This window comes from Pseudomonas sp. AFG_SD02_1510_Pfu_092 (genome assembly GCF_003331055.1).
Taxonomy (GTDB): Bacteria; Pseudomonadota; Gammaproteobacteria; order Pseudomonadales; family Pseudomonadaceae; genus Aquipseudomonas.
The window spans coordinates 1-42,083 of record NZ_PUQD01000048.1 but is presented as its reverse complement, the minus strand read 5'-3'; the positions used below and the strand labels follow the sequence as shown (position 1 = coordinate 42,083).

Below are 42,083 nucleotides of genomic sequence, written 5' to 3'. Positions count from 1 at the left end.
CCCGCAGGCGTTGCAGCTGCCGTAGGTGTTGGGGATTTCTTCCTGCATGGCGAGGCGGATGGCTTTGCTGATGCTCACAGGGCGTTCCTTTTCCAGTGGGTTGGCGCAATGGCCAAGACACTAGCGAGGAACGCCTTCGCAGGGGAGCAATGGGCGTCCTAAAGCCTTGTAGGAATTTTCTCTTTCGACGCTGACTCCAGCGCACTCAGGCGTCACGGGCCTGCTGCTGCAACATCGATGCGGCTTCGACAAAGGCGACCAAGCTTCGGGAACGTGCAAGCCCTGTGGGAGCGGGCATGCCCGCGAAGTAGGCGACGCGGTGGATGGCACCGGCTGTGCCGGTGTTCGCGGCCATGGCCGCTCCCACAAGTTGCCGCCCTGCGCCGTTGCCTGAGGGAGCGGGTTCACCCGCGAAGTAGGCGACGCGGTGGATGGCACCGGCTGCGCCGGTGTTCGCGGCTAAAGCCGCTCCCACAGGGATCGCGCAAGCCCGGGGCTGCACCGTTCCTTGTGGGAGCGGGCATGCCCGCGAAGTAGGCGACGCGGTGGATGGCACCGGCTGCGCCGATGTTCGCGGCCATGGCCGCTCCCACAAGTTGCCGCCCTGCGCCGTTGCCTGTGGGAGCGGGTTCACCCGCGAAGTAGGTAACGCGGCGGATGGCACCGGCTGTGCCGGTGTTCGCGGCTAAAGCCGCTCCCACAGGGATCGCGCAAGCCCGGGGCTGCACCGTTCCTTGTGGGAGCGGGCGTGCCCGCGAAGTAGGCGACGCGGTGGATGGCACCGGCTGCGCCGGTGTTCGCGGCCATGGCCGCTCCCACAAGTTGCCGCCCTGCGCCGTTGCCTGAGGGAGCGGGTTCACCCGCGAAGTAGGTAACGCGGAGGATGGCACCGGCTGTGCCGGTGTTCGCGGCTAAAGCCGCTCCCACAGGGATCGCGCAAGCCCGGGGCTGCACCGCTCCCACAGGGGCAGGCGTTCGAGCATCACTCTGCAAGAAAAAGGGGCATGCCATTGCTGGCATGCCCCTTTTCAAACCGCTAAGCGCCTCAGGCGACCTTGACGATCCAGCCTGCCGGTGCTTCGACATCACCGCTCTGGATACCGGTCAGCTCGTTGTAGAGCTTCTGGGTAACCGGGCCGACCTTTTCCAGGTCATGGAACACGTGCAGCTTGCCGTTGTATTCGATGCCGCCGATCGGGGTGATCACAGCAGCGGTACCGCAAGCGCCGGCTTCGACGAAGCGGTCGAGCTTGCTGATTTCCACATCGCCTTCGATCACGGTCAGGCCCAGGCGCGATTGCGCCAGTTCCATCAGCGACAGACGGGTGATGCCTGGCAGCACCGAGGCCGATTTCGGCGTGACGAACTCGTTGTTGGCGGTGATGCCGAAGAAGTTGGCCGAACCGACTTCCTCGATCTTGGTGTGGGTCAGCGGGTCGAGGTAGATGGCGTCGGCGAAGTTGGCTTTCTTCGCTTCGGCGCCCGGCTGCAGGCTGGCGGCGTAGTTGCCACCGACCTTGGCCGCGCCAGTGCCTTGCGGGGCCGCGCGGTCGAAGCTGGAAATCTGGAAGTTGTGCGGCTTCATGCCGCCCTTGAAGTACGAGCCAACCGGGATGGCGAAGATCGAGAAGATGAACTCGGGGGCGGTGCGCACGCCAATGTTGTCACCGGTGCCGATCACGAACGGGCGCAGGTAGAGGGCGCCCTTGCCGTGCGGTGGCACGAACTTTTCGTTGGCCTTGACCACTTGCTTGCAGGCTTCGATGAACACATCGGTCGGCACCTGCGGCATCAGCAGGCGGGCGCAGCTGCGCTGCATGCGGGCGGCATTCTGGTCCGGGCGGAACAGGTTGATCGAACCGTCCTTGCAACGATAGGCCTTGAGGCCTTCGAAGCACTGCTGGCCGTAGTGCAGGGCGGTGGAGCCTTCACTGATGTGCAGTACGTTGTCTTCGGTCAGGGTGCCCTTGTCCCACTCGCCATTGCGCCATACGGACAGGTAGCGTTTGTCGGTCTTGATATAGTCGAAACCCAGCTTGTCCCAGTTAATGCTTTCGTTGCTCATGACACCCTCATTGTCTTGCAAGTGCCCGATCGCTCGGGCTGCTGTTATATGCGCACCACGCCACCATAATACATCCGTGGCGGATCGGGAACGGCCAGTCACGAATTCAGGATCCATGCGCGCGGGGAGGGACCTGGTCGGCCAATGGTTGACCACCTGCCAGCCACTGCGTAGCCTTGCCGCTTCGAGGTTCTTCGGCCAGGCCGAAGCTAAGACGGGAACGCGGTACAAGCCGCGGCTGCCCCCGCAACTGTAAGCACCGAAACGGATCGACACAGCCACTGCGCCTGCGCGGGAAGGCGTCATCCCGCCAGCCTGCGGTATCCGCAGGCAACTGGAACGGTGCGAGCCAGGAGACCTGCCTCGGGACGTTTTCGACTTTCAACCGGGCGGGGTGATCCGGTGGCGAACACGCCGCGCCGGCCTGGCCCGCGGCTGTCGTCCTGCATGCCCGCGCCACTCTGCCAAGGGCACTGCGACATGAAAACACTGGCCAAGCTCCCCGTCACCATCGTTACCGGCTTCCTCGGCTCGGGCAAGACCACCTTGCTGCGCCACATGCTCGACAACGCCCAGGGCCGCCGCATCGCGGTGATCGTCAACGAATTCGGTGAGCTGGGCATCGACGGCGAAATCCTCAAGCAGTGCAGCATCGGCTGCACCGAGGAAGAAGCCAGCGGTCGTGTCTACGAACTGGCCAACGGCTGCCTGTGCTGCACCGTGCAGGAAGAGTTCTTCCCGGTCATGCGCGAGCTGGTGGCGCGCCGGGGCGACCTCGACCATATCCTCATCGAAACCAGTGGCCTGGCCCTGCCCAAACCGCTGGTGCAAGCCTTCCAGTGGCCGGAGATCCGCAATGCCTGCACCGTCGATGCGGTGATTACCGTGGTCGACAGCCCGGCCGTGGCCGCCGGCACCTTTGCCGCCTACCCGGACCAGGTCGATGCCCAGCGCAAGCTCGACCCCAACCTGGACCACGAATCGCCGCTGCATGAACTGTTCGCCGACCAGCTGGCCAGCGCCGACCTGGTGGTGCTGAACAAGGCCGACCTGATCGACGCCGAAGGCTTGGCCAAGGTCCGCGCCGAAGTGGCCGAAGAACTGCCACCGGCGGTCAAGGTGATCGAGGCCAGCAGCGGCAAGCTGCCGCTGGACGTGTTGCTGGGGGTGGGCGCCGAGTCCGAGGTCCATATCGACGGCCGCCGCACCCACCACGATTCGCACCATGACGGCGACGACCATGACGAACATGACCACGACGCCTTCGACTCCATCTCGATCGACCTGCCGGAAGCCGACGAAAGCCTGCTGCTCGATGCCCTGACCCAGTTGGTAGTGGAGTTCGGTATTCTGCGCGCCAAAGGCTTCGCCGCCATCCCGGGCAAGCCGATGCGCCTGCTGGTGCAAGGCGTCGGTACCCGTTTCGACAAGCACTTCGACCGCGCCTGGCGCGCCGACGAACCGCGCATCACCCGCCTGGTGCTGATCGGCCAGGCACTGGATGCCGCCCAGCTGGAAGCGCGCCTGCGCCAGGCCCTGGGCGCCTGACCCATGCACCTGCTGCGGACCCAGCCCGGCGGCTTCGTGCCGGATGACAGCATTGCCGACCTTGGCCAGACACCCGCCGAGCTGGTGATTCTCTGCAGCGGCGATTCGCACCTGGCGTTGCTCGCCGAGACCGCCGAGCAATTGCCCGACGATTACCCCAGCCTGCGCCTGGCCAACCCGATGCAGGTGCAGAACCATGCCTCGGTCGACCTGTACGTCGATCAGGTGCTGCGCCATGCCAAGGTCATTCTGGTGTCGCTGCACGGCGGTGTCGGCTACTGGCGCTATGGCGTCGAGCAACTGGTCGAACTGGCCGCGCGTGGCGTGCAGCTGATCCTGGTACCGGGCGACGACCGCGCGGACCCGGAGCTCACTGGCCTGGGCAACGTCAGCGGCGAGCAGGCCGAGCGCCTCTGGCATTACCTGCGCCAGGGCGGCAAGGCCAACGCCATCAACCTGTTCCACTGCCTGGCCAGCCAGTGGCTGGGCCGCGACTATGCCTGGGACGAGCCCCAGCCCTTGCCGCGCACTGCGGTCTATCACCCGGCCAAGGGCAGCGCGACGCTGGAAGACTGGTACCCGCAGTGGCACCCCGAGCAGCCGGTGGCGCCGCTGCTGTTCTACCGCTCGCACCTGCAGGCGGCCAATACCGCCTTCATCGATGTGTTCTGCCAACGCTTACAGGCGGCCGGGCTCAACCCTTTGCCGATCGCCGTGGCCAGCCTCAAGGAAAGCGCCTGCCTGGAGCAGGTCGAAGCCTGGCTGGACGAGGTCGGCGCCGAGGTGCTGGTGAACACCACCGGCTTTGCCCTGTCCAGCCCGGAACGGCCCAACCTGCGCCCGTTGCGCCGCGACATCCCGGTCCTGCAGGCCATTTGCGCGCAGGACAACCAGCCCGGCTGGGAAGCCAGCGAGCAGGGCCTGGGGGCACGCGACCTGGCCATGCACATTGCCTTGCCGGAACTCGACGGGCGGATCATCACCCGCCCGGTCAGCTTCAAGGACATGGCCTGGCGCAGCGAGCGCAGCCAGTCCGATGTGGTCTGCTACCGCGCCCACCCCGAGCGCATGGATTTCGTCGCCGAGCTGGCCCGCCGCTGGGTCGAGCTGGCGTGCCTGCCGAATGCGCAGAAGCGGGTGGCGCTGGTGCTGGCCAACTACCCGACCCGCGACGGCCGCATTGGCAACGGCGTCGGCCTGGACACCCCGGCGGCGGCGCTGAACATCCTCAAGGCCTTGCAGGCCGACGGCTACCCGCTGGCCGAACTGCCGCGCAGCGGCACCCAGCTGATCCAGCAACTGCTTGGCGGCGTGACCAACGACCTCGACCAGCTGGACTTGCGCCCCTGTGCGCAGAGCCTGAGCCTGGCCGACTACCAGGCCGCCTTCGCGCGCCTGCCCGAGGCCAACCGCCAGGCGGTACTGGAACGCTGGGGGCCACCGCAGCAGGACCCGATGTACCGCAATGGCCGGCTGATGGTCGCCGGCCTGCGTTTTGGCCTGACCTTCGTCGGTATCCAGCCGGCACGCGGTTACCAGCTGGACCCCAGCGCGGTGTACCACGACCCCGATCTGGTGCCGCCGCACGGCTACCTGGCGTTTCACTTCTGGCTGCGCCATGCCTTTGCCGCCGACGCAGTGATCCACGTCGGCAAGCACGGCAATCTCGAATGGTTGCCCGGCAAGGGCGTCGGCTTGTCGGCGCAGTGCTGGCCGGATGCCTTGCTGGGCCCGTTGCCGAACATCTACCCGTTCATCGTCAACGACCCGGGCGAAGGTGCCCAGGCCAAGCGTCGCACCCAGGCGGTGATCATCGACCACCTGATGCCGCCGCTGACCCGCGCCGAAACCTATGGCCCGCTGCGTCATCTGGAGCAGCTGGCCGACGAATTCTATGAAGCGCAACTGCTCGACCCACGGCGTGCCCGCGAGTTGCAGCGCGACATCCTCGAGCTGGTCAAGGCCAACCACATCGACCGCGAGCTGCAGCTGGAAGGCCAGCTGGACGATGCCGCCGTGTGGTTGCCCCGCCTGGACACCTACCTGTGCGACCTCAAGGAATCGCAGATCCGCGATGGCCTGCACGTGTTCGGCCAGTCGCCGCAAGGCCGGCTGCGCCTGGACACCCTGCTGGCGCTGGTGCGGGTCGAGCGCGGCGACGGTCGCGGCGGCAACGCCAGCCTGTTGCGGGCCCTGGCCAAGGCGCTGGTGCCGGGCTTCGACCCGCTCGATTGCGAGCTAGGCCAGCCCTGGCAGGGCGCGCGCCCGCCAGCCCTGCAGGCCATCAGCGACGAGCCTTGGCGCACCTGTGGCGATACCCGTGAACGCCTCGAACTGTTGGCGCGGCAGCTGATCGAGCAGGCGCTGGATGGCAACGCGCAGTTGCCGGAGCTGGGCGAATGGCAGCCGCTGCACCAAGTGCTGCAGGCCCTGCGCGACGCGGTGGCGCCCAGCCTGGACGCCTGCGGCAGTGCCGAAATGAATGGCCTGCTGGCGGCGCTGGCCGGGCGTTTCGTACCCGCCGGCCCGAGTGGCGCGCCCAGCCGAGGGCGCCTGGATGTGCTGCCCACCGGGCGCAACTTCTACACCGTGGATGTGCGCAACCTGCCCACCACCACCGCCTGGCGCCTGGGCTTCGCCTCGGCCAACCTGATCCTCGAACGCCACCTGCAGGACCACGGCGACCACCTGCGCCAGCTTGGCCTGTCGGTGTGGGGCACAGCGACCATGCGCACCGGCGGCGACGACATTGCCCAGGCCATGGCGCTGATGGGCGTGCGACCGGTGTGGGCCAGCGGCAGCCAGCGTGTCGATGATTTCGAAATCCTGCCGTTGAGCCTGCTCGACCGCCCGCGGGTGGATGTGACCTTGCGTGTTTCCGGCTTTTTCCGCGATGCCTTCGGCAACCTCATCCGCCTGTTCGATGCCGCCGTGCAGGCGGTGGCCGCGCTGGATGAACCCGACGACCTCAACCCCTTGGCCGCCCGTGTGCGCAGTGAACGCGCGGCGCTGCAGGCGCAGGGCGTGGAGGCCGCAGAGGCCGCGCGCCAGGCCGGTTGGCGGGTGTTCGGTGCCAAACCCGGGGCCTACGGCGCCGGGGTGCAGAACGCCATCGACGGGCGCCTGTGGCACAGCCGCGCCGACCTGGCCGAGGTCTACCTCAACCACGGTGGCTATGCCTACGGTGGCAGCGACGACGGTACCCCGGCCCGCGACCAGTTCGCCCAGCGCCTGGCCAAGGTGCAGGCGGTGCTGCAGAACCAGGACAACCACGAGCATGACCTGCTCGATTCCAACGACTATTACCAATTCCAGGGTGGCATGCTGGCGGCCTCGGAAACCTTGGGCGGTGCCGCAGTGGCCAGCTACCACGGCGACCACAGCCAGGCCGACCGGCCGCGCATCCGCACCCTCAAGGAAGAACTGAACCGGGTCATCCGCGCCCGTGCGCTGAACCCGAAGTGGCTCGACGGGGTCAAGCGCCATGGCTACAAAGGCGCCTTCGAAATGGCGGCGACGGTCGACAACCTGTTCGCCTTCGACGCCACCACGCACCTGATCGACGACCATCATTACCAGGCGCTGGCCGATGCCTACGTGCTCGACCCGGCGACCCGCGACTTCATGCGCGAACACAACCCCGAGGCCCTGCGCGACCTCACCGAGCGCTTGCTGGAGGCCCAGCAGCGCGGCCTGTGGCAGGCACCCGGCGATTACCGCGAAGCGCTCGAGGAACAGCTGCTCGACGGCGAGGAACAGGCTTGAAATGAGTGAACCCGTACAATTTCCGCTGGCCGCCGTGGTCGGCGCCGACGACCTGAAGCTGGCGCTGTGCCTGACCGCCATCGACCCGAAGATTGGCGGCGTGCTGATCGAAGGGCCGCGCGGCATGGCCAAGAGCACCCTGGCCCGTGGCCTCGCCGACCTGCTCGGTGAGGGCCCGTTCGTCACCCTGCCGCTGGGCGCCAGCGAAGAGCGCCTGGTCGGCACCCTCGACCTGGATGCGGCGCTGGGGCAGGGCAAGGCGCAGTTTTCCCCGGGGGTGCTGGCCCAGGCCGACGGTGGCGTGCTGTATGTCGATGAGGTCAACCTGCTGCCCGACACCTTGGTCGACCTGCTGCTCGATGTCGCCGCCAGTGGTACCAACCGCATCGAGCGCGACGGCATCTCGCACCGGCACAGTGCCCGCTTCGTGCTGATCGGCACGATGAACCCGGAGGAGGGCGAATTGCGCCCGCAGCTGCTGGACCGCTTTGGCCTGAACGTGGCCCTGGAAGGTTTGCCCGAGCCTGCCGCCCGCCAGCAGATCATTCGTCGCCGCCTGGCTTTCGACAGCGACCCGCAGGCCTTCTGCGCGCAATGGGCCGAGGCCCAGGCGCAGCTGCGCCAGCGTTGCCAGGCCGCCCGCCACGCGTTGGCCGCTATCGCCCTGGACGACCAGGCATTGGCCTGGATCACCGAGCGCTGCTACGCGGCCGGGGTCGATGGCCTGCGGGCCGACCTGGTGTGGCTGCGTGCCGCGCGGGCCCACTGCGCCTGGCGCGGTGGCGCCGCCATCGAAGAAGCCGATGTCGAAGCGGTGGCCGAGTTCGCCTTGCGCCATCGTCGCCGCATCACGCCCCAGGCTAACCCGCCGTCGGCACCGCCGCAGCCCGAGCAGCAAGGCGCCGGCAACCCTGGCGAACAGGGCGGGCAGGGCGATTGGGGGGCAATGCCGGCGCAGGCGGTGGCCAGCGGCCCGCGCCGAGAGGTGCCGAACTGGGCAAAAAAGCCCTGAGCATCCCCCAGCCAGCAGCCAAAGGGGCGGATGCCAAAGCAGGCACAGGTCGGCAGTACGGTGCCAGCCGGGGCCGCGCGCGCGATGCCGCGGCCGGCCGGGTGGCCTGGCTGCCGACTTTGCTCAAGGGCCGGCCACGCCAGCGCCAGGACCTGTGCTGGCAACAACGCCAGGCCAGGCCGGCGGAACTCTGGCTGGTGATTGTCGATGCTTCGGCCTCGACCCGTCGCCATCAGGCGCTGGCGCAGAGCAAAGGGTTGTTGGCCGCCCTGTTCGACCAAGCCTATCGCCAGCGCGCGCGCCTGGCCCTGCTGACCGCCAGCGGGCGTACGCCGCAGTGGCAGCGTCACGGTCTGAAGGCCTCGGCTGCCCTGCAACCGTGGCTGCAAGCTTTGGGCGCCGGTGGCGGGACGCCGTTGATCGCGGCGCTGGAGCAGGCCCGGCATTGGCTGCAGGCTCGGCAACGGGCCCATCCCGAAGAACTGCTGCGTTGCCTGGTGTTTACCGACGGCCGCCTGCAACACGGCAACGCCGTGCAGCCGATGCCTTGTGCCACGTTATTGGTCGATATGGAACTGGCGCCGGTACGCCTGGGCCGTGCGCAGCGCCTGGCGGAACAACTGCAGGCCGATTACCAGCATGTGCAACAGTTCAAGGTAATGGACTGAGAAAACAGCGACGCGACATTATGTCGCAACAGGCAAAGTTGCCAGAACGGCGTTGGGGGAAGTTGCACAAGTGCGTGACGGCGCACGCACTTGTTATGCCGGTCGGTATTATTTCGGCATCGACCACGGTTGCAGGTCGTAACCTTTTTCGCACAATTCGGCGCGCACTTCCTCGATCAGGCTGGCCCACTGGGCCGGGTCGGAATAGATATGCGAGGACACTTGCTTGCTGCCGATGCGGGTGCTGGTCCGGTCGATCACTGCCAGGCTCAGCTCACCAGTACCGTTGGGTGCATCCCAGGCTACGCACTGGAAAGGTTCGAAGGCGTGGTCGGCAATCAGCAGTGCTTCGTTGACACGGAGCGGGGCATTCATGGTTCGGTCTCTCTGTGGTCCCAAACATCGAAGTGAAGTCCGCGTTGCTTCAAGGTCGCCTCGGTTATCGCGAAGTGCAGCGCGGGGTTATGTGTACTGATGCTCGTCGTCCGGGGGCAAGTCACACATTGGTTGTAAAATTTTTTGTCAGGTTCGAATCCGTTTTTGCCTACGCCGCCATGTGATGTCGATAAAATGCGAAAATTCCCATCACGCTTTGTAAAAAAATGATTCGGCAGACAAACGGTACTGGGAAGCGTCAACTTCGTTGCTACTGTTAATCGGGCGCCACAACTTACTGTTTTATTTCAAAAAACCGAAAACTGGCGCCAAGGATTGGTCATGCAGCAGCCTGCCGCCCAACGCCGTTTGCTCATTGTCGACCCCTGCGATGACTGCCACCGTTTGTTGCCCGGTTTGCGCACTGCAGGTTGGGATGTGGACAGCTGCGTGCTCAGCGCCGCGCGCGATCACCCGTGCGATGTCGGCCTGTTGCGCTTGCAGAGCGCGCACCTGAGGCGCCCGGATGGGGTAAAGGACCTGATCCAGCGCAGCAACACCGAATGGATCGCCGTGCTCAGCGCCGAACAACTGCGCATGCCGGCGGTCGGTGATTTTGTCTGCGAATGGTTTTTCGACTTCCACACCCTGCCGTTCGATGTTTCCCGCGTGCAGGTGACCCTGGGGCGCGCCTTCGGTATGGCGCGCCTGCGTGGCAAAGGGGCGGCCCGGGTTGACGACGCGTCCCACGAGCTGCTCGGCGAAAGCCGGCCGATCCGCGAGCTGCGCAAGCTGCTGGGCAAGCTGGCCCCGACCGAGTCACCGGTGCTGATCCGGGGTGAAAGCGGCACCGGCAAGGAACTGGTGGCGCGCACCTTGCACCGCCAGTCGCAGCGCAGCGAGCAGCCTTTCATCGCCATCAACTGCGGCGCGATCCCTGAGCACCTGATCCAGTCCGAGCTGTTTGGTCATGAGAAGGGCGCCTTCACCGGTGCCCATCAGCGCAAGATCGGGCGCATCGAGGCGGCCCATGGCGGCACGCTGTTCCTCGACGAGATTGGCGACCTGCCGCTGGAACTGCAGGCCAACCTGCTGCGTTTTCTGCAGGAAAAGCACATCGAGCGGGTTGGTGGCAACCAGCCGATCCCGGTGGATGTGCGGGTGCTGGCGGCTACCCACGTGGACCTGGAGAAAGCCATCGAGCACGGGCGCTTTCGCGAAGACCTGTACTACCGCCTGAATGTCTTGCAGGTGGTCACTGCCCCGCTGCGCGACCGGCATGGCGACCTGGCCATGCTGGCCAACCACTTCGCCCACTTCTACAGCCTGGAAACCGGGCGCCGGCCGCGTTCGTTCAGCGAGCATGCGCTGGCCGCCATGGGCCGGCATGACTGGCCGGGCAATGTGCGCGAGCTGGCCAACCGGGTGCGGCGCGGGCTGGTGCTGGCCGAAGGCCGGCAAATCGAGGTGCAGGACCTGGGCTTGCAGAGCCTCGACCAGGCGCAGCGAGCGCTGGGCACGCTGGAGGAGTACAAGCACCGGGCCGAACGCCAGGCCTTGTGCGATGTGCTCAACCGGCACAGCGACAACCTGAGCGTGGCGGCCAAGGTGCTGGGCATTTCGCGGCCGACGTTCTATCGCTTGCTGCACAAGCACCAGATTCGCTGAGCAGCAGCGAAGGCCATGTACGGGTGCAAGCGCCGTGCTGGATGGCACCGGCTATGCCGGTGTTCGCGGGCAAACCCGCTCCCACCGGTACTGTACCGACCGCTGTGGGAGCGGCTTTAGCCGCGAAAGGTCCCTTACAGGCTAAAGAAGATCAATGCGGCCCGCGCGGGATGGTCTTGAGCAGGTCTTCCGGGCTGATGTGGCCGACCACCTGGGCCACCGCGCTGCCCGGTGTCGGCAGGTCGATGATGTGGCTTTTCATCTTGCCGATCACATGCATTTCGCACGGCTTGCAGTCGAATTTCAGGGTCAGCACTTCGTCGCCCTGAATCAGCTGCATCGGCGCGACCTTGGTGCGCACGCCGGTCACGCCCTTGGCCTGCTTGGGGCACAGGTTGAAGGAGAAGCGCAGGCAGTGCTTGGTGATCATCACCGGCACTTCGCCGTGCTCTTCATGGGCCTCGTAGGCGGCGTCGATCAATTGCACGCCATGGCGGTGGTAGAAGTCGCGGGCCTTCTGGTTGTACACGTTGGCCAGGAACGACAAGTGCGCTTCGGGGTAGACCGGCGCCGGCGTGGTCTCGGCCTTGCGCGCGCCGCGCGGGTGCGCCGCTACCCGTGCCGCTGTCAGTGCCTCGATGGCTTCGCGGCGCAGGGCCTTGAGCTGCGAGTTGGGCACGAAGTACGCCTGCGGTGCGTCCAGTTCGATGCGGTCGGCGTGGTACAGGGTGGTGCCCAGCTGGCCGAGCAGGTCGTGCAACTGGTCGAGTGCCTGCTGCGGCTTGTTGGCCGGGCCGAACGGGCCGTCCAGTGCCACCTGTACGCGCACGCCTTCCTCGCTGGTGACGGTCAGTGTCAGGCGCTGCTCACGCAGTTCTGCGTGCCAGTGCACGCCGACACGGCGCTCGGCCGAGGTGCGTTGCAGGGCTTGCTGCCAGTTGTGGTCGAGGTTGCGCGACAGCGGGTGGTTGGGCCGCAGCTTGTGCAGGCCGTCGGGCATTTCGTTGGGTTCGACGCGGTAGCGGTAGCGCTTCTGGCCGTCTTCCTCGAACTCGCCACGCGGTTCGGCGATGTTGGCGCGGAAGCCCACCACCTCACGCTTGACCAGCACGTTGAGGCCGTCGCCATTGCTCAGCGGCACTTCGGTGACCACTTGCAGGTCGCGCTTGCCGACCTTTTCCACCACGCCCACCGGCAGGCCGGTGAAGGTCGGCGAGTCGAACGCGCCGATGTCCACCTTGCGGTCGGTGACGAAGTAGTCGGTGCTGCCGCGGTGGAAGGTCTTGTCCGGGTCGGGCACGAAGAAATGCTCGGTGCGGCCGCTGGAGGCGCGGGCCAGCTGCGGGCGGCCTTCGAGGATGGCATCGAGCTCCTTGCGGTAGTGCGCCGTGATGTTCTTCACATAGCTCACATCCTTGTAGCGGCCTTCGATCTTGAACGAGCGCACGCCGGCATCGACCAGGTCGGCCAGGTTGGCGGTCTGGTTGTTGTCCTTCATCGACAGCAGGTGCTTCTCGAACGCGACCACCCGGCCCTGGTCATCCTTCAGGGTGTAGGGCAGGCGGCAGGCCTGCGAGCAGTCGCCACGGTTGGCGCTGCGGCCGGTCTGCGCGTGGGAGATGTTGCACTGGCCAGAGAAAGCCACGCACAGCGCGCCGTGGATGAAGAACTCGATGGCCGCGTCGGTTTCGGCGGCGATGCTGCGGATTTGCTGCAGGTTCAGCTCGCGCGCCAGTACCAGCTGGGAGAAACCGGCCTGGTCGAGGAACCTGGCCCGTTCCAGGGTGCGGATGTCGGTCTGGGTGCTGGCGTGCAGCTCGATCGGCGGGATGTCCAGCTCCATCACCCCCAGGTCCTGCACGATCAGGGCGTCGACCCCGGCGTCGTACAGCTGGTGGATCAGCTTGCGCGCCGGCTCCAGCTCGTTGTCGTGGAGGATGGTGTTGATCGTGGTGAACACGCGCGCGTGATAACGATGGGCGAACTGCACCAGTTCGGCGATATCGCTGACTTCGTTACAGGCATTATGGCGCGCGCCGAAGCTCGGGCCGCCGATGTAGATGGCGTCAGCCCCGTGCAGGATCGCTTCACGGGCGATGGCCACGTCACGGGCAGGGCTGAGCAGTTCCAGGTGATTCTTTGGAAGGGACATGTCGTTATAGGTTCGGGCTGTCACGGTTTAGGCGGGCATTGTAGCGGCGAAACGGGCCGGCGGCATCCTTGGGGTGCCGAGAGGTGAATTGCCTGTACCGGCCCTATCGCCGGCAAGCCAGCTCCCACAGGTTTCAGCGCAAGCCCGAGGCATACGCAGCCCCATGTGGGAGCGGGTTCACCCGCGAAGCAGGCGACGCGAGGGATGGCACCGGCTGCGCCGGTGTTCGCGGCCACGGCCGCTCCCACAGGGATCGCGCCAGTTTTTGGAAATTGATCAAGACAGTTGCTCCCACCTCTACCGCGCTGCCCTAAAGGCCTGTGCAGTACCTGTGGGAGCTGGCTTGCCGGCGATAGGGCCCTTGAAGGTGAATCAGCGCTTGGCAGCCATTGCGGTCACTTCGACGCGCATACCTTCGAACGCCAGCGCGGCCACGCCGACGGCGGCGCGTACCGGCCAGGGCTTGCTGAAGAAGCGCTGGTACACCTCGTTGAACGCCGCGCGGTCGGCCATGTCGGTCAGGTAGATGGTCAGGTGCAGCACGCGGTCCATGCCGCTGCCGGCCTTCTCCAGTGCCACTTTCAGCGCTTGCAGGGTGCACTCGCTCTGCTCGACGATACCGCCCAGCTCCAGGCTGCCATCGGCGTGGGTCGGGATCTGCGTGGTGACCAGCACGCCGTTGTATTCGGCAACGTCGGAGGAAATCGACTCGGCGTCCGGGTCCGGGGTGTAGATGATGTCTGCATGTGCCATGGTGGGTTTTGCCTTGCAACGGAAGGAAAGCGGCAAGCCTACGCGAGCAGGCTGCCGTGGTCGAGGGTGGCCGGGTGAGGGTGGCCGGGCGAGGGCGGCGGTGTTTGAAATGTGCGGCATTCACCGGCAGAATCGCGCCCGATTGCAAAGCAGGGGTTGAGCTTGAACGAACAGACATTGTCCCGGCGCCTGGAGCGCGTGGCGGCACACGTACCACACGGCGCGCGCCTGGCCGACATCGGCTCGGACCATGGCTACCTGCCGGTGGCCTTGATGCTGCGCGGCAGGCTGGAAGCGGCGGTTGCCGGCGAGGTGGCGCAGACGCCATTCGCCTCGGCCCAGCGCAACGTGCGCAAGAATGGGCTGGAAGGCCGGGTCACCGTGCGCCTGGCCGATGGCCTGGCAGCGGTCGAGGCGCAAGACCGTATCTCGGTGGTCAGCATCTGCGGCATGGGTGGCGACAGCATGTGCGAGATCCTCGAAGCTGGCCGCCAGCGCCTGGCTGGCGTCAGCCGTCTGGTGCTGCAGCCCAACGGCGCCGAGCGCGAACTGCGCCAGTGGCTGGCGGCCAATGGCTACCGGATCGTCAGCGAAGAACTGCTGCGGGAAAACCGCTTCGACTACGAAATCATCGTCGCCGAGCCGGGGGCGGCGGTGTACAGCGCCGAGCAGCTGTACTTCGGCCCGCTGCTGTTGCAGGAGAAAGGCGAGGCGTTTCTGGTGAAATGGCGGCGCATGCTGCGGCAGAAGCAGCAGACCCTGGCCAACTTCGAGCGTGCCCGGGATGCAGTGCCTCAGGCCAAGATCGACGACTTCAACCAGCAGGTCGGCTGGATCACTCAGGTACTGGCCTGACTCACTGTTGCGAGCAGTTGCCCATTTCCCGGTAGTCGATGGCGTGCTGCTGGCCCTGATGGTCGACATACACCATGTGCGCGGTGCCAACCTGGCAGTCGGCGGCGTTGCTGGCCGGGGTGAGGGAGATGACTTTGGCCACGTCCAGCGGCATGCCGTATTGGTAGTTGCGGCTGACCGGCTGCTGGCTGCCCGCGTCGGCAAGCGCGCCGAACGAAGCGAGGCTGGCGGCCAAGGCAAGGACAGCGATCGAAGGTTTCATGGCAGGCTCCTTTTTCAATGGGTGGCCAATGATGTATTCATTGGTCATCCACAATAAATGGGCTAATGCGTGTTAGATTCCTTCTTGCGGCGCACGAATAAGACCGAACAAGGAGCCCATCTTCATGGACATGCTGCATGCCATGCGTACCTTCACCCGGGTGGTGGAATGCGGCAGTTTCGCTGCCGCCGCCAATGCCCTGGACATTTCCGCAGCGCAGGTGTCGCGCATCGTCGCCGAGCTGGAAAACCAGCTGCAGACCCGCCTGCTGCACCGCACCACGCGGCGTTTGCGCATGAGCGAGGCGGGCGAGCGCTTTCTCGAGCGTGCGCGGCAGATCATGCTGTTGACCGAAGAGGCGGTGGGTGAAGCGCGTGGTGCGCACCTGACCCCGCGCGGTCGCCTGCGCCTGCATTGCCCGCACGGCCTGGGGCTGCTGCTGATGCCGCTGGTGGCGGGCTACAACGCGCTGTGCCCGGAGGTGGTGATCGAGCTGACCCTGTCCCAGCGCAACCCCGACCCGTTGGCCGAAGGGCATGATGTGGTGATCACCATCGACGGGGCACTGCCGGATTCGCAACTGATCGCCGTCCCGCTGGGCAACATCTTCAGCATCCCCTGCGCGGCGCCGAGCTACCTGGCGGCCCACGGCGTGCCCGAGCGCCCGGAAGACCTGCACCAGCACCGCTGCCTGCGCATGGCCTACCCGATGTACGAAGGTGATTGGGTGTTTCCGCAAGGCGTTGACCAGTGCGTGATCACCCCGAGCGACGGTTTTTCCACCAACGTCGCCGACGCCATGCTGGTGGCCAGCGAACTGGGTATGGGCATTGGCCTGTTGCCGTTCTACACCGCCAGCCAGGCGATCGAGCAGGGGCGCTTGTGCCGGCTGCTGGCGCCGTATCGGCTGAGGGACAACGCGCTGTACGCGATCTACCCGTCACGGCATTACCTGGATGCCAAGGTGCGCACCTGGATCGACTACCTCAAGGAGCAACTGCCGGCACTGTTCGAAGCGCATGCCAAGGTGGTGGACGATGCGCGGTATTGGCGATAGGCGGGTGATGCTTTCTTGAGCCTGTCACTCACCCTGTGGGAGCGGGCTTGCCCGCGAAGAATGCGACGCGGTGGATGGCACCGGCTTCGCCGGTGTTCGCGGGTGAACCCGCTCCCACAAAGGGCCGCATTCTCAGCGAGAGCGCGTTACAACGTATAGTGCTTCAACTCCCGCGCGATCAGCATGCGCTGGATTTCGCTCGACCCTTCATAGATCTGCGTGATCCGCGCATCACGGTAATAACGCTCCACCGGGTAGTCTTCCAGGTAGCCATAACCGCCATGCACCTGGATCGCCATCGAGCACACCCGCTCGGCCATTTCCGAGGCGAACAGCTTGGCTTGCGAGGCCTCCGACAGGCACGGCTTGCCGGCGCTGCGCAGGCGTGCGGCATGCAGGATCAGCAACCGCGCGGCGTTCACCTGCACCTGCATGTCCGCCAACAGGTTGGCGATGCTCTGGTGCTCGTTGATCGGCTTGCCGAACTGCACCCGGTCGCGCGAGTAGGCCAGGGCCGCCTCGAACGCGGCGCGGGCGATGCCCAAGGCCTGCGCGGCGATGCCGATCCGGCCACCTTCGAGGTTGGACAGGGCGATGGCCAGGCCTTTGCCGCGCTCACCGAGCAGGTTGGCGGCGGGAATGCGGCAGTTGTCGAACGTCACCGCGCAGGTATCGGAGGCGCGGATGCCCATCTTGTGTTCGCTGCGATCGACCTTGAAGCCCGGGTTGTCGGTGGGCACCAGGAATGCCGACAGGCCCTTCTTGCCCAGCTCCGGGTCGGTTACCGCGAAGACGATCGCCAGCCCGGCGCGGCGCGCGTTGCTGACGAACTGCTTGGCGCCGTTGATGACCCACTGGCCATCCACCAGCTCGGCGCGGGTGCGCAGGTTGTGCGCCTCGGAGCCCGCCTGTGGCTCGGTCAGGCAGAAGCAGCCGATCACCTCGCCGGTGGCCAGGCGCGGCAGCCACTGCCGTTGCTGTTCGGCCGTGCCGTAGGCCAGCAACGGCCCACAGCCCACCGAGTTGTGGATGCTCATCATCGCCCCGGTGGCGCCGCAGCCGGCAGCGATCTCTTCCACGGCCAGGGCGTAGGCGACGTAATCGGTGTAGCTGCCGCCGAAGTCTTCCGGCACCACCATGCCCAGCAGGCCCAGTTCGCCCATCTTGCGCACCACGCCGTCGTCGATCCAGCCGGCCTTTTCCCAGGCCTGGGCATGCGGGGCGATCTCGCCACGGGCAAAGTCCCGCGCCATGTCGCGGATCATGATCTGTTCTTCGCTCAGTTCCAGGTCTTGCATCTGTGTACTCCCCGGCTCACAGGCCTTCGAAGAATTGGTCGACCCGCTGGCGTTGCAGCGCAGCCAGGGTCGGCGGGTTCCAGCGTGGCTGCTTGTCCTTGTCGATGATCAACGCGCGCACGCCTTCAATGATGTCGCCGTGCTGGAACCACTGGCGGTCCAGGTGCAGCTCCATGGCAAAACAGTCCTCCAGGCCCAGCTGGCGACCGCGGCGCAGCATCTCCAGGGTAACTGCCATGGCCAGCGGCGAGCGGGTTTCCAGCTGGTCGGCGGTGGCCACGGCCCAGGCATGGCTGTCGCCAATGCTCACCGCGCGCAGCTGCTCGACGATGGCCGGCAGGTCGGGCAGGGCGAAGAAGTGGTCGATGACCGGGCGCAGTTTTTCCAGTGGTGCGTCGTCCAGCACTTGGGTGCCGAGCCTGGCCAGCAGGTTTTGCAGGTCCTTCAGCGGGTGGTCGCCGAAGCGCAGCTGGTCCAGGCCCTGGTCCAGTGCCGCCAGCCGGTCGCTGGCCAGGTACCAGTCGGCCAGGCCGCAGTACAGCGCATCGGCTGCCTGCACCTGCGCGCCGCTGACGCCCAGGTAAATGCCCAGCTCGCCCGGAATGCGCGACAGGAAATAGCTGCCGCCGACATCAGGGAAGTAACCGATGCCCACTTCGGGCATGCCCAGGCGGCTGCGTTCGGTGACCACGCGCAGGTCGCAACCCTGGGCCAGGCCCATGCCGCCGCCCAAGGTGAAGCCGTCCATCAGTACCAGAATCGGCTTGCGGTAGCGGTGGATGACCAGGTCGAGGGCGTATTCCTCGACGAAGAAGGTTTCATGCAGGGTTTCGCCGGCCTTGAAGCTGTCGTGCAGCGAACGGATATCGCCACCGGCGCAGAAGCCCTTGGGGCCTGCGCCACGCAGTACCACGGCGTGCACCTTGGGGTCGTCGGCCCACAGGTCGAGGTGCTGGCGCAGGCTGCGGACCATGTCCAGGGTCAGGGCATTGAGCCCGGCGGGGCGGTTCAGGGTCAGGTGGCCGACCTGGTTGCGAACCTCGGCCAGCACATGGTCGGTTGCCGAAGTATGAGCGTGCGCAGTCATTTGCGTTCTCCCTGCTTTGTTATTGATTTTCCAAGTGAAGTCTGGAGTTCGCTGGAGGATCGCAGGATCCTGTCATGCGAAATTGCCTTGTACAATCGACAAATCTGCAGGGGGATTCTGCATTTTTGCCGTGTTCGGCCCTGGTGCCACTCTAGCAAGGTTTCGTCTTGGCCGGGGCGGGCCTGTCGCTGGCCGGCGGCACCCCCCGTTTCGGGGAAACCCATTGGGGGATCCTCCCCAATCTGTTGCGCTTGCCGATGTAACCTGCTGAAAAAGCGCGCAATTCCCTTGTGGCACACACCTTGCTCCGGCTCCACGCAGAGATCCTGTGTCCCGGAGGTGCAGCATGTCTTCACCAGGCAAAGGCCCCATCCTGTCCTCACTCGTGCTGGCCCTGTGCGGCTGGGCGTCGACCAGCGAGGCGGCCGTGCAGTGCCAGCGCACCCTGGTCGCCAACGTGGTGGCCCTGGACCAGCCACTGATGTTCAACCGCCTTGGCGCGCAAAACGCCAACGGCATGATCTTCGCCCTGCGCGAGGATGTGGTCGACGACAAGCAGGTCCCGCTGAGCATCGGTGGGGCGGCGGTACCGGGCAAGGTCACCCTGCGCCCGGACAAGCGCCCACGGCCGATCGTACTGCGGGTTGCCGCAGGGGATTGCCTGACGGTCAACCTGACCAACCTGCTCGACTACAAGGCCAACCCGAACAAAGACAGTATCGAGGCCGAAGGGCCCGAGGACGAGGAACTGGAAGTCGACCATGAAGCGGCCGAAGGTTTCGTCGCCGACCAGCAGGTGGCCGAGCGCATGGTCGGCTTCCAGGTCAACGGCATGCAGGCGCTCAACAGCATCGCCGACATTTCCGCCTACACCGGGCGCAACGGCAACTTCTTCGTCAGCCCCGGCAGCACCCGCAGCTACACGCTGTACGCCGAGCGCGAAGGCGCCTTCGCCGCCACCAGCAAGGCCGCCACCTTTGGCGGTGAAGGCACCGCAGGCAACGTCGCCAACGGCCTGTTCGGCCAGGTGGTGGTGGTGCCCAGGCTGGGCCGCACCTACCGCAACACCCTCACCGAGGAAGAAATGCGCCTGGCCACCACCGGCCGTACCGCCACCGGCCAACCGGTGATCGATTACGAAGCCCGTTACCCGCAGGCACAACCGTGGATCGCCGAGGGCAAGGCCGGCAAGCCGATCATCGCCATGGTCAACGGCAACGAGATCATCAACAGCGAAACCGATGCCATCGTCATGGGCCCCAACCCTGACGGCAGCTTCCCCAGATCCACCTACCCGCTGGAAAGCCTGGGCAAGCGCAACCCGGCGCTGCCCAACCGCCTGGAGGCGTTCCGTGACTTCGCCTCGCAGTTCGCCGACGAAGTGGCCGCTACCCAGGCCTTCCCGGGCTACTGGGCCGACCCGGTGATGGGCCATGTGCTGGAACCCACCCGCGACTCGTTCATGATCAACTACGGTTCCGGTGGCATGGGCGCCGAGGTGGTGGCCAACCGCCTGGGCGTGGGGCCGATGCACGACTGCCTGTCGTGTGCCTACGAAGAGTTTTTCCTCAGTGCGCACACGGTCGGTGACGTCGGAACCCTGGTGGACGTGCCGGCCAACGTCGGCCTGGAGCACATTCGCCCTGGTGAGGTACCGCCGGCCAGCGCCATCGGGGTCAAGGCCAGCATGGCCCTGTACCCGGCCGAGCCGGCCAACGTGCACCATAGCTACATTGGTGATTTCACCAAGTTCCGCAACACCCACAATGGCCATGAGCAGCACATCTTCCACCTGCATGGCCACCAGTGGCTGTTCAACCCCAATGACGACAACTCCGACTACATCGATGCCCAGGGCATCGGTGCCGGGGTTGGCTACACCTACGAAATCGCCAACGGTGGGTCGGGCAACCGCAACCGGGTAGCCGGCGATGCCATCTACCACTGCCACTTCTACCCGCATTTTGCCCAGGGCATGTGGGCCATGTGGCGGGTCCACGACGTGTTCGAAGAGGGCACCCGCCTTGCGGTGAGCGGGCAGGGCGAGAATGGCTTCCACAGCATTCCGTTCGCCCTGCGCAGCGGCAAGCCGGCAGTTGGCGCCCGGGCCCTGCCCGATGGCGAGATCGTCGCTGGCACGCCGATCCCGGCCATCGTGCCGCTGCCCGGCAAGGCCATGGCGCCGATGCCAGGCAAGGTGGTGGTGGTACCGAAGCTGTCGGCAGAGCAGGTTGCCGCCAACGATGACGACGCGCCTGAAGCAGACGAGGATGACCAGCCTGGCGACCAGGCGCCGCTGCGCAAGGCCATCGGCTCGCTGGCGCTGGTCGATCGCAGCGAGGCCAACCGCAACGCCGACGGCAGCCTGAAGAACCCTGGCTACCCGTTCTGGATTGGCGGCATGGAAAGCAGCGTGGGCAACCGCCCACCGACCCCGCCGCTGGACATGCTCGACCCGGCCATGGCCCGCCAGCTCAAGAACAGCGGCAAGGCGCTGTGGGCCAACCTCGACCCGAACCAGGTCGATGGCTGGGACGGCGGCCTGGGGCGCCATGCGCTGGACGGGGTAGCCGCTGGCGGTGAGGCGGAAACCACCACGACCAAGCTGGATTTCACCAAGGTGGTGCACAAAGCCAAGCCGATCTACCTGCCCGAAGAGGGTACCGATGTCGAGCAGGCGGCCATGCAGTTTCACGCCATGGCCGAACACCCAAGCTTCGCCCTGATTCCCGGCAGCCAACCGGTGGCCAAGGCATTTCGCACCAATGGCGCCTTGCCGATGGCCGGCGCGCCGTTCTACGAGCCGTGCATGGATGACCGTGGCAAGCGCCTGACCCAGTCGTCCGGGGTGGGCGAATATGCCAGCGGCGAGAGCCTGGCGGGCCTGAACTTCCGTGGCTCGTCGGCCTTCACCGCCGACCGCCCACGCATCTACAAGGGCGCCAACATCCAGTTCGACGCGGTGTACAACAAGGTCGGCTACCACTTCCCGCAAGCCCGCATCATTGCCCTTTGGGAAGACGCCTGGCCAGTCATCACCAAGCAGCGCCCGCCAGAGCCGTTGGTGATGCGCATGAACACCTTCGACTGCACCATGTACCAGCACACCAACCTGATCCCGAACATCTACGAGATGGACGATTACCAGGTGCGCACCCCGACCGACGTGATCGGCCAGCACATCCACCTGCCCAAGTGGGACCTGACCGCCGCCGACGGCTCAGCCAATGGCTGGAACTACGAAGACGGCATTCTCTCGCCCGGCAGCGTGGTCGAACGGGTGCAGGCCATTCGTGCCTACAACGGCTGCACCCAGGGCGACAGCCGCGACGGCAGCGCCGCCTGCCCGCAGGCCCGTCAGCACCCGTACTTCGGCCGCTTCGGCCGGGCCGACTGGCTGGGGGCGCGCACGGCCATGCAGCGCTGGTTCGCCGACCCGCTGGTCAACGTGTACAACGTCGACCGTGGCCTGGGCACCATCTTCACCCACGACCACCTCGGCCCATCGACCCACCAGCAGCTCGGCCTGTACGCCACCGTGCTGGCGGAACCGGCCAACTCCACCTGGTACCACGCCGAAACCGGCGAGCCGCTGTACAACCCGGCCACGCGCCAGGACGGCGGCCCGACCTCGTGGCAGGCGGTGATCCAGACCGGTGACCACGACGGCGACGGCAAGAACGACAGCTACCGCGAGTTCTTCCTAGAGTACAGCGACTTCCAGCACGCCTATGAAGCGGGTGTGTACGTTGGCGCCGGGCCCGACGGCGTGCCCAATGCCCAGTCGTACCCGGCCACCGCCGACAGCTTCCGTTACGCCATCAACCCGCCGGTGCGTGGCAAGGCCTCGAGCCTGCTGGAAGCCATCGTCGAGGAACGCGGCGGCATCGACCCGGGCTGCCCGAGCCGGCCTTGCCCGCAGGCGATCTCGGTGGATGACCCAGGCATGTTCGTCGTCAACTACCGCAACGAGCCCCTGGCCCTGCGCGTGTTCGACCCGAACAAGGTCGGCCCCGACGGCAAGCGCGGCATGCAGGCCGACGGCCTCGCCGGCGACCTCAGCTACGCCCTGCAAACCCGTACCGACCGGGCCATTCCGGCGCTGAACCTGGCGCCGTCGGCGATCACCTCGGCGGTCGGCCCTACCGGCGGCACCACGCTGTTCCCGCCGCACATCAACAAGGCCGGCGGCGAACCGGGCGACCCGTTCACGCCGATGCTGCGGACCTATTCCGGCGACAACGTGCGCCTGCGCATGCACGCCGGCGGCCATGAAGAAGAGCACAACGTCACCCTGCATGGCGTGAAGTGGCTGCAGAACGGCACCGGCTACGGCAACAGCTCCAACTCGGGCTGGAAGTCGTCGCAGATGATCGGCATTTCCGAGCAGTTGGGCTTCATGGCGCCGGTGTCGATGATCTCCAGCTCCGCCGCCACCAACGGCGACTATCTGTATTCGCTGGACGCGGCCCTGGAAGGCTACTGGAACGGTATCTGGGGCATCATGCGCAACTACACCACGCAACGTGCCGACCTGTTCCCGCTGCCCAACAACCCGCAGCCAGTGGCCATGCGCAACACCGTCAACTTCGACGGCATCTGCCCGAAAACCACGGCCAACCCCAACGGCATAGGCAGCCGCCCCACGGTCAAGCGCAACTACGAGGTGGTCGCGGCGCTGGCCAACGACATCCTCGAGAACCGCAATGGCGTCAGCATCAACGACCCGGCCGGTGTCGGCCAGCATGTCGGCGGCCCGCTCAAGGCCAACGGCGGCACCCTGGTGTTCAACAGCCGCAACACCACCATCCCGCTGGTCAGCGGGGTCGATCCCGAAGATGGCCAACCGTTCACCATCGGGGGCCATAGCGCGCCGCTGCACGACCCGACGGCCATCCTCTACGTGCGCAAGGCCGACCTCGACGCCAGCACCGGCAAGCTCAGGGCGGGCGTGCCGGTGGAGCCGCTGGTGCTGCGCGCCAACGCCGGCGAGTGCATCAGCATCACCCTGGAAAACCGCCTGCCGCTGGTGATGCCGGACCTGCCCAGCACGGCGGTGATGCACAACGTGGTCAAGCGTGACCGCTTCGACAGCGAAGGCGCCACTGCCTTCGCCAACAACCTGATGCGGCCGTCCAGCCATGTAGGCCTGCATGCGCAATTGCTGGCCTACGACATCACCAAGTCCGATGGCGCCAACGTCGGCCTCAACCCGGTGCAGACCGTGGCCCCGCGTGCCGCTGGCAGCGGCGCCTGGCCGACCCGTACCTACCAGTACTACGCCGGCCACCTGGAGCGTGAGGGCAAGCCGGTGTCGCAACTGGGCCGGACGGTGGACAACATCAACAGCACCGCCATCGAGTTCGGCGGCCTCAACCTGACCCCGTCGGACGTCATCAAGCAGCCGCAGAAAGGCCTGGTGGGTGCCATGAGCATCCTGCCGCAGACCGCCACCTGGACCGAGGACAGCGCTTCCCGTGCCCAGGCCACGGTCAAGGTCAGCGGCCAGGCAGACTACCGCGACTTCGTCACCGTCTGGCAGCGCGCCCTGAACATGCGCTGGGCCGATGGCCGCCCGGTGGAAGGCATCAACACCGAAGGCAACGGCGCCGCCGGCGACCCGCAGGACAACGGCAACATGGCGGTCAACTACAAGACCGAGCCGCTGTGGCTGCGCTTCGGCATGGCCCCCGACTCACCGTTCGGTCGCGCCGCCGGGCTGGGCTTCGGCGATGTGCCCAATGCCCACATGGCCTACGCCAACGCCCTGGTCGGTGGCGACCCGCAAACCCCGGTGCTGTACGCCAGGCCGGGCCAGCCGGTGCGCAACCACATCGTCATGCCCAGTGGTGGCAGCCGCGGCATGGTCTACCAGCTGGACGGCCACGTGTGGCCACTGCACAACTACCAGGCCGAGAAGAACGACGAATACGGCTACCCGACGAGCCTGCCGGGCATCGGCTCGGTGCGCTTCGGCTACAACCCGATGGCCATGTACATCGGTGCCCAGGAAAGCGTGCTGCCGGCGGCGCACTTCAGCTTCATGCTGCCCAGTGCCGGCGGCGCCAACGCCGTGCCAGGCGACTACCTGTTCCGCGACTACGCCGCCTACGGCAACCTCTCGGGGCTTTGGGGGATCTTGCGGGTGACCAACGAAGCGCCGCCGACAACGGCCCCGGCGCAGTGACGGAAAGGGAGCGCGAGCATGAACAAGAAGACTCGCCCTGCTTACTTGGGGGTAGCACTGGGAGTGGCGCTGATCGGCCTGGGCGTGGCGTATGAAAAGCTCTGGTGCGACCCGCGCGAGCTGTTGCAGGAGGCGGCCGACCCGCAGGCCCTGCACCGGCTCAGCCGCGACGGCGTGACCGTGGAGTTCGAGGCCCGGCCGCTGGCCGGCGGCACCCTGCAGGAAGGCAGCTTCGCCAACATCCGGTTCAAGGTCAGTGACCAGACCAGCGGCCAGCCGCTGTCGGGCATGGCCCCCGGGGCATGGCTCGACCCGGCGCAGTCGGCGCCGGCGGGCGAGCGCGAGCAGAGCTGCAAGGCGCGGGTGGCGTTGTTCCTGAAAAGCAGCATCGGCGCCCGGCCGTTGCTCGACCTGAACAGCTACTTTCTGCTGATGCTGAACAAGGACGCCAGCCTGACGGTGATCGACCCGACCGTCTCGGTGGGGGGCGTGACCAGCACCCTGGCCCGCATCGACCTGCCCGGGCCGCCCATGGACTGGGTGGCCACCAGCGACGACAAGCAGGTGTTCGTGTCCATCCCCGAGCGCGGCAAGGTCGCGGTCATCGACACTGAAACCTTCACCCGTGTCGCCGACCTGGACGCTGGTGAGCAGCCGCTGCGCGTGGCCCTGCAGCCCGACCAGCACCGGCTGTGGGTGGGCAACAACAGCCGCGACCCGGCCAAGGGCGGGGTAACGGTGATCGATGTACCGGGGCGCAACACCCTGAAAACCTTCAATACCGGCAGCGGCCACCACGAAATCGCCTTCAGCGGCGACTCGCGCTTTGCCTACGTCAGCAACCGCGACAGCGGCACGCTCAGCGTCATCGACATCGCGCAAATGCGCCTGGTCAAGACCCTCAAGGTCGGCCCGCACCCGCTGTCGGTCAGCTATTCGGCGTTGTCCCAGGCGGTGTACGTGGTCGATGGCGAGGAGGGCAGCGTGCGGGTATTCGATGCCCGCAACCACCAGTTGCGCCACACCGTCCAGGCCGAACAGGGCCTGGGGCCGATGCGCTTCAGCAACGATGGCCGCTACGGCATCGTGCTCAACACCCTGGAGAACCAGGCGCTGGTGATCGACGCCAGTACCGACCAGCTGATCCACCGCGTTCCGGTGGCGGCCGAGCCGTACCAGCTGACTTTCACCAAGGGCTATGCCTACGTGCGCGGCCTGGCTTCGCCAAAGGTCAGCATGATCAACCTGGCCAGCCTGGGCGAAGGGCGCTCGCCGATCATCCAGGGCTTCGAGGCCGGCCCGGCGGCGCCGCGCCAGGCCGGTGACCTGCCGCTGGCCCAGGGGCTGTCGGTGTCGCGCGACGACAATTCGGTGTTCGTGGTCAACCCGGTGGACAACACCACCTACTTCTACGCCGAAGGCATGAACGCGCCGATGTCTGGCTACAACAACCGTGGCCACCAGGCCCGCGCCGCCATCGTCGTTGACCGCAGCCTGCGCGAAGTGGCGCCGGGCGTGTACGGTTCGACGGTGAAAATGCCGGCTGCCGGCAAGTTCGATGTGGCTTTTCTGCTCAACCAGCCGCAGATCATCCATTGCTTCAGCACCGATGTCGCCGAAGCGCCGAATGCCGGCAAGCGCCAGGGCACGCATGCCGAGTTCATCGGCCTGGACCGGCCCTTGTCGCAACACAGCGCCATTACCGCCCGGGTGCGCATCGTCGGCGACGACGGCCAGCCGCGCCTGGGCCTGAGCGACCTGAGCCTGCGCTACTTCCTGGCACCGTCGTCGATGCCGCGCAACCTGCAGCTGGAAGAGGTGGGCGAGGGCATCTATCAGGCGGCCCTGAGCCTGCCCGAGGCCGGTGCCTGGTACCTGCATGTGCAGTCGCCGTCACTGGGGCGCAGGTTCGCCGAAGAGAACTACACCAGCCTGCGGGTCCTGCCGGCCGCAGCGTCCAACGCTTCCCAGACCGACGTGAGGAATGTGCGATGACTACCAGGCATGCTTGCAGGCTGCTGGCCCTGACCTTGGCATTCGCCAGCCAGCTGGCGCTGGCGCATGGCGGCCATGCCCACGACGGCCACGCCGAAGCGCCGCCAGCCGCACGCCAGGAAAAGGCCAGCGTGCGCTTTGCCGATGTGTCGCTGCTGAACCAGGACGGCATGCCGGTGCGCCTGGAACGCGACCTGGTGGGCGACCATCTGGTGGTCATGGGCTTCATCTACACCAGCTGCACCACGGTGTGCCCGGTGGTGTCGTCGATCATGGGCAAGGTCCAGCAGCAGTTGGGCGGCCGGGTAGGGCAGGACATTCACCTGGTGTCGATCAGCATCGACCCGCAGCGTGACGACGCCAGGCGCCTGCAAAGCTACGCCAGGGCCTTCCAGAAGGGGCCAGGCTGGAGCTGGCTGACCGGCACGCCTTACGCCATCAGTGAAACCCTCAAAGGCCTGGGCAGCTTCAGCGCCGACCTCAGCCAGCACCCGCCGCTGATCCTGGTGGGTGACGGCCGCAGTGGGCACTGGACGCGTTACTACGGCTTCACCGACCCGGCGGTGCTGATCGATGAAATCAACCGCCTCGGTGCCCGCCGCGTGCACGCCAAGAGCACCGCCATTGCCGACCATCACGAGGTGCAACCATGAGCCAGGCAAACAGCCGCCGCGCCGGCATGCGCGGTTTCGACTGGCTGGTGCTGGGTGGTTGCCTGTGGATTCTCGCGGCCGTGGCGTTCGCCCACGAAGGCCATGCCCCGCAGGCGCCCGAGCCACAACCGGCACCGCCGGCGATGAGCAGTGGCGGTGGCACCCGCGATGCCCAGGCCTGGTTCACCGATACCCTGGTCAGGGACCAGAACGGTCGCGAGCTGCGCTTCTACAGCGATGTGCTCGAGGGCAGGGTGGTGCTGCTCAACGTGATCTTCACCCACTGCACCGACGCCTGCCCGCTGATTACCCGCAAGTTGCGCGAGGTGCGCGAGGCCATGGGCCCGCAGCTGGCCAGCCAGGTCACCTTCGTGTCGATCAGCAGCGACCCGCTCAACGACACCCCGCAGGTGCTCAAGGCGTTTGCCGAAAAGCACGGCGTGGATGGGCCGAACTGGCTGTTCCTGAGCGGTGACAAGGCCAATGTCGACCTGGTGCTGGGCCGCATCGGCCAGTTCCTGCCCAGCCCCGAGCAGCATTCGACGCAACTGATAGCCGGGGATGTCGCCGGCAAGCGCTGGAGCAAGATCCGCCCGGATGCACCACCTGTGGCAATCGCCCAGCGCATGCAGCTGCTGGCCCAGCCATTGGCGGGTCGGTGAGCATCGTGAATGCCTGGGCGGCCTTGCGCTGTTGCTGCCGGCCTCATCGCCGGCAAGCCGGCTCCCACAGGGGCAACACTGCCTTCAGGGGCGCTACGATCCCTGTGGGAGCTGGCTTGCCGGCGATGAGGCCAGAACAGGCTAGAAGAGCCGGGAGCATAATCCTGGCTCTGCTTGTCAGTCTGGTGTTCGGTACTGCGACTTTTGCACTCGATCTCACCGCCAACGAACAAGCCGGCAAACGCCTGTACCGCGAGGGCGTCTCCAGCAGCGACGCCCAACTGCAAGCCCGGGTCGGCGCCAGCGACATGCGCGTCCCCGCCAGCGTGCTGCCCTGCGCCAGCTGCCACGGCGACGATGGCCGCGGCCGCGCGGAAGGCGGCGTGCGCCCGCCCAGCCTCGACTGGCAACGCCTGGCGCTTGGCCAGGGTGAACGCGAGGCCAACGGCCGCCGCTACCCGGGCTACACCGACAGCAGCCTGGCCCGGGCCATCCAGCATGGCCTCGACCCGGCCGGCACCCGCCTGGACCCGGCCATGCCGCGTTTCGAACTGACCCTCGCCGACCAGCGCAACCTCACCGCCTACCTCAAGCGCCTGGCCCAGGACCGCGACCCGGGCCTGGAGGACGGCGTGCTGCGCCTGGGCACCTTGCTGCCAGCCGCCGGCCCGTTGGCTGACGCCGGGCAGGTGGTGCGTGCGGTGCTCGAAGACGGCCTGGCGCAGCTCAACCAGCAAGGCGGCATTCACGGGCGACGCCTGGCGCTGGTGGCGCTCGACCCCGGCCCCGACCCGGCCAGCGCCGAACGGGCGCTGCAGCAGTTGCTAGAGCAGCAGGTGTTCGCCCTGCTGGCGCCCTTGGCACCGATGCTCGACGCGCGCCTGGCCACCTTGCTGGCGCCACACAATGTGCCGCTGATCGGCAGCACCCCACGCAGTGGCGGCAGCCCGCAGATTTTCGACCCGTTGCCCGCGTTGCCCGCGCAATTGCTCAGCCTGGCCGGCCACGCCCGCGCGGCGTTGGGCCTGGCAGCGGGCGACCTGCGCGTGGTGTATGCCGGCGACGACCAGGCGGCGCTGGCCGCACAGGTGCGCGAACGCTTGCTGCAACAGGGCTGGGCGCCAGTGGCCGTGCAGGCCTTTGCTGGCCAGGCCGTGGACGGGCAGGGCATCGTCTTCCTCGGCCGCGCCCAGGCGTTTGCCCAGCTGGCCTCGGCGTTGCAGGCCGGCGGCCGCCAACCCTACCTGTTCGCCGCTTCCAGCCAGGTGGCCGGCGCCGTGGCGCGCTTGCCCGAAGCGTGGTCGCAACGGGTGTTCCTGGCCTATCCGTATGTGCCCGAAGACTGGACCGCGCAGGGCCTGGCGAGCCTGGCCGGGCTGCAGCAGCGCCAAGGTCTCGACCCACGCCAGGCGTCGTTGCAGGTCAACACCCTGTGTGCCCTGCGCCTGCTCAGCGAAGCGTTGAAACAGACCGGCCGTGACACCAGCCGCGCGCAGCTGATTGCCGCGCTGGAAGGTCTGCATGATGTGTCCACCGGCCTGACCCCGGCCCTGGGCTTCGGCCCCGGGCGTCGCCAGGGCATGACCGGTGCCCATGTGGTGGCGGTGGCCCTGCCCGGGCCGCGCTTCACCGCGGTCAGCCCGTACCGGCCAGTGCCGGACAACCCTTGAGGAGGTTGCCATGCGTGTTCTGTTGTTGTGCCTGTTGCAGGTATTGGCCAAGGCAAGCTGGGCCGATGTACCGGCGGCGCGGGTCAATGGCGTGGAAATCGAAATGATGCGCCTGGAGCGCTATTTCAGCGAATACCTGGACGCCCAGGGCCGCGCCCTGACCGGCATCCGCAACCCGACCCTGTACAAGCGCCTGCGCGACCAGGCCCTGGGCGAGCTGATCGACAAGGAACTGTTGTGGCAGGAGGCCCAGCGCCGTGGCATCGCCATCAGCGACGAACAGGTGGCGGCGCATGTCGGCGAGGTCGAGGCGGCGTTCGGCAGCCCGGCCATTTTTGACCGGCGGCTGGCGGAGGCGGGCTTCGATAGGGCACAGTACAATGACTACACCCGGCACGAGCTGGCCGCCCAGCAGGTGTATGCCCAGCTCAGCGCGGTCGCCGCGCCCAGCCAGGTCGAAGTGCAGGCCTTCTACGATGCCAACCAGGCAAACCTGCAAGGAGCGCAGCAAGCAGATGAACAGCCATCGCTCATACGCGAACAGGGCCTGGCCCGGGCCAGGGCCATGCTGCTCGCTGAACGCGAAGCGCAGGCGCGCCAGTCCGTGCGGCAACGTTTGCGCGCGTCGGCTACCGTGGAAATCGCCGACTGAAGCCACTGAGGGTGTTTCCCCAATGCTGGGGAATTACCATCTGGCCGTGTGCCAGCCCTTCCCCCGCATGTGGGGAACCGCATGGCAGCGCCTGCCCGCCGGGTTCCGGGTTCTGGCAGAAAGTTACGTGAAATCAACGACTTGTAAAGGTGCAGCATGACTATTCCCGCCTGGCACGAAGCCTGCTCAAGCCTTTACGAGGGCGCACTTCGCAGACCGGGTTACCGGGCAGTTCTTGGGAGTCGACCTTGGTGAACAGAGTATTGGTAGTCGATGACGAACAGACCCTTGCGCAGAACCTGCAAGCGTACCTGCAGGCGCAAGGCCTGGAAGTTGATGTTGCCCACGACGGTGCCAGTGGTATCGAACAGGCTGCAAGCCTGGCACCGCAAGTGATCGTGCTGGATTACCGCTTGCCCGACATGGAGGGTTTTCAGGTTCTGGAGGCCGTACGCAGGAACAGCCAGTGCCACTTCGTGCTGATTACCGCCCACCCCACCGTCGCGGTGCGTGAGCGGGCTGCCGAACTGGGCGTGAGCCATGTCCTGTTCAAGCCGTTCCCGCTGGTGGAACTGGCCCGTGCGATCTTCGACCTGATGGGCATCGAGCGCCGGCGCAGGGCCACGGACAACCCGGCTGAAGGGTTCGTCGAGCGACGCCAGAACAGGAACGAATCGTTCCCCCTGCAGTTGTACGATGGAAGCTGGGTACTGGCCGACCGCCGCCGTAACGGCGCCAAGCCCCCAGGGCCCGACGACGATCAACTGCTCACCGGGGAATAGCGGCGCCCGCACCCCTGGCCGAGCCAGCCTGCGACGCGCCCCTGAGCGGAGTCGCAGGCCATGCCAGACGCATTCGATGCAACCCGGGAAGCTCTACCGCCTGCACCGGCCTCTTCGCGGGTAAACCCGCTCCCACAGGGGCACTGCAATCTTGAAGACATCGGACATCCTGTGGGAGCGGGTTTACCCGCGAAAGGGCCGGCACAGGTAAAAGCGCATTCTGCCTACCCCCGCGACCTCTTGGCCCAGGCCCGCCTGCAAAGCAGCGACGAGCGCCTGCTCACCCGCCTGGAACAGCTGGCCTGTGACACCCCCGACACCTTCACCCAGCGCCTTGGCCTGACCCTGCATTACCCGGTGCTGGGCAGCCACACCCTATTGGCCAGCACGCCGCGCTTCGACAAGGTCAGCCTGGCCATGTGCCTGAAGCGCGAATTCGCCGTGATCGAACAGGACGGCCAGCTGCTTGGGGTGTTCGCCGACCCCTTCGACCACGCCCGCCTGGCCTGGATCGACGATGTGCTGCAGGGCGCCCCGCTGTACCTGGCCCACGCCGCCGACCTGGCCACCTTTCTGGCCCGCCACGAAGAAAGCTTCCACGCCGTGGACGCCCTGGACCACGAGGCCGAAGCCGGCAGCGAATGCGACCCGCTGCAACGCCTGTCGCTGGCCAGCATCAGCGAAGACCAGAGCCGCGTGGTCAAGCTGGTCAACTCCACCCTGTACGACGCGCTCAAGCTGCACGCCAGCGACATCCACCTTGGCATGACCGGCCAGGGCCTGACCATCAAGTACCGCATCGACGGTGTGCTCAACGGCGCCGGCAAGGCCAGCGGCAGCGCCTTCGCCGACCAGGTGATCTCGCGCATCAAGGTCATGGCCGAACTGGACATCGGCGAAAAACGCGTGCCCCAGGACGGCCGCTTCAAGGTCGCCGTGGGCGACCGGCAGATCGACTTCCGCGTGTCGATCATGCCCAGCATCTTCGGCGAAGACGCGGTGCTGCGGGTGCTCGACAAGCAGGACCTGTCCGACCGGGTCAGCGGTGTGCAGCTGCACGCCCTGGGCTTTGCCGAAGAAACCCTGCGCGCCCTGCGCCGGCTGGCCGCCGAGCCGTACGGCATGATCCTGGTCACCGGCCCCACCGGCAGCGGCAAGACCACCACCCTGTACGCCATGATCAGCGAGATCAACCACGGCGTGGACAAGATCATCACCATCGAAGACCCGGTCGAGTATCAGCTGCCCGGGGTGCTGCAGATTCCGGTCAACGAGAAGAAAGGCCTGACCTTCGCCCGCGGCCTGCGCTCGATCCTGCGCCACGACCCGGACAAGATCCTGGTCGGCGAGATCCGCGACCCGGACACCGCACAAATCGCCGTGCAGTCGGCGCTTACCGGCCACCTGGTGTTCACCACCATCCACGCCAACAACGTATTCGATGTGATCGGCCGCTTCAGCCAGATGCAGGTCGACCCCTACAGCTTCGTCTCCGCGCTCAATGCGGTGCTGGCGCAACGCCTGATCCGCCTGGCCTGCCCGCATTGCGCCACACCGTGCGAAGTCGATGACGACGCCCTGTATGGCGCTGGCCTGAGCCGCGATGCGGTGGCCGGCTGGCGCTTCGTGCGTGCCCAGGGCTGCGGCCAGTGCCGCGGCAGTGGTTACCGTGGCCGCAGCGCCATCGCCGAGCTGCTGCACCTGGACGACGACCTGCGGCAGATGATCGTCGAACGCCGCCCGCTGTCGCAGATCAAGCACCTCGCCTGCCAGCGCGGCCTGCGCCTGCTGCGGGCTTCGGCCCTGGACCTGGTCCGCGATGGCCGTACCACCCTCGAGGAGATCAACCGTGTCACATTCATCTGAGCATGGCGCGTGCACGTACACCGCCGTAGTGGGTGCCGAGGGTGTCGGCCTGGGTTGCTGGCACAAACACCATCATCAGTGGCTGGGCAGCCACGGGTTCAGCGGCGATGCCGGCCAACCCGCCTGGCAAGCCGCTGCCGACGCGCTGGCCGCGTTGCTCGCCGAGCATGCCGTGCGCGGCGCCCGCTTGCGGGTGCTGCTGTCGGCCCGCTATAGCCGCTTCTGCCTGGTGCCGTGGAGCGCTGCCATCGGCCACCCGCGCGAACTCGACGCCTATGCCCGGGCCTGCTTCGAAAACCTCTACGGGCAGCCGCTGGATGACTGGCGCATCGTGCTGTCGCCGGAACCGGCCGGCACCGCGCGCATCGCCACGGCGTTGCCCGAAGCGTTGCTGCAACGGCTGCAGGCGCTGGGCCGGGAAAGCCAGCTGAGCCTGCGTTCGGTGCAGCCGTACCTGATGGCCGCCTACAACCGCTGTTCGGCACAGCTGGGGCAGGGCGACTTCCTGTTCGTGCTGGCCGAGCCGCGCCGCAGCGTGCTGTTGCTGGCCGCCGGCGGGGCCTGGCAGCAAGTGCTGGCGCAAGGCTGCGCCGACAACGACCAGGCCCTGCAGGCGTTGATCGAGCGCACCGGCGAGTTGTATGGCGAGGACCTGCCACGGGTCTACCTGCATGCCCCGGGCCGCACCGATGCGCCGCAACTGGCGGCGGTGCAGCTGTGCCCGCCGGCCAGCGACGCCGACCCGCTGTGCGCCATGTGGCGGGCGGTGGCCTGACATGCGCCGCCTCGACCTGGAGTTCCAGCCCCGGCGCAGCAGCCCGTTGGCCTGGGCGCTGCTCGCCATGGGCAGCGCGCTGGTGGTTGCCCTGGTGTTGCTGCAGCAGCACTTGCAGGCCGAACAGGCCGAGCTGCAGGCCAGCGTGTACAGCCTGGAACTGCAATTGGGGCGGCGCCCGGCCAGTGTCGCGCCGCTGAGCAGTGCCGCTAGCCGCGAACAGGCCGAGCGCCTGGCGCAGATGCAAAGCGTTTCGCAGCAGCTGCAACGGCCTTGGCAACAACTGTTCGCCATGCTCGAAGCGCAGCCGCAGGGCGATGTGGCCTTGCTCAGCCTGGCCCCCGACGCACGCAAGGGGCAACTGCGCATCGCCGCCGAGGCGCGCAGCCTGGACGCGATGTTGCAGTACCACCAGCGCCTGGAAGCCAGTACCGAGCTCAGTGATGTGTCGCTGCTCAACCACGAGGTGCTGGCCACGCAGCCCGAGCACCCGGTGCGTTTCACCCTCACCGCCACCTGGGAGACCGGCCATGCGCGCCCCTGAATCGCTGCACAGCCTGATCCTGCAGGAGCGCCTGCGGCGCATCGGCCCGCTTGGCCTGGCGGCGATTGCCAGCGGCCTGCTGGCCCTGGGCGTGGCCTGCGCTGGCGTCCTGCCGCAGTGGCAGGCCATGCGCGAACTGCGCGCGGCCCAGGCGGATGCCCGCGTGCAGGTCGAGCGGGTCAGGCGTGGCGAACTGAAGATCGCCATCCAGCCCGAGCAGCAAGCGCTCGACAGCCTGCGTCAGCAACTGCCCGGGCAGCCCCAGGCCAGCGCGCTGATCGAGCGCCTGTACCACCTGGCCAGCGCCGAGCACATCAGCCTGGCACGTGGCGAATACGCCTTGGGCATCGACCCCAGGACGCAACTGGCGCGCTACCAGATCGTGCTGCCGGTGCGCGGCAGCTACCCGCAGATTCGGGGCTTTATCAAAGGTTTGCTCAAGCAGTTGCCGACCCTGGTCCTGGAAGACCTCGAACTGCAACGCAAGCGCATCGGCGACAGCGAGCTGAATGCCCGCCTGCGCATGACCCTTTACCTGTCGAGGTCGTGATGAACGGACAACGTGCAGCGATCTGGGTCGGCTTTCTTGGCGTGAGTGCGGCGCTGGCCTGGGCGCCGGGGCATTGGTTCGGCCAGTATGACAGCGTCACGGCCTTCGCGGGTAAACCCGCTCCCACAGAATCGGCGGTATCCACGGTCCCTGTGGGAGCGGGTTTACCCGCGAATAGGCCGGAACAGGCCTCAAAAGACCTCTTCCCACCGCAGCAATGGACCAGCCCCCAAGCCCTGGCCACTGTCACCGAACAACCCGTGAACAGCGCCCCGGTAGCCCCCGCAGCGCCAACCGCTCCGGCCTTGCCATTCCAGTTCATCGGCCGCATCGGTGACCGCGACGACCTGCAGATCTTTCTGCAGAGCGGCGAAAAGCTCTACGTCGTGCGCCAGGGCGACGTGATCGATGACACCTACCGCCTCGACCGCGTCTCGGCCAGCGAGCTGAGCCTGGTCTACCTGCCTTTGCATCAGTCGCAGACCTTGTCTGTAGGGAGCGCTCCATGAAGTCGTCAACGCTGTGCAAGCCTGCTCCGTTCCTGCTGGTGGCGCTGTGCGTGGCCATCGCCGGTTGCGGCTCCAGTGGCGTACGCAAGGACAGCGACCAACTGATGAAGGAGGGCCAGTACGAGGCCGGCATCGCCAGCCTGGAAGAGGCCCTGCGCGAAGACCCCCGCGACACCGAACTGAACATCGCCCTGGCCCACAGCCGCCAGGCTGCAGTGGAGGCGCTGCTGACCCAGGCCGATGCCGACCGTATTCGCCACGACTTCGCCGGCGCGCGCATGGGCTATGGCCGGGTCCTGACCCTGGAGCCGAACAATCGCCGCGCCCAGGAAGGCATTCGCCAGCTGGAGCTGATCCGCACCCTTGACGAGCGCGTGGCGCTGGGCCAGGCGGCGCTGCGCCAGGGCGATTTGTTCGGCGCCGAGCGCTACATGCGCGAAGTGCTGCGCCTGGACCCGCAGAACCAGAAAGGCGTGGCCCTGCGCAGCGACATCGAGAACGTCCAGGCGCGCACTGCGCAGCCGTTCCCGCAACTGCGCAGCAAGCTGGAGCGGCCGGTGACCCTGGAGTTTCGCGATGCCAACCTGAAGACCATCTTCGAGGTGCTGTCCCAGGTCGCCGGCATCAACTTCATCTTCGACAAGGACATGCGCCCGGACATGAAAGCCACCATCTTCGTCCGCGAATTGCGCATCGAAGACGCCGTGGCGCTGCTGCTGGAGCAGAACCAGCTGCGGCAGAAGATCGTCAATGAAAACACCCTGATGATCTACCCCGACTCGCCGCAGAAGACCAAGGACTACCAGGAACTGGTCATGCGCACCTTCTACCTGACCAGCATCGACGCCAACACCGCGCTGAACATGGTCAAGACCATGCTCAAGACCCGCGACGTATTCGTCGATGAACGCCTCAACACCCTGACCATGCGCGACACCCCGGACGCCGTGCGCATGGCCGAGAAGCTGCTGCAGTCGCAGGACCAGTCCAACCCCGAGGTGGTGCTGGAAGTGGAGGTGATGGAAGTGGCCACCTCGCGCATCCTCGACCTCGGCCTGCAATGGCCCAACACCTTTGGTGTGCTCAGCTCCGATGGCCAGCCGGTGAGCGTGCTCGACCAGCTCAAGGGCATCGACTCCAGCCGCATCAGCATCGCGCCGGCACCGCAGGCCAAGATCAACGCCCAGGACAAGGACATCAACACCCTCGCCAGCCCGGTGATTCGCGTCAGCAACCGCGAGCAGGCACGTATTCACATCGGCCAGCGGGTACCGATCATCAGCGCCACCTCGGTGCCGTCCACCCAAGGCCCGGTGATCACCGAAAGCGTCACCTACCTGGATGTGGGCCTGAAGCTCGAAGTGCAGCCCACCGTGCACCTGAACAACGAAGTGGCGATCAAGGTGGCCCTGGAAGTGAGCAATGCCACGCCGCTGGAGGCCACCCGCCAGGGCACCATTCCGGTCCAGGTCGACACCCGCAACGCGCAGACCACCCTGCGCCTGCACGATGGCGAAACCCAGGTGCTGGCCGGCCTGGTGCGCAACGACCACAACGCCAGTGGCAACAAGATCCCCGGCCTTGGCGATATCCCCGGCCTGGGGCGGCTGTTCGGCAGCAACAAGGACGACATGAGCAAGAGCGAGCTGGTGCTGGCGATCACCCCGCGCATCGTGCGCAACCTGCCGTACCAGAGCCCGTCGGACATGGAGTTCGCCACCGGCACCGAGTCGGCGATGCAGGTGCGCCAGATGGCACCGCTGCCGCCGGTCGAGGTGCCCGGCAACGCCCCGGCCAGCGACGCACCGGTGGTGGACAGCCAGATGGCGGTCGCCCCGGCCAAAGCGGGCCCGCAGCCATGAACGGGCCGCGCCGCCTGCACGGTTTCAGCCTGATCGAGGTGGTGCTGACCCTGGCGTTGCTCGGCTTGCTGGCCAGCATGGCCGCGCCGCTGACTGAAACCGTGGTGCGCCGCGGCAAGGAACAGCAGCTGCGCGAGGCGCTGTACCAGATTCGCGACGCCATCGACGCCTACAAGCGGGCGTTCGATGCCGGCTACATCGAGAAGCGTCTGGACGCCAGTGGCTACCCGCCGAACCTGCAGGTGCTGGTCGACGGCGTGCGCGATGTGCGCAGTGCCAAGGGCGCCAAGTTCTACTTCCTGCGGCGCATCCCGCACGACCCGCTGCTGGCGGCCAAGGGTGAAGATGAAGGGGGGTGGGGCCTGCGCGCCTACGACAGCAGCGCCGACAACCCGCGCGAAGGCGAAGACGTGTTCGACATCTATTCCAAAGCCCGTGGCAAAGGCCTGAACAACATCCCCTACGGGCAATGGTGACCGCCATGAAGCGCAGCGAAGGCTTCACCCTGATCGAGTTGCTGGTGGTGCTGGCGATCATCGCCACGCTGATGACCATCGCCATGCCGCGCTACTTCAACAGCCTGGAAAGCGCCCGCGAAGCCACCCTGCGCCAGAGCCTGGCGGTGCTGCGCGAGGCGCTGGACCACTACTACGGCGACACCGGCCACTACCCGGACTCGCTGGAGCAACTGGTGGAGCAACGCTACCTGCGCAACACCCCGCTCGACCCGATCACCGAGCGCAGCGATGCCTGGCAGCTGGTGCCACCACCCGAAGGCGTAGCCGGCGGCGTGGCCGATATCAAGAGCGGTGCCACAGGGAGAGCGCGTGATGGCAGCCTGTTCGCTGAATGGTAAGGCCGACGCCGGCTTTACTTACCTGGGCGTGCTGCTGCTGATTGCCGTCAGCAGCGTGGCCCTGGCCGCCACCGGCACGCTCTGGGCCAGTGCCACCCAGCGCGACCGCGAACGCCAGCTGCTGTGGGTGGGCAGCCAGTATGCCCAGGCCCTGCGCAGTTACTACCGCGCCTCGCCAGGGCTGGCCCAGTACCCCCAGGAGCTGGCTGACCTGCTGCAGGACAACCGCTTCCCGCAGGCCAGGCGGCACATTCGCCGGCTGTACCCCGACCCCGTCACCAATGGCGAAGAATGGGGGCTGCTGCGCTCGATCGACGGGCGCATCGCCGGTGTGCACAGCCGCTCGGACGCCACCCCGTTCAAGCGCAGTGGCTTCAGCGCCGAATGGAGCGGCTTCGAGGGGCTGGAGCACTACAGCGACTGGCAGTTCGTCGCCGAGCAGGCCTTCAGCGAAAGCGCCGGCGGCGTGCAGACCCATGCCGGCCCGGGGGATACGCCATGAGCCGCGTGGCGGCGCTGGGCCTGCTGCTGGTGGCGCTGCTGGCGACCTCGGCCAGGGCCGGCGACGAGGACGAGATGCAGGGCTTCATCGTCGACAACACCATCTCGCACATCGGCCACGACTTTTACTCCTACTTCGCCGACCGCCTGCGCGCCACCAGCCGCCTGGACTTCAACCTGGTGGTACGCGAACGCCCGGATGCCCGCTGGGGCAGCCTGGTCACCGTGGAGTTCGAGCGCCAGGTGATGTACCGGCGCTTTCTGCCACCGAACACCACCGAGCTCAAGGATGAGGCCATCGCCGCTGCCGACCTGGTCAAGCAGCAGATCATCCAGCGCAAGTTGCAACGCCTGTTGCAGGACACCACCGATCTGGAGAGGGACGAGCTATGAACCACCGTATACCCCGTTGCATCGCCGCCTGCCTGTTGGCCGCTGCCTGCACCGCCCAGGCCACCGAGCTGGTGTACACCCCGGTCAACCCGGCCTTTGGCGGCAACCCGCTGAATGGCACCTGGCTGTTGAACAACGCCCAGGCCCAGAACGACCACGACGACCCCGACCTCAAGGACCGTGCCTCGGCGTTTTCCGGCACCACGGCCCTGGAGCGCTTCAGCAACCAGCTGGAGTCGCGGATGTTGTCGCAGTTGCTCGACAACATCAGTAACGGCAACACCGGCAGCATGGCGACCGATGCGTTTCTGATCGACGTCATTGACGATTCCGGGGCCTTGAGTATCAAGGTCACCGATCGCGCCACAGGAGAAATTTCGATCATTGAGGTCAGCGGCCTGAACCCCTGAAAGGGCCAGGCTTTCCGTTGGGGAGAGAGCACCATGAAACGTCTGCTGAGCACGCTGTTGATCCTCGCCGCCCTGGGCCTGCACGGCTGCGGCCTGCGCGAACCGATGCCCGCCGAACAGGACTCGGAAACCCCGACCCTGACCCCACGGGCCTCGACCTACTACGACCTGATCAACATGCCCCGGCCCAAGGGCCGTCTGATGGCGGTGGTGTACGGCTTCCGCGACCAGACCGGGCAGTACAAGCCGACCCCGGCCAGCTCGTTCTCGACCAGCGTGACCCAGGGCGCGGCCAGCATGCTGATGGATGCGCTGAATGCCAGCGGCTGGTTCGTGGTGCTGGAGCGTGAAGGCCTGCAGAACCTGCTGACCGAGCGCAAGATCATCCGTGCGTCGCAGAAAAAGCCGGATGTGGCGGAAAACATCATGGGCGAACTGCCGCCGCTGCAGGCCGCCAACCTGATGCTCGAGGGCGGCATCATCGCCTACGACACCAACGTGCGCAGCGGCGGCGAAGGCGCCCGTTACCTGGGCATCGACATCTCCCGCGAGTACCGGGTCGATCAGGTGACCGTGAACCTGCGCGCGGTGGACGTGCGCACCGGGCAGGTGCTGGCCAACGTGATGACCAGCAAGACCATCTACTCGGTCGGCCGCAGTGCCGGGGTGTTCAAGTTCATCGAGTTCAAGAAGCTGCTGGAAGCCGAGGTGGGGTACACCACCAACGAGCCGGCACAATTGTGCGTGCTGTCGGCGATCGAGGCGGCGGTCGGGCACTTGTTGGCGCAGGGGATCGAGCGGCGGCTATGGCAGGTGGCGGGAGATGCGGGGGAGGGGCAGGCTGCCGTGGACAAGTATCTGAGCCAGAATGAGCAGCCGTGATTGACCTTGAGGGCCTCTTCGCGGGCTTGCCCGCTCCCACAGGTACAGCGCCGCCCTCAGGCTTGGCGCGATCCCTGTGGGAGCGGGCAAGCCCGCGAAGAGGTCGGTGCAGGTGGGACATCATTTTCATTACTGCTGATACCCTGGGACAGCCTTGCTGCCCTTTCCGACCGGTCCGACGCCCCGGCAAGGCCGCTCATCGACCGCGTCAAATGTGAGGAAGTGGAAGCCGGCACGAGAGAAATGTTACAGCGCTTACCCTTCGCTTGAAACGCTTCCCCGACACCGGTAGTCTTTGTCCGCTGCTGTAAGTCCAGCAGTCGGGTTTGGTCACCCGCAATCATCAAGGCGCACAAGCGCCCGCTCTGCGATACAGTTGGCGCTTTTTTGTGCCCGGCTGTTTCGTTTTATGGCGGCTGTGCGTGGGGCGCCTCCGTGCGCGCCGGTTTCCTTGATTCCCGGTTGACCAACCCGCGTACAGTCGCCACCCATTCGTTTGGTCACGTTGTGTGGCGGCTCCCGTGAATCAAGGAGCGACACAATGACAAAAGGCTTACCTGATCCTCCCGTACGCGCCACCACGGCGTCCTCCAGTTTCTCCACCTGTGAATGCAGCCATCCGCCGTTGTTTGCCGTGCGTTCGGGGGTGGATTACGAAGATGCGCTGGTGCACCTGTCGACGCTGCTCAAAGGCGCATTTGCGACCAACCTCAAGGCCCTGGAACTGGCCAAGGGGACCTGTCGTGATCTGTTGTTGAGCAATGACCACGGGCTGGATTCGGCCAAGGCGGTGGTGGAGGCGTTGCTGGATGGGGTGGAAAAACAGCAACTGGCCGGGCGGAAGACGGTGCCGGGCGTCTGACCTCGAGGGCCTCTTCGCGGGTGAACCCGCTCCCACGGGTACTGCGCGATTTCAAGTGTGACGGCGTCCCTGTGGGAGCGGGCGCGCCCGCGAAGAGGCTGGTACATGGAGCCAACAATTGACAGGTTGCTCAACCCTCTTTGGCACAGGCTCCCGAACAGGTAGATGAAACCTTGCACCCGCAAGCAAGTTCGGCCGGTTCGAACACCAGCGGAGTACCGTTGAACAGGACACTACCATCACCCCCAGAGATCAGCGCAAATGTACCTCCATGGAGTGGGCACGGCGCGCGATCACCGAGAATGCACTGCTGCTGTTCATTGATGATTACTCCACTCCCTTCACTCATACGACCGCCCCCGCTGTGCGGATCTCCTTTTCGAATCGCTCCCCGTCTGGACATTGCTCAACCCTCTTCGCCGATTTGCATGACTGCTTCATAAAGGCCTTCAGGAACAGCATCGGGATCGTGTTTGCAGGCGGCTGCGAGAAAACGCATCAGCAGTTCATCCGGCTCGAAGCGGGTGCCTGGCGGGCAGGTCAGCTGGGCATAGGGCGTTTGCATCAAGGGGTGGTCGATGGACGGATTGGGCAGGCCCAACGAACGGCGCAGGTTGAGAATGGCCAGGATTTCAGCGGGGTAGACGGCTTCGAAGGGCGAGCCGAATTCGAAATTGCCGGAGTCGAGTTCGCGGGAGGTCAGGGCGATGCGTTCGACATGGGTATCGCAAGCCGCCATCAGAATTGGCGCCAGCTTGGCGGCGTCAGGCTCGCGCCAGTGAGCCACCAGCTGGCCCCAGGCGGGGTCGCGAGGCAGGGCGTGTTTGTCGAGGTCGAGGGGTTTGCCCAGCCAGTCGCCGATGATGGTCAGGCCGAAGGCGGCGTAGCGTAGGGTGGTGCCAATGGG

At 66.4% G+C, this 42,083-nt stretch carries 37 protein-coding genes and 1 riboswitch; of the genes, 27 read left to right on the top strand and 10 right to left on the bottom strand.

The genetic code is table 11. The features are described from left to right. Positions 1 to 205: 205 nt before the first annotated feature. Both C6A77_RS26015 and C6A77_RS18735 read right to left on the bottom strand, forming a co-directional pair. Positions 206 to 355, bottom strand: a complete 150-nt coding sequence (locus C6A77_RS26015; protein ID WP_241507444.1) for a hypothetical protein — start codon at positions 353 to 355, stop codon at positions 206 to 208. A gap of 690 nt (positions 356 to 1,045) precedes the next feature. Beyond that, the gene (locus C6A77_RS18735; protein ID WP_114170811.1) at positions 1,046 to 2,065 is read right to left on the bottom strand and encodes a branched-chain amino acid aminotransferase; all 1,020 of its coding nucleotides are present in this window, start codon (positions 2,063 to 2,065) and stop codon (positions 1,046 to 1,048) included. 170 nt (positions 2,066 to 2,235) lie between these two features. Further along, positions 2,236 to 2,446: riboswitch (cobalamin riboswitch) on the top strand. 99 nt (positions 2,447 to 2,545) lie between these two features. Between C6A77_RS18735 and cobW the strand changes: the two genes are divergently transcribed. From cobW to C6A77_RS18715, 4 genes are all read left to right on the top strand, one after another. Then, the gene (cobW, locus tag C6A77_RS18730) at positions 2,546 to 3,613 is read left to right on the top strand and encodes a cobalamin biosynthesis protein CobW (RefSeq protein ID WP_114170810.1); all 1,068 of its coding nucleotides are present in this window, start codon (positions 2,546 to 2,548) and stop codon (positions 3,611 to 3,613) included. A gap of 3 nt (positions 3,614 to 3,616) precedes the next feature. Continuing rightward, entirely contained in the window at positions 3,617 to 7,378 is a 3,762-nt protein-coding gene (cobN, locus tag C6A77_RS18725) for a cobaltochelatase subunit CobN (protein ID WP_114170809.1), read from the top strand. Between the two features lies 1 nt (position 7,379). Then, positions 7,380 to 8,390: an AAA family ATPase gene (locus C6A77_RS18720; RefSeq protein WP_114170808.1), complete on the top strand. Its 1,011-nt coding sequence runs from the start codon at positions 7,380 to 7,382 to the stop codon at positions 8,388 to 8,390. Between the two features lie 101 nt (positions 8,391 to 8,491). Further along, on the top strand, positions 8,492 to 9,058 hold the full coding sequence (locus tag C6A77_RS18715) for a VWA domain-containing protein (protein ID WP_114170815.1): 567 nt from the start codon (positions 8,492 to 8,494) through the stop codon (positions 9,056 to 9,058). 108 nt (positions 9,059 to 9,166) lie between these two features. Here C6A77_RS18715 and C6A77_RS18710 read toward each other — a convergent pair whose 3' ends face one another. Next, positions 9,167 to 9,433, bottom strand: a complete 267-nt coding sequence (locus tag C6A77_RS18710; RefSeq protein WP_114170807.1) for a hypothetical protein — start codon at positions 9,431 to 9,433, stop codon at positions 9,167 to 9,169. Between the two features lie 342 nt (positions 9,434 to 9,775). Between C6A77_RS18710 and C6A77_RS18705 the strand changes: the two genes are divergently transcribed. Then, the gene (locus C6A77_RS18705; RefSeq protein WP_114170806.1) at positions 9,776 to 11,101 is read left to right on the top strand and encodes a sigma-54 dependent transcriptional regulator; all 1,326 of its coding nucleotides are present in this window, start codon (positions 9,776 to 9,778) and stop codon (positions 11,099 to 11,101) included. A gap of 151 nt (positions 11,102 to 11,252) precedes the next feature. Here C6A77_RS18705 and C6A77_RS18700 read toward each other — a convergent pair whose 3' ends face one another. Both C6A77_RS18700 and C6A77_RS18695 read right to left on the bottom strand, forming a co-directional pair. Beyond that, positions 11,253 to 13,253, bottom strand: a complete 2,001-nt coding sequence (locus tag C6A77_RS18700) for a U32 family peptidase (protein ID WP_114170805.1) — start codon at positions 13,251 to 13,253, stop codon at positions 11,253 to 11,255. A gap of 372 nt (positions 13,254 to 13,625) precedes the next feature. After that, positions 13,626 to 14,006 carry a RidA family protein gene (locus tag C6A77_RS18695; protein ID WP_114170804.1) on the bottom strand — a complete coding sequence of 127 codons (381 nt, stop codon included), beginning with the start codon at positions 14,004 to 14,006 and terminating at the stop codon, positions 13,626 to 13,628. Between the two features lie 162 nt (positions 14,007 to 14,168). On the opposite strand from C6A77_RS18695, the gene C6A77_RS18690 reads away from it, so the two are divergent. Next, the gene (locus C6A77_RS18690; protein ID WP_114170803.1) at positions 14,169 to 14,861 is read left to right on the top strand and encodes a tRNA (adenine(22)-N(1))-methyltransferase TrmK; all 693 of its coding nucleotides are present in this window, start codon (positions 14,169 to 14,171) and stop codon (positions 14,859 to 14,861) included. 1 nt (position 14,862) lies between these two features. Here the strand turns inward: C6A77_RS18690 and C6A77_RS18685 are convergent, their stop codons facing one another. Continuing rightward, on the bottom strand, positions 14,863 to 15,123 hold the full coding sequence (locus C6A77_RS18685) for a DUF2790 domain-containing protein (RefSeq protein WP_114170814.1): 261 nt from the start codon (positions 15,121 to 15,123) through the stop codon (positions 14,863 to 14,865). A gap of 124 nt (positions 15,124 to 15,247) precedes the next feature. On the opposite strand from C6A77_RS18685, the gene C6A77_RS18680 reads away from it, so the two are divergent. Further along, a complete protein-coding gene (locus C6A77_RS18680) occupies positions 15,248 to 16,180 on the top strand; it encodes a LysR family transcriptional regulator (RefSeq protein WP_114170802.1) in 933 nt (310 codons plus the stop codon). Positions 16,181 to 16,326: 146 nt separating this feature from the next. Here C6A77_RS18680 and C6A77_RS18675 read toward each other — a convergent pair whose 3' ends face one another. Continuing rightward, the gene (locus C6A77_RS18675; protein WP_114170801.1) at positions 16,327 to 17,478 is read right to left on the bottom strand and encodes an acyl-CoA dehydrogenase family protein; all 1,152 of its coding nucleotides are present in this window, start codon (positions 17,476 to 17,478) and stop codon (positions 16,327 to 16,329) included. 16 nt (positions 17,479 to 17,494) lie between these two features. Further along, positions 17,495 to 18,565 carry an enoyl-CoA hydratase/isomerase family protein gene (locus C6A77_RS18670; RefSeq protein ID WP_114170800.1) on the bottom strand — a complete coding sequence of 357 codons (1,071 nt, stop codon included), beginning with the start codon at positions 18,563 to 18,565 and terminating at the stop codon, positions 17,495 to 17,497. A 346-nt stretch (positions 18,566 to 18,911) separates the two neighbouring features. Between C6A77_RS18670 and mnxG the strand changes: the two genes are divergently transcribed. From mnxG to C6A77_RS18565, 20 genes are all read left to right on the top strand, one after another. After that, on the top strand, positions 18,912 to 24,752 hold the full coding sequence (gene mnxG, locus C6A77_RS18665; protein ID WP_114170799.1) for a manganese-oxidizing multicopper oxidase MnxG: 5,841 nt from the start codon (positions 18,912 to 18,914) through the stop codon (positions 24,750 to 24,752). Positions 24,753 to 24,770: 18 nt separating this feature from the next. Further along, on the top strand, positions 24,771 to 26,747 hold the full coding sequence (locus C6A77_RS18660) for a cytochrome D1 domain-containing protein (RefSeq protein WP_114170798.1): 1,977 nt from the start codon (positions 24,771 to 24,773) through the stop codon (positions 26,745 to 26,747). Beyond that, positions 26,744 to 27,400 (top strand): SCO family protein, encoded by a 657-nt coding sequence (locus C6A77_RS18655; RefSeq protein ID WP_114170797.1) that lies wholly within the window; start codon positions 26,744 to 26,746, stop codon positions 27,398 to 27,400. The genes C6A77_RS18660 and C6A77_RS18655 overlap by 4 nt, the downstream gene beginning before the upstream one ends. After that, positions 27,397 to 28,062 (top strand): SCO family protein, encoded by a 666-nt coding sequence (locus tag C6A77_RS18650; protein ID WP_114170796.1) that lies wholly within the window; start codon positions 27,397 to 27,399, stop codon positions 28,060 to 28,062. The genes C6A77_RS18655 and C6A77_RS18650 overlap by 4 nt, the downstream gene beginning before the upstream one ends. 125 nt (positions 28,063 to 28,187) lie before the next feature. Continuing rightward, positions 28,188 to 29,732: an ABC transporter substrate-binding protein gene (locus C6A77_RS18640; protein ID WP_114170795.1), complete on the top strand. Its 1,545-nt coding sequence runs from the start codon at positions 28,188 to 28,190 to the stop codon at positions 29,730 to 29,732. 10 nt (positions 29,733 to 29,742) lie between these two features. Beyond that, entirely contained in the window at positions 29,743 to 30,384 is a 642-nt protein-coding gene (locus C6A77_RS18635) for a SurA N-terminal domain-containing protein (protein ID WP_114170794.1), read from the top strand. A gap of 248 nt (positions 30,385 to 30,632) precedes the next feature. Continuing rightward, on the top strand, positions 30,633 to 31,166 hold the full coding sequence (locus C6A77_RS18630; RefSeq protein WP_164497672.1) for a response regulator: 534 nt from the start codon (positions 30,633 to 30,635) through the stop codon (positions 31,164 to 31,166). Between the two features lie 60 nt (positions 31,167 to 31,226). After that, the gene (locus C6A77_RS18625; RefSeq protein WP_241507443.1) at positions 31,227 to 33,032 is read left to right on the top strand and encodes a GspE/PulE family protein; all 1,806 of its coding nucleotides are present in this window, start codon (positions 31,227 to 31,229) and stop codon (positions 33,030 to 33,032) included. Further along, positions 33,016 to 33,807 (top strand): hypothetical protein, encoded by a 792-nt coding sequence (locus C6A77_RS18620; RefSeq protein ID WP_114170792.1) that lies wholly within the window; start codon positions 33,016 to 33,018, stop codon positions 33,805 to 33,807. Before C6A77_RS18625 ends, C6A77_RS18620 begins: the two co-directional genes overlap by 17 nt. 1 nt (position 33,808) lies before the next feature. Beyond that, positions 33,809 to 34,351 (top strand): pilus assembly protein, encoded by a 543-nt coding sequence (locus C6A77_RS18615; RefSeq protein WP_114170791.1) that lies wholly within the window; start codon positions 33,809 to 33,811, stop codon positions 34,349 to 34,351. Beyond that, a complete protein-coding gene (pilO, locus tag C6A77_RS18610) occupies positions 34,338 to 34,901 on the top strand; it encodes a type 4a pilus biogenesis protein PilO (protein WP_114170790.1) in 564 nt (187 codons plus the stop codon). The genes C6A77_RS18615 and pilO overlap by 14 nt, the downstream gene beginning before the upstream one ends. Then, entirely contained in the window at positions 34,901 to 35,410 is a 510-nt protein-coding gene (locus C6A77_RS18605; RefSeq protein ID WP_114170789.1) for a hypothetical protein, read from the top strand. The genes pilO and C6A77_RS18605 overlap by 1 nt, the downstream gene beginning before the upstream one ends. Further along, entirely contained in the window at positions 35,407 to 37,272 is a 1,866-nt protein-coding gene (locus C6A77_RS18600; protein ID WP_114170788.1) for a secretin N-terminal domain-containing protein, read from the top strand. The genes C6A77_RS18605 and C6A77_RS18600 overlap by 4 nt, the downstream gene beginning before the upstream one ends. After that, the gene (locus C6A77_RS18595; protein ID WP_114170787.1) at positions 37,269 to 37,748 is read left to right on the top strand and encodes a type II secretion system protein; all 480 of its coding nucleotides are present in this window, start codon (positions 37,269 to 37,271) and stop codon (positions 37,746 to 37,748) included. Before C6A77_RS18600 ends, C6A77_RS18595 begins: the two co-directional genes overlap by 4 nt. A gap of 5 nt (positions 37,749 to 37,753) precedes the next feature. Continuing rightward, on the top strand, positions 37,754 to 38,128 hold the full coding sequence (locus C6A77_RS18590; protein WP_114170786.1) for a type II secretion system protein: 375 nt from the start codon (positions 37,754 to 37,756) through the stop codon (positions 38,126 to 38,128). Beyond that, positions 38,103 to 38,630 carry a type II secretion system protein gene (locus C6A77_RS18585; protein ID WP_114170785.1) on the top strand — a complete coding sequence of 176 codons (528 nt, stop codon included), beginning with the start codon at positions 38,103 to 38,105 and terminating at the stop codon, positions 38,628 to 38,630. The genes C6A77_RS18590 and C6A77_RS18585 overlap by 26 nt, the downstream gene beginning before the upstream one ends. Then, complete coding sequence (csgE, locus tag C6A77_RS18580; RefSeq protein ID WP_114170784.1) at positions 38,627 to 39,022, top strand: curli production assembly/transport protein CsgE; 396 nt, start codon at positions 38,627 to 38,629, stop codon at positions 39,020 to 39,022. The genes C6A77_RS18585 and csgE overlap by 4 nt, the downstream gene beginning before the upstream one ends. Next, complete coding sequence (locus tag C6A77_RS18575; RefSeq protein ID WP_114170783.1) at positions 39,019 to 39,432, top strand: curli assembly protein CsgF; 414 nt, start codon at positions 39,019 to 39,021, stop codon at positions 39,430 to 39,432. The genes csgE and C6A77_RS18575 overlap by 4 nt, the downstream gene beginning before the upstream one ends. Before the next feature lie 33 nt (positions 39,433 to 39,465). Then, complete coding sequence (locus tag C6A77_RS18570; protein WP_114170782.1) at positions 39,466 to 40,314, top strand: CsgG/HfaB family protein; 849 nt, start codon at positions 39,466 to 39,468, stop codon at positions 40,312 to 40,314. Between the two features lie 625 nt (positions 40,315 to 40,939). Beyond that, positions 40,940 to 41,176, top strand: coding sequence for a hypothetical protein (locus C6A77_RS18565; protein WP_114170781.1), 237 nt, complete (start codon positions 40,940 to 40,942; stop codon positions 41,174 to 41,176). Between the two features lie 130 nt (positions 41,177 to 41,306). Here the strand turns inward: C6A77_RS18565 and C6A77_RS18560 are convergent, their stop codons facing one another. After that, positions 41,307 to 41,579, bottom strand: a complete 273-nt coding sequence (locus tag C6A77_RS18560; protein WP_114170780.1) for a PAAR domain-containing protein — start codon at positions 41,577 to 41,579, stop codon at positions 41,307 to 41,309. A gap of 3 nt (positions 41,580 to 41,582) precedes the next feature. Then, positions 41,583 to 42,083: hypothetical protein (locus C6A77_RS18555; RefSeq protein WP_178082392.1), on the bottom strand; the 501-nt coding region annotated here is incomplete at its 5' end.

What these genes read in the sequence shown, in the direction of transcription:
- C6A77_RS26015 (WP_241507444.1), bottom strand. Translation starts at nt 355, where the DNA reads ATGGCCGCGAACACCGGCACAGCCGGTGCCATCCACCGCGTCGCCTAC.
- C6A77_RS18735 (WP_114170811.1), bottom strand. Translation starts at nt 2,065, where the DNA reads ATGAGCAACGAAAGCATTAACTGGGACAAGCTGGGTTTCGACTATATC.
- cobW (WP_114170810.1), top strand. Translation starts at nt 2,546, where the DNA reads ATGAAAACACTGGCCAAGCTCCCCGTCACCATCGTTACCGGCTTCCTC.
- cobN (WP_114170809.1), top strand. Translation starts at nt 3,617, where the DNA reads ATGCACCTGCTGCGGACCCAGCCCGGCGGCTTCGTGCCGGATGACAGC.
- C6A77_RS18720 (WP_114170808.1), top strand. Translation starts at nt 7,380, where the DNA reads ATGAGTGAACCCGTACAATTTCCGCTGGCCGCCGTGGTCGGCGCCGAC.
- C6A77_RS18710 (WP_114170807.1), bottom strand. Translation starts at nt 9,433, where the DNA reads ATGAATGCCCCGCTCCGTGTCAACGAAGCACTGCTGATTGCCGACCAC.
- C6A77_RS18705 (WP_114170806.1), top strand. Translation starts at nt 9,776, where the DNA reads ATGCAGCAGCCTGCCGCCCAACGCCGTTTGCTCATTGTCGACCCCTGC.
- C6A77_RS18700 (WP_114170805.1), bottom strand. Translation starts at nt 13,253, where the DNA reads ATGTCCCTTCCAAAGAATCACCTGGAACTGCTCAGCCCTGCCCGTGAC.
- C6A77_RS18695 (WP_114170804.1), bottom strand. Translation starts at nt 14,006, where the DNA reads ATGGCACATGCAGACATCATCTACACCCCGGACCCGGACGCCGAGTCG.
- C6A77_RS18685 (WP_114170814.1), bottom strand. Translation starts at nt 15,123, where the DNA reads ATGAAACCTTCGATCGCTGTCCTTGCCTTGGCCGCCAGCCTCGCTTCG.
- C6A77_RS18680 (WP_114170802.1), top strand. Translation starts at nt 15,248, where the DNA reads ATGGACATGCTGCATGCCATGCGTACCTTCACCCGGGTGGTGGAATGC.
- C6A77_RS18675 (WP_114170801.1), bottom strand. Translation starts at nt 17,478, where the DNA reads ATGCAAGACCTGGAACTGAGCGAAGAACAGATCATGATCCGCGACATG.
- C6A77_RS18670 (WP_114170800.1), bottom strand. Translation starts at nt 18,565, where the DNA reads ATGACTGCGCACGCTCATACTTCGGCAACCGACCATGTGCTGGCCGAG.
- mnxG (WP_114170799.1), top strand. Translation starts at nt 18,912, where the DNA reads ATGTCTTCACCAGGCAAAGGCCCCATCCTGTCCTCACTCGTGCTGGCC.
- C6A77_RS18660 (WP_114170798.1), top strand. Translation starts at nt 24,771, where the DNA reads ATGAACAAGAAGACTCGCCCTGCTTACTTGGGGGTAGCACTGGGAGTG.
- C6A77_RS18655 (WP_114170797.1), top strand. Translation starts at nt 26,744, where the DNA reads ATGACTACCAGGCATGCTTGCAGGCTGCTGGCCCTGACCTTGGCATTC.
- C6A77_RS18650 (WP_114170796.1), top strand. Translation starts at nt 27,397, where the DNA reads ATGAGCCAGGCAAACAGCCGCCGCGCCGGCATGCGCGGTTTCGACTGG.
- C6A77_RS18640 (WP_114170795.1), top strand. Translation starts at nt 28,188, where the DNA reads ATGAGGCCAGAACAGGCTAGAAGAGCCGGGAGCATAATCCTGGCTCTG.
- C6A77_RS18635 (WP_114170794.1), top strand. Translation starts at nt 29,743, where the DNA reads ATGCGTGTTCTGTTGTTGTGCCTGTTGCAGGTATTGGCCAAGGCAAGC.
- C6A77_RS18625 (WP_241507443.1), top strand. Translation starts at nt 31,227, where the DNA reads ATGCCAGACGCATTCGATGCAACCCGGGAAGCTCTACCGCCTGCACCG.
- C6A77_RS18615 (WP_114170791.1), top strand. Translation starts at nt 33,809, where the DNA reads ATGCGCCGCCTCGACCTGGAGTTCCAGCCCCGGCGCAGCAGCCCGTTG.
- pilO (WP_114170790.1), top strand. Translation starts at nt 34,338, where the DNA reads ATGCGCGCCCCTGAATCGCTGCACAGCCTGATCCTGCAGGAGCGCCTG.
- C6A77_RS18605 (WP_114170789.1), top strand. Translation starts at nt 34,901, where the DNA reads ATGAACGGACAACGTGCAGCGATCTGGGTCGGCTTTCTTGGCGTGAGT.
- C6A77_RS18600 (WP_114170788.1), top strand. Translation starts at nt 35,407, where the DNA reads ATGAAGTCGTCAACGCTGTGCAAGCCTGCTCCGTTCCTGCTGGTGGCG.
- C6A77_RS18595 (WP_114170787.1), top strand. Translation starts at nt 37,269, where the DNA reads ATGAACGGGCCGCGCCGCCTGCACGGTTTCAGCCTGATCGAGGTGGTG.
- C6A77_RS18590 (WP_114170786.1), top strand. Translation starts at nt 37,754, where the DNA reads ATGAAGCGCAGCGAAGGCTTCACCCTGATCGAGTTGCTGGTGGTGCTG.
- C6A77_RS18585 (WP_114170785.1), top strand. Translation starts at nt 38,103, where the DNA reads ATGGCAGCCTGTTCGCTGAATGGTAAGGCCGACGCCGGCTTTACTTAC.
- csgE (WP_114170784.1), top strand. Translation starts at nt 38,627, where the DNA reads ATGAGCCGCGTGGCGGCGCTGGGCCTGCTGCTGGTGGCGCTGCTGGCG.
- C6A77_RS18575 (WP_114170783.1), top strand. Translation starts at nt 39,019, where the DNA reads ATGAACCACCGTATACCCCGTTGCATCGCCGCCTGCCTGTTGGCCGCT.
- C6A77_RS18570 (WP_114170782.1), top strand. Translation starts at nt 39,466, where the DNA reads ATGAAACGTCTGCTGAGCACGCTGTTGATCCTCGCCGCCCTGGGCCTG.
- C6A77_RS18560 (WP_114170780.1), bottom strand. Translation starts at nt 41,579, where the DNA reads ATGTCCAGACGGGGAGCGATTCGAAAAGGAGATCCGCACAGCGGGGGC.